This is a genomic window from Rhodococcus sp. T2V (assembly GCF_029269925.1).
Taxonomy (GTDB): Bacteria; Actinomycetota; Actinomycetes; order Mycobacteriales; family Mycobacteriaceae; genus Rhodococcus_F; species Rhodococcus_F koreensis.
This window is the reverse complement of record NZ_JARJBD010000009.1, coordinates 1-57,671: the sequence shown is the minus strand read 5'-3', so window position 1 is coordinate 57,671 and position 57,671 is coordinate 1. Positions and strand designations below refer to the sequence as shown.

At 68.6% G+C, this 57,671-nt stretch carries 45 protein-coding genes and 1 pseudogene (1 of these 46 running past the window's edge); 20 read left to right on the top strand and 26 right to left on the bottom strand.

The window, feature by feature from the left end; translation table 11 throughout:
• A protein-coding gene (locus tag P3H15_RS10585) for a penicillin-binding transpeptidase domain-containing protein (RefSeq protein ID WP_276137190.1) crosses the window boundary here: on the bottom strand, positions 1-1,777 show its 5' portion. Its footprint begins 32 nt before the window's first position; only the first 1,777 of its 1,809 coding nucleotides appear in the window; its start codon is at positions 1,775-1,777; its stop codon lies beyond the left edge, outside the window.
• Between the two features lie 94 nt (positions 1,778-1,871).
• On the opposite strand from P3H15_RS10585, the gene P3H15_RS10580 reads away from it, so the two are divergent.
• Positions 1,872-2,438 (top strand): hypothetical protein, encoded by a 567-nt coding sequence (locus tag P3H15_RS10580; protein WP_276137189.1) that lies wholly within the window; start codon positions 1,872-1,874, stop codon positions 2,436-2,438.
• Between the two features lie 141 nt (positions 2,439-2,579).
• Entirely contained in the window at positions 2,580-4,178 is a 1,599-nt protein-coding gene (locus P3H15_RS10575; protein WP_276137188.1) for an ABC-F family ATP-binding cassette domain-containing protein, read from the top strand.
• Positions 4,179-4,209: 31 nt separating this feature from the next.
• On the opposite strand, the gene P3H15_RS10570 is transcribed toward P3H15_RS10575, so the two are convergent.
• Positions 4,210-4,680: a nucleoside deaminase gene (locus tag P3H15_RS10570; protein WP_124395234.1), complete on the bottom strand. Its 471-nt coding sequence runs from the start codon at positions 4,678-4,680 to the stop codon at positions 4,210-4,212.
• A gap of 65 nt (positions 4,681-4,745) precedes the next feature.
• On the opposite strand from P3H15_RS10570, the gene P3H15_RS10565 reads away from it, so the two are divergent.
• On the top strand, positions 4,746-5,549 hold the full coding sequence (locus P3H15_RS10565; protein WP_276137290.1) for an alpha/beta fold hydrolase: 804 nt from the start codon (positions 4,746-4,748) through the stop codon (positions 5,547-5,549).
• A 3-nt stretch (positions 5,550-5,552) separates the two neighbouring features.
• On the opposite strand, the gene P3H15_RS10560 is transcribed toward P3H15_RS10565, so the two are convergent.
• The 4 genes from P3H15_RS10560 to P3H15_RS10545 all read right to left on the bottom strand — a co-directional run bounded on the left by P3H15_RS10560 (position 5,553) and on the right by P3H15_RS10545 (position 9,366).
• Entirely contained in the window at positions 5,553-5,930 is a 378-nt protein-coding gene (locus tag P3H15_RS10560; protein ID WP_276137187.1) for a VOC family protein, read from the bottom strand.
• Between the two features lie 65 nt (positions 5,931-5,995).
• The gene (locus P3H15_RS10555) at positions 5,996-7,234 is read right to left on the bottom strand and encodes an acyl-CoA dehydrogenase family protein (RefSeq protein ID WP_276137186.1); all 1,239 of its coding nucleotides are present in this window, start codon (positions 7,232-7,234) and stop codon (positions 5,996-5,998) included.
• A gap of 73 nt (positions 7,235-7,307) precedes the next feature.
• Positions 7,308-8,033, bottom strand: coding sequence for an ABC transporter substrate-binding protein (locus P3H15_RS10550; protein ID WP_276137185.1), 726 nt, complete (start codon positions 8,031-8,033; stop codon positions 7,308-7,310).
• A gap of 28 nt (positions 8,034-8,061) precedes the next feature.
• The gene (locus P3H15_RS10545) at positions 8,062-9,366 is read right to left on the bottom strand and encodes an esterase family protein (RefSeq protein WP_276137184.1); all 1,305 of its coding nucleotides are present in this window, start codon (positions 9,364-9,366) and stop codon (positions 8,062-8,064) included.
• 67 nt (positions 9,367-9,433) lie between these two features.
• Here P3H15_RS10545 and P3H15_RS10540 point away from each other — a divergent pair, with 67 nt between their 5' ends.
• Positions 9,434-10,021 (top strand): phosphoribosylanthranilate isomerase, encoded by a 588-nt coding sequence (locus tag P3H15_RS10540; RefSeq protein ID WP_276137183.1) that lies wholly within the window; start codon positions 9,434-9,436, stop codon positions 10,019-10,021.
• A gap of 10 nt (positions 10,022-10,031) precedes the next feature.
• Here the strand turns inward: P3H15_RS10540 and P3H15_RS10535 are convergent, their stop codons facing one another.
• Entirely contained in the window at positions 10,032-10,928 is an 897-nt protein-coding gene (locus P3H15_RS10535) for an alpha/beta fold hydrolase (protein ID WP_276137182.1), read from the bottom strand.
• A gap of 41 nt (positions 10,929-10,969) precedes the next feature.
• The gene (locus P3H15_RS10530) at positions 10,970-11,608 is read right to left on the bottom strand and encodes an alpha/beta fold hydrolase (RefSeq protein WP_276137181.1); all 639 of its coding nucleotides are present in this window, start codon (positions 11,606-11,608) and stop codon (positions 10,970-10,972) included.
• Positions 11,609-11,750: 142 nt separating this feature from the next.
• Between P3H15_RS10530 and P3H15_RS10525 the strand changes: the two genes are divergently transcribed.
• The 8 genes and pseudogenes from P3H15_RS10525 (at position 11,751) to P3H15_RS10490 (ending at position 19,695) form a co-directional block, all read left to right on the top strand.
• A complete protein-coding gene (locus P3H15_RS10525) occupies positions 11,751-12,227 on the top strand; it encodes a hypothetical protein (RefSeq protein ID WP_276137180.1) in 477 nt (158 codons plus the stop codon).
• 57 nt (positions 12,228-12,284) lie between these two features.
• Positions 12,285-12,491, top strand: a complete 207-nt coding sequence (locus P3H15_RS10520; protein WP_276137179.1) for a hypothetical protein — start codon at positions 12,285-12,287, stop codon at positions 12,489-12,491.
• A 31-nt stretch (positions 12,492-12,522) separates the two neighbouring features.
• Complete coding sequence (locus P3H15_RS10515; protein ID WP_095863450.1) at positions 12,523-12,678, top strand: DUF6131 family protein; 156 nt, start codon at positions 12,523-12,525, stop codon at positions 12,676-12,678.
• A gap of 105 nt (positions 12,679-12,783) precedes the next feature.
• Entirely contained in the window at positions 12,784-13,950 is a 1,167-nt protein-coding gene (gene couH / locus P3H15_RS10510; RefSeq protein ID WP_276137178.1) for a dihydro-p-hydroxycinnamoy-CoA dehydrogenase, read from the top strand.
• Between the two features lie 181 nt (positions 13,951-14,131).
• Positions 14,132-15,460 carry a p-hydroxycinnamate MFS transporter gene (couT, locus tag P3H15_RS10505; protein ID WP_276137177.1) on the top strand — a complete coding sequence of 443 codons (1,329 nt, stop codon included), beginning with the start codon at positions 14,132-14,134 and terminating at the stop codon, positions 15,458-15,460.
• Between the two features lie 41 nt (positions 15,461-15,501).
• Positions 15,502-17,031 (top strand): annotated as a pseudogene (couL, locus tag P3H15_RS10500) (p-hydroxycinnamoyl-CoA synthetase); the annotation flags it as partial.
• Between the two features lie 288 nt (positions 17,032-17,319).
• Positions 17,320-19,038, top strand: coding sequence for a hypothetical protein (locus tag P3H15_RS10495; protein WP_276137176.1), 1,719 nt, complete (start codon positions 17,320-17,322; stop codon positions 19,036-19,038).
• An 81-nt stretch (positions 19,039-19,119) separates the two neighbouring features.
• The gene (locus P3H15_RS10490; protein ID WP_276137175.1) at positions 19,120-19,695 is read left to right on the top strand and encodes a DJ-1/PfpI family protein; all 576 of its coding nucleotides are present in this window, start codon (positions 19,120-19,122) and stop codon (positions 19,693-19,695) included.
• Positions 19,696-19,738: 43 nt separating this feature from the next.
• On the opposite strand, the gene P3H15_RS10485 is transcribed toward P3H15_RS10490, so the two are convergent.
• The 4 genes from P3H15_RS10485 to couR form a co-directional block, all read right to left on the bottom strand.
• Positions 19,739-21,508 carry a CocE/NonD family hydrolase gene (locus P3H15_RS10485; RefSeq protein WP_346348770.1) on the bottom strand — a complete coding sequence of 590 codons (1,770 nt, stop codon included), beginning with the start codon at positions 21,506-21,508 and terminating at the stop codon, positions 19,739-19,741.
• Positions 21,505-22,830, bottom strand: a complete 1,326-nt coding sequence (locus P3H15_RS10480; protein WP_276137173.1) for an MFS transporter — start codon at positions 22,828-22,830, stop codon at positions 21,505-21,507. The genes P3H15_RS10485 and P3H15_RS10480 overlap by 4 nt, the downstream gene beginning before the upstream one ends.
• A 176-nt stretch (positions 22,831-23,006) precedes the next feature.
• Complete coding sequence (locus P3H15_RS10475; protein WP_276137172.1) at positions 23,007-23,912, bottom strand: LysR family transcriptional regulator; 906 nt, start codon at positions 23,910-23,912, stop codon at positions 23,007-23,009.
• A gap of 78 nt (positions 23,913-23,990) precedes the next feature.
• Positions 23,991-24,431, bottom strand: coding sequence for a MarR family transcriptional repressor CouR (gene couR / locus P3H15_RS10470; RefSeq protein WP_276137171.1), 441 nt, complete (start codon positions 24,429-24,431; stop codon positions 23,991-23,993).
• A 113-nt stretch (positions 24,432-24,544) separates the two neighbouring features.
• Between couR and couN the strand changes: the two genes are divergently transcribed.
• Genes couN through couM form a run of 3 tightly spaced genes read left to right on the top strand, consistent with a single transcriptional unit; the run spans position 24,545 to position 26,830 of the window.
• On the top strand, positions 24,545-25,456 hold the full coding sequence (couN, locus tag P3H15_RS10465) for a 4-hydroxyphenyl-beta-hydroxyacyl-CoA dehydrogenase (RefSeq protein WP_276137170.1): 912 nt from the start codon (positions 24,545-24,547) through the stop codon (positions 25,454-25,456).
• Complete coding sequence (gene couO / locus P3H15_RS10460; RefSeq protein WP_276137169.1) at positions 25,453-26,343, top strand: 4-hydroxyphenyl-beta-ketoacyl-CoA hydrolase; 891 nt, start codon at positions 25,453-25,455, stop codon at positions 26,341-26,343. Before couN ends, couO begins: the two co-directional genes overlap by 4 nt.
• A gap of 10 nt (positions 26,344-26,353) precedes the next feature.
• The gene (gene couM, locus P3H15_RS10455) at positions 26,354-26,830 is read left to right on the top strand and encodes a p-hydroxycinnamoyl-CoA hydratase (RefSeq protein ID WP_276137168.1); all 477 of its coding nucleotides are present in this window, start codon (positions 26,354-26,356) and stop codon (positions 26,828-26,830) included.
• A gap of 43 nt (positions 26,831-26,873) precedes the next feature.
• Here the strand turns inward: couM and P3H15_RS10450 are convergent, their stop codons facing one another.
• A complete protein-coding gene (locus P3H15_RS10450) occupies positions 26,874-27,026 on the bottom strand; it encodes a hypothetical protein (protein WP_276137167.1) in 153 nt (50 codons plus the stop codon).
• 342 nt (positions 27,027-27,368) lie between these two features.
• Between P3H15_RS10450 and P3H15_RS10445 the strand changes: the two genes are divergently transcribed.
• From P3H15_RS10445 to P3H15_RS10435, 3 genes are all read left to right on the top strand, one after another.
• Entirely contained in the window at positions 27,369-28,133 is a 765-nt protein-coding gene (locus tag P3H15_RS10445) for a pirin-like bicupin family protein (protein WP_276137166.1), read from the top strand.
• 91 nt (positions 28,134-28,224) lie between these two features.
• Positions 28,225-29,202: an intradiol ring-cleavage dioxygenase gene (locus tag P3H15_RS10440; protein ID WP_276137165.1), complete on the top strand. Its 978-nt coding sequence runs from the start codon at positions 28,225-28,227 to the stop codon at positions 29,200-29,202.
• Between the two features lie 76 nt (positions 29,203-29,278).
• Positions 29,279-31,228 carry a M13 family metallopeptidase gene (locus tag P3H15_RS10435; RefSeq protein ID WP_276137164.1) on the top strand — a complete coding sequence of 650 codons (1,950 nt, stop codon included), beginning with the start codon at positions 29,279-29,281 and terminating at the stop codon, positions 31,226-31,228.
• 5 nt (positions 31,229-31,233) lie between these two features.
• Here the strand turns inward: P3H15_RS10435 and P3H15_RS10430 are convergent, their stop codons facing one another.
• From P3H15_RS10430 to P3H15_RS10380, 11 genes are all read right to left on the bottom strand, one after another.
• Positions 31,234-32,298: an ABC transporter ATP-binding protein gene (locus P3H15_RS10430; RefSeq protein WP_276137163.1), complete on the bottom strand. Its 1,065-nt coding sequence runs from the start codon at positions 32,296-32,298 to the stop codon at positions 31,234-31,236.
• A gap of 17 nt (positions 32,299-32,315) precedes the next feature.
• The gene (locus P3H15_RS10425) at positions 32,316-33,635 is read right to left on the bottom strand and encodes an ABC transporter substrate-binding protein (RefSeq protein WP_276137162.1); all 1,320 of its coding nucleotides are present in this window, start codon (positions 33,633-33,635) and stop codon (positions 32,316-32,318) included.
• Between the two features lie 17 nt (positions 33,636-33,652).
• Positions 33,653-34,552, bottom strand: a complete 900-nt coding sequence (locus P3H15_RS10420) for a carbohydrate ABC transporter permease (RefSeq protein ID WP_276137161.1) — start codon at positions 34,550-34,552, stop codon at positions 33,653-33,655.
• The gene (locus tag P3H15_RS10415; RefSeq protein WP_276137289.1) at positions 34,549-35,457 is read right to left on the bottom strand and encodes a carbohydrate ABC transporter permease; all 909 of its coding nucleotides are present in this window, start codon (positions 35,455-35,457) and stop codon (positions 34,549-34,551) included. Before P3H15_RS10415 ends, P3H15_RS10420 begins: the two co-directional genes overlap by 4 nt.
• A 121-nt stretch (positions 35,458-35,578) precedes the next feature.
• Positions 35,579-36,478 (bottom strand): Ig-like domain-containing protein, encoded by a 900-nt coding sequence (locus tag P3H15_RS10410; RefSeq protein ID WP_276137160.1) that lies wholly within the window; start codon positions 36,476-36,478, stop codon positions 35,579-35,581.
• A 169-nt stretch (positions 36,479-36,647) separates the two neighbouring features.
• Positions 36,648-38,327, bottom strand: coding sequence for an FAD-dependent oxidoreductase (locus tag P3H15_RS10405; protein WP_276137159.1), 1,680 nt, complete (start codon positions 38,325-38,327; stop codon positions 36,648-36,650).
• Positions 38,328-38,420: 93 nt separating this feature from the next.
• Complete coding sequence (locus P3H15_RS10400; protein ID WP_276137158.1) at positions 38,421-38,642, bottom strand: dodecin; 222 nt, start codon at positions 38,640-38,642, stop codon at positions 38,421-38,423.
• 18 nt (positions 38,643-38,660) lie between these two features.
• Positions 38,661-39,866, bottom strand: coding sequence for a serine hydrolase (locus tag P3H15_RS10395; RefSeq protein ID WP_276137157.1), 1,206 nt, complete (start codon positions 39,864-39,866; stop codon positions 38,661-38,663).
• Between the two features lie 92 nt (positions 39,867-39,958).
• Positions 39,959-40,474 (bottom strand): DUF6764 family protein, encoded by a 516-nt coding sequence (locus P3H15_RS10390; RefSeq protein ID WP_095863434.1) that lies wholly within the window; start codon positions 40,472-40,474, stop codon positions 39,959-39,961.
• A gap of 53 nt (positions 40,475-40,527) precedes the next feature.
• On the bottom strand, positions 40,528-41,556 hold the full coding sequence (locus tag P3H15_RS10385) for a DNA polymerase domain-containing protein (protein WP_276137156.1): 1,029 nt from the start codon (positions 41,554-41,556) through the stop codon (positions 40,528-40,530).
• Complete coding sequence (locus tag P3H15_RS10380; RefSeq protein ID WP_276137155.1) at positions 41,557-42,600, bottom strand: ATP-dependent DNA ligase; 1,044 nt, start codon at positions 42,598-42,600, stop codon at positions 41,557-41,559. It abuts the gene before it with no gap.
• Positions 42,601-42,652: 52 nt separating this feature from the next.
• On the opposite strand from P3H15_RS10380, the gene P3H15_RS10375 reads away from it, so the two are divergent.
• Complete coding sequence (locus P3H15_RS10375) at positions 42,653-43,336, top strand: hypothetical protein (protein WP_276137154.1); 684 nt, start codon at positions 42,653-42,655, stop codon at positions 43,334-43,336.
• Between the two features lie 46 nt (positions 43,337-43,382).
• On the opposite strand, the gene P3H15_RS10370 is transcribed toward P3H15_RS10375, so the two are convergent.
• Positions 43,383-44,513 (bottom strand): magnesium and cobalt transport protein CorA, encoded by a 1,131-nt coding sequence (locus P3H15_RS10370; protein ID WP_276137153.1) that lies wholly within the window; start codon positions 44,511-44,513, stop codon positions 43,383-43,385.
• 334 nt (positions 44,514-44,847) lie between these two features.
• On the opposite strand from P3H15_RS10370, the gene P3H15_RS10365 reads away from it, so the two are divergent.
• The gene (locus P3H15_RS10365; RefSeq protein WP_276137152.1) at positions 44,848-45,543 is read left to right on the top strand and encodes a 3'-5' exonuclease; all 696 of its coding nucleotides are present in this window, start codon (positions 44,848-44,850) and stop codon (positions 45,541-45,543) included.
• A gap of 6 nt (positions 45,544-45,549) precedes the next feature.
• Here the strand turns inward: P3H15_RS10365 and P3H15_RS10360 are convergent.
• The coding region (locus P3H15_RS10360; protein WP_276137151.1) for an amino acid adenylation domain-containing protein at positions 45,550-57,671 on the bottom strand (12,122 nt) is incomplete at its 5' end.

Genomic DNA, 57,671 nt, shown 5'->3' with positions numbered 1-57,671 from the left:
CAGGGGCCGAACTGTCACCTGTTGCAACAAAGACCGCAAATGCTAGGTCGTCCTTGATTCCGACGAACCAGCCGTGAGCGGGACCACTTCCGGACTCGGCCGTGCCAGTTTTTCCGAGCAGCCCCGGAATGTCCTGCAGCGCAGTAGCGGTACCTCCCGTCACAGTTTCGCGCATCATCGTCCGGAGGTCGGCGGTGACGTTCGCGGGCACGGCGGGTGCCGTCGTGTCGGCGGTCCCGGGTTGTCCCCGCACGATCATCGGCGCCGGCGTGGAACCGTCCGCGATCGATGCGGCCACCATAGCCATGCCGAACGGCGACGCAGTGACCTGCCCCTGTCCGATCGCGGACTCGACCCGGGCGGCGGGACTGTCGGCGATCGGCACGTTGCCGGTGACGGTGGTCAGTCCGGGCGTGACGTAGTCGACGCCGAGCCCGAACTGCAGCGCAGCCTTCTGCAGGGCGTCGGGCGGCAACCCGACCGCCAGCCGTCCCATGGTGGTGTTGCAGGACCGGGCGAACGCGGTGTGCAACGGGACCGCGCCGAGGTCGAATTCGTCGTCGTTGGGGATCTGCCTGCCCTCGATGTTCTCGGTGCCGGGGCAGGGCAGGACGGTGTCCGGGGTGGCGGCACCGGCCTGCAGCGCGGCGGACGTCGTCACCGTCTTGAACGTCGATCCCGGCGGGTAGAGGCCGGTGAGCGCGATCGGGCCGAGCGCGTCGGCGGGGGCGTTCTGCGCGACCGCGAGCACCTCACCCGTGGAGGGCCGCAGGGCGACGATCGCGGCCTGCTGCGGCACGTCGGCGAGCGCCCGCTCGGCGGCCATCTGCATCGGGAGGTCGAGGGTCGTCGCGATGTCGGGGGCGTCGGGGCCCTGTTCGCCGGCGACGGTCTTCGCCGAACCGTCCTGACCGACCAGTTGCACGGCCCAGCCCGCGGACGCGTCCTGCCCCTGCTGCCACAGGTCGCCGAGCCCGGCCAGGGTGGGCGAGGCCAGCGCCTTGTCCGTGCTGAGCAACCTGGTCTGCGGGGCGAGCGTGACTCCGGCGAGTTGCCGCAACTGCGGTTCGATCGGCGCCAGGTCCTCGGCCCGCAGCGAGATGGCCGTGACCGGCTTGCCCTGGGCGCCTGCCAGATCCTGCTGGAGCGTGGCCGCGGTGATGGTCGGTGCGATGGGCGACAGCAACGACGCGACCGCCGCCGTGTCGGCGCCCTGGTCGAGGTCGACCAGCGTGACGACCTGTTGCTCGAGGATCGGCGCGCCATTCGCGGCGAGGACCTTCGGCGGTGTTCCCGTCGTGGTGGTGTACCGGACGGTGGTGTCGTCGGTGAGTCCGGGTGCGAGCACGGCCGGGTCCCAGACGATCTTCCAGTCGTCGCCTTCCTTGGTGGCGTTGCCGGTGGTGCTGTACTTCCATTCCTGCCCCGGGGCGAACGGCCAGGACACGTCCATCGTGAACGTTCCGCCGCCCTCGCCCGACTCCTGCACGTCGGTGCGGGTGTACGTGCCGTCCTGGTTCCCGAGCCCGTCGTACATGGCCGTGATCGCGGCGGTGGCGGCCGCCGGGTCGGTGGTGAGCGCGGCGGCAGCCTGCACGTCGTCGCTGTTCAGCGCGTCGGCGAACTGCTGCGACACGGTGTCGGGCTGGTCCGGTCCGAAGAGTCCGCAGGCGGAGAGCACCGTCGCGAGGACGGCGATTCCGGCGGTGGCCTTCCGGGTGGGGGTGGGACGGATGGGGCTGTGACGAACGGTTGAGGTGCGCACGGACTCGATCATGCCTGACGTGGTGGCGCGCTTCGAATAATCGGTGTAATCATGTAATCAGTGCTGCATCACAGTGATCGTGGCACCCGGCTCCCAGGAGGACGCCATGAGAAACGCACAAGGTCCGGGCTCCCGCCGCTTCGGCCGCCCCGGTGGATGGCAGCAGGCGGACGTCCCGGACGCGAGCGACGCGGCCGAGTGGTTCGCCGGCCGCCTTCCCGACGACTGGTTCACCGGCCCCGCGACCGTCGAGGTCGACCGCGAGGAGATCGTGGTGGTCGGCGAATTGCCGCCCGTCGAGTCCGCCGACTCCTATTCGGAGGCCGCGATCGACGGACGCATTTCCCGGTTCCGCGAAACCACCCGGGGCGATCGAATGCGCATCGCCGACGAGGCCGAACGGCGCTACGGGCGCAAGGTCGCGTGGGGCGTCAGCCTCGACGGCCACAAGACGCTGTTCACCCACCTCGCCGTTCCGGTGATGACCCGGCTCCGCCAGCCCGAACGCAAGGTTCTCGACACGCTGGTCGACGCCGGTGTGGCGCGGTCGCGGTCGGACGCCCTGATGTGGACGGTGCGCCTGGCGGGCCAGCACAGCGAACAGTGGCTCACCGAACTCCGTGAAGCCATGGCGAAGGTGGACGACCTCCGCGCCGAAGGTCCCCAGATTTAATTCGATTGCACGGGTATCGGTGGCGTCCTATCGTGAACGTCACCGATGCGCACCGGGCGCGTCAGACAGAGGGGAACGGTCCATTGCTCCTGACGAGGTAGTCACGCGAGTCTTCATCCGCACGCACCTCGGGAGTACCCCATGGCCCAGTCATATCTGTCTCTGTCCGACCTCACGTTCACCTGGCCCGACGGCGAGCCTGTCTTCGACGGCCTCGACGCCGTCTTCGGCCCCGGACGCACCGGCCTGGTCGGTCTCAACGGTTCCGGAAAGTCCACGCTGCTCCGGCTGATCGCCGGGCGCCTGCGTCCCGACCGCGGGTCGGTGACGGCGCAGGGCGAGGTGGCGTACCTGCCGCAGGACATCACGCTCGACCCCACGCTGAAGATCGACCGGATCCTCGGCATCGACGATCTTCGGGCGGCGTTGCACCGCATCGAGTCCGGCGACGGCACGCCCGAGGATTTCGATGCCGCGACCGGCCGCTGGGACATCGAGGAGCGGGCCGTGTCGACCCTGCACCGGCTCGGTCTCGAGCGGGTGCTCGGCAGCACGTCCGACCTCGACCGGACCGTCGGCACCCTGTCCGGTGGCGAGACCGTGCTGCTCGGTCTCACCGCGCAACTGCTGAGGGAACCGGAGGTGCTACTACTCGACGAGCCCACCAACAACCTCGACGGCGCGTCCCGCGGCAAACTCTACGAGGTGGTGCAACAGTTTCCGGGCACGCTGCTGGTGGTCAGCCACGACCGTGCCCTGCTCGACCTCATGACGTCCATCGCGGAACTGCGCGGCGGCGAGATCCGCATGTTCGGCGGGAACTTCAGCGCGTACCAGGAGATCGTGGAGGCGGAGCAGGAGGCCGCGCGGGCCGCGGTGCGCGACGCCCGCAGCGACGTGCAGAAGCAGAAGCGGGAACTCGTCGAGGCCCGCATCAAGATCGACCGTCGTAAGCGGTACGGGCAGAAGATGTTCGAGAACAAGCGCGAGCCGAAGATCGTGATGGGACTGCGGAAGCGGCAGGCGCAGGAGTCAGCGGGAAAGCTGCGGAACAATCACATCGCCAAGGTCGACGAGGCGCGGGAATCGCTGACGGAAGCGGAGAGTGCCCTGCGGGACGACCGCGAGGTGCGCATCGACCTGCCCGCCACGGAGGTGTACTCGGGTCAGGAGGTGGTCTCCGTCCGGGACCTGAGCCTGCGCAGCGGACAGCAGGTGTCGCTGGACGTGGTCGGTCCCGAGCGGATCGCGCTCGTCGGACGCAACGGCGTCGGGAAGACGACCCTGCTCGACGCCGTCGTGGCGGCGGGACCGCGGGTGCCGTTCAAGGCCCTGCCACAGCGACTCGACGTGTTCGACGAGTCGCTGACGGTCGCCGAGAACGTGGCCGCGGCGGCGCCGCACGCGTCTCAGGAACAGATCCGCGCCCAGCTGGCCCGGTTCCTGTTCCGGGGCAACGATTCCGATGTTCTCGCGTCGGCGTTGTCGGGTGGGGAACGGTTGCGGGCCGCCCTCGCGACCATCCTGCTGGCCGAACCCGCCCCGCGACTGCTGCTGATGGACGAGCCGACGAACAACCTCGACCTGCCGAGCCTCGCGCACCTCACGCAGGCGCTGCGCAGTTACCGCGGTGCACTGATCGTGGTCAGCCACGACCGGCAGTTCCTCCACGACATCGGTGTCACCCGGTGGCTGGAGATGACGGGAGAGGGCCTCCGGCCATGTGCGCCTTTCCGGTAGCCCCCGCTACCAGAAGGCGCACGGGCGAAGCCTATTCGGCGACGCCGATGTCTTCGTGCCAGAGTGCGGGCCTGCTCTCGATGAATTCGGCCATGAGGTCGATGCAGTGCTGATCGCGCAGGACGGTGACGTCGACGCCGTTCTCGCGGAGCCATTCGTGACCGCCGGTGAACGTGACGCTCTCCCCCACGACGATCGCGCCGATGTTGAACTGCCGGACCAGTCCGCTGCAGTACCAGCACGGCGACAGGGTGGTCACCATGATCGTCGAGCGGTAGTCACGCTGACGCCCGGCGGCGCGGAAGGCGTCCGTCTCGCCGTGGACGGACGGGTCGCCGTGCTGGACCCGCCGGTTGCGGCCGCGGCCGAGCAGGGTTCCGTCGCCGGCGAACAGCGCGGCCCCGATCGGGATTCCGCCCTCACGTTTGCCGAGTTCGGCCTCGGCGATCGCCACGGCCAGCAGTTCCTCGGGGTCGAGCGCGGGATTCGGGGGAATCGGCATGCCACCAGTATCGCCCCCGGCCTGTGCGCCCGAGTGCACTCCGGGAGTCGGCCGCGACGCGCGTGATGCAGACTGGGCGGGTGCAGCACGCTACCAATCCCGTCGACGGCGTCCGGATCGCGTACCAGACCGTCGGCGACGGGGAACCGCTCGTCCTCGTCCACGGCACGGCTCTCTCCCACGCGATCTGGCGCGGATTCGGTTACGTCGCCGCGCTGCGTGATCGGTACCGGCTGATCCTGGTCGATCTGCGGGGCCACGGGCGCAGCGACAAGCCGCACGACGAGGACGCGTACGCGATGGATCTGCTCAGCGGCGACGTCCTGGCAGTCCTCGACCACCTGGAGGTTCCCAGCGCGCACGTGCTGGGGTATTCGCTCGGCGGCCGGGTCGCGCTGGCGTTGGCGGTCGGCGCGCCCGAACGCCTGGAGAGCCTGATCGTCGGCGGTGGCAGCAGCCTCCCGCAGGCGGGCGCGTTCGACCGGCTGTTCTTCCCGGGCTGCATCGACGTCCTCGAGCGGGACGGTATGGACGCGTTCCTGGGGCAGTGGAATGCGCGGCGCGGGTGGCCGATCGACGCCGGGACGCGGGCGGCGTTCATGGCGAACGACGCGAAGGCGCTCGCCGCGTACATGCGGCGTTCCGGTGTGGAGCCGGGTGTCGACGACGACGTCCTGCGCAGGATCACCGTCCCCACCCTGCTGTTCGTCGGCTCGAACGACGCCGAGCGGATCGGCGACACCCGGCGGGTGGCGGCGCTGATTCCCGGTGCGTCGCTGACGATCCTGCCCGGTTTCGACCATTCGACGGCGGTGGCCGCGAGCACCGAGGTGCTCGCGGCCGTCGAGCCGTTCCTCGCGGCGGTGTGACCGCTACACCCATTCGACCAACTGGATGATCACCCCGTTCGGGTCGCTCATCTGGAAGTAGCGTTCGCCCCACGGCTCGGTTTCGATGGGCGTCACGATCGGGACGCCCTCCGCCTGCAGCCGCTCGTATTCGCCGTCGATGCCGTCGACGACGAATGCGATCAGCAAACCCTGGCCGGCGTCACCGGCGATCCGCGCGGGTTTGAACGTCTCCAGTCCGGTCTTCAGGAAGACCAGATTGAAGCCGACGTCCGCACGCTTCAGCGACACGAAGCCCTCGGCGGCCATCTCCTCGACGAAGCCCAGGTGGGACTTGGCGAACTCGGCCGACGCGACGGGGTCTGCGACGTTCAGCGACAGTGCGCTCGCGGTGACCTTCACGGTGTGTCCTTTCGTTGACGACACCCCACTAACGTACGCCGTACGACATTTGTTCCCGGGGGGCCTCACATCGCCAGCAGGCCCTTCGCGATGTGCGTCACCTGGATCTCGTTGCTGCCGGCGTAGATCATCAGTGACTTCGCATCGCGCGCGAGCTGCTCGACCCGGTACTCGGCCATGTAGCCGTTGCCGCCGAACAGCTGCACCGCCTCCATCGCCACCTCGGTGGCGGCCCGCGAGGAGTAGAGCTTCATCGCCGACGCCTCCGCAAGGCTCACCCGATCCCCCGCCGCCGTGCGCTCGATGGCGTTGAAGACCATGTTCTGCACGTTGATGCGCGCGATCTCCATCTCGGCGAGCTTGAGCTGGACGAGCTGGAACTGGGCGATCTCCTTGCCCCACAGCTTGCGGGACTTGGCGTAGTCGACGCAGAGCCGGTGGCACTCGTTGATGATGCCGAGTGACAGCGACGCGATACCGATCCGTTCGGCCGCGAAGTTCTCCTTCGCGCTGGACTTGCCGTCCGACTTGCCGCCGTCCTCCGTCTCGCCGAGCAGACGGTCGCGGGTGAGATGCACGTTGTCGAAGAACAGTTCCCCGGTGGGCGAGGAGTTCATGCCCATCTTCTTGAACGGCGCCCCCTGGGTGAGCCCCTCCATGCCCGCGTCGAGGACGAAGGCGAGGACCTTCCGGTCGCGGCGGTCGACGGACGAGTCCCCCTCGTCGAGTTTCGCGTAGACCACGATGACGTCGGCGTAGGGACCGTTGGTGATGAACGTCTTCTGCCCGTTGAGGATGTAGTCGTCGCCGTCGCGGCGCACGTAGGACTTCATGCCGCCGAACGCGTCCGAGCCGGAGTCGGGCTCGGTGATCGCCCACGCTCCGACCTTCTCGAACGTGACCAGACCGGGCAGCCAGCGCTCCTTCTGCGCCAGCGTCCCGCGACTGCGGATGGTGCCCGCCGCCAGCCCCAGGCTCACCCCGAGCGAGGCGACGAGCCCGAGGCTGACGCCCGCCAGTTCGGCATTCATGATGACGCCCATGCTGCCCGCGCCGCCGAGGCCGCCGGATTTCTCCTCCTTCGCGCCGGAGGCCGCGTCGCCGCTGCGTTCGCGGTCCAGGGACTTCGTGAGCGCCTCCCGGGCCATCTCGTCCAGGCCGAAGGTGGCGAAGAGCTTGCGGATGATGTCGAACGGAGGCAGCTCGCCGGTCTCCAGCTTGTCGACGTGCGGTCGAATCTCCTTGTCGATGAAGCCGCGGATCGCGTCGCGGAACATCAGGTCGGTATCTGACCACTCATACATGCCGGGCACTCCAGTCGCCGAGAGACAAAGGGTTGCCGCAAATATAGAACACGTTCCTATTATTCGACAGGTGTCATGACGAGCCACCGTCCGTTCCACCGATCCCGAGCCACTTCGACCGCAGCCGGTCGAGGGTGCCGTCCGCGGCCAGAGCACGCTGCGCCGACTCGATGCGGTCACGCAGCGCATGATCACCGGTGCGGACGGCGACGGCGATCTCCTCCCGGGAAATCCCCCGTTCGACCACCTCGACGTGCGGGCGGTCCCGGACCAGCCAGGTGAGAACCGGCGCGAGTTTCATGACGGCGTCGCACCCACCCGAGGACAGGCCGTCGAGGGCCTGTCCGATCCGGTCGTACGCGTACACCCGGATCGCGCCCACGCGGCCCTCCGCGACCAGGCGATCGACGATCGGCTGACTGGTGTTGCCGTGCTGGACACCAACGGTCAGGCCGCGCAGGTCGTCGACCCCGCGCACGCCCGGATGCCGGAACGTGTCGACGGCCAGGGACTGACCCGACACGAGGTACGGGGCGCAGAAATCGGCACGCGTTCGCCGCTCCGGCGTCACGGTGGTTCCCGAGGCGATGCAGTCGAATTCGCCGTCCGCCAGTGCGTCGAAGATGCCGTTGAAATCGGTGCCCAGGTACGGGACGAGCGACCAGTCGAGGCCGAGTTCCTGCGCGAGCGCCCGGGTGAACTCGACGTCGAAACCCGCAGGCTCCTCGCCGTCCCGGAACTCGAACGGCGGGTCGGGCAGGGCCGAACCCACCCGCAGTACGCGCGCTGCCGCCGTCATGTCGCCCCTCTCCGGCCGTGGCGGGTACCTACGAACCGATCAGCCCCAACCGCTGTGCCAGCCAGGGCATTTCCTTCTCCAGTCCCGCCGACCACACCGCGAAGCTGTGCCCGCCAGGCACTTCCACGTACTGCACGTCCATGCCGGCGTTCTTCGCGGCCTGATAGACCTTCTGCGCTCCCGGCTTGTAGGCATCGTCGTCGCTGCCGATCACGAAGACCCCGGCCGTGTCCGGGTATTTGTTCGCCGCCATCAGGTCGAGCGGGTTGACCTTCTTGAACGCCGCCTCGTCACCGCCGAAGCCGTCGTCGAGGGTGCGCTGGTGGTCGCCGAGCGTGGGCGCCTCCTGACCCGAGATGTCGAGGAACGTCGGATACACGTCGGGATAGTTGGTGGCCATCTGCAGCGAGCAGGTGCCGCCGTAGGACAGGCCGCCGATGGCCCACGCCTTGGGGTCCGGGTTCACCTGCAGGTTCGACTTCACCCACGACGGAACGTCCTTCGCCAGATACGTGGCCACGTTGCCCAGCTTCGAATCGGTGCACAGGGGGTTCGCGATCTGCGAACCGGTGCCGTCCGCCACCACCACGATCGGGGCCAGCCCGTCGTGTTTCGCGGCGAACTCGTTCATCGTGGTGGCGAGCTTGCCTCCGGCGAACCAGTCCTCCGGCGAGCCGGGCTGGCCGGCCAGCATCACGAGCACGGGCAGCAGCGGGCGCGGGTTGGCGAAGTAGGCGGGCGGCAGGTAGATCTCGGCGTCGCGGGCGGCGAACCCCGACTCCGTTCCGGGAACGGCCGCCGTCAGGACCCGTCCCTCGGACGGCATCCCGGGCGGGGCCGTCCACGACGCGTCGAGCGGCGTTCCCGTCACGACGTTCTCGGTGGAGCTGCCGAGGTCGTTCATCTGAACCCGGTCGAACGGCTCCGCCCCGAATGCCGTGCCCACCGTGGGATAGGCGTCGAACACCCAATTGATCTGCGTCGCGGACGCGAGAATCACGGCGAGGACCGCGAGGACCGACCCGACGGCGGCTTTCACTGTCCGGCCCGCACGGATCCGCGGCACGAGCAGGAAGATCGCGAAGAGCCCCAGACCGATCCACACGTAGATGGACATCTCGATGGGGTCGGGGAACGGCCGGAGAACCTTTTCGACCATCACGTACAGGACGACGGTGACGACCACCGACACGGCCAGGCAGATCGGAACAGCTTTCGTGCGGTACCAGGGGGCGCGGGCGGCGAGCAGCCACACGCCGCCGAGCGCGCCGATCCCCGTGAGGATCCAGGGCAGAGGCCCGGAGATCACGCTGAGGTCGCTGAGCCATTCCACGTTCCGAAGCCTAGAGCGCGAACCCGCACTGCGTCGGCGACTCGGAGCGACCGGTAAAATTGCGGGGGTGACATTCATCAAGGTGTGCGGTCTGCGTGACGAGGCCTCCGTCGATCTGGCCGTGCGCCTCGGCGTCGACGCCGTGGGTTTCGTGTTCGCCGACAGCGTCCGCCGGATCTCCGCCGAGGACGCCGCACCGCTGGTCCGCCGGGTCACCGGTCACACGGTCGCGGTGGGCGTGTTCAAGGGGAATCCCGTGCCCGAGGTGATCGAGATCGCCGCCGCGGCAGGTCTCGGCACCGTCCAGGTGCACGACCTGACCTCCGCCGACGACGTCATCCGGTTGCGGGAGGCGGGGCTCCGCGTGATCCGTGCCGTCGTCGCCGGTGACACCTCGGGCGATTTCGGAGCAGACCGCATCCTCGTCGACGGGGCCATCGCCGGGGCGGGCGTGCCCTGGGACTGGGCGAATCAGAGCAGGCCCAACGGCGAATGGATTCTCGCCGGCGGGCTTCATCCGGGCAACGTGCGCGCCGCCGTCGACGCGACCGGCGCGTGGGGTGTCGACGTGTCGAGCGGCGTCGAATCGTCCCGCGGGGTGAAGGATGCGGCGCTGATCGAGCAGTTCGTCGCCGCCGTGCGGTCCGGCGACTGAGTCAGTTCAGTCAGCGCGGCATCCCGGCCACGGAATCCTCCACGTCCCACGACGCGAGCACTGTCCGGATACCGACGACCAGCGCGAGCGGCTGATCGATCATCACGTGGTGTCCGGCGTCGGGGATCTCGACGACCACCGCGGTCGGCCCGAATCGGCTGCGCATGCTGTCCATCATGGCGTCGGTGACGATGCCGTTCTCGGCACGGAAGTAGGCGAGGCGGCAGCGCGGGTCGGACGCACCCAGATGGCCGCTGCCCTCGCGGGAGAAGAACGAGGAATCGAACTTCCACGACCACCCGCCGTCCACCTCCTCCATCGAGGTCTCCGCGACGTGGCGCAGGACGGCGGGCACCGCGGTGTCCTGCGGCGGGACGAACCGGAACCGCTGCAGCGCCACCTCCCGGGACGGATAGACCTTCTTCGGACCGAATGCCCGCTGCTTCCGCGCTTCTTCCTCTTCCGGCGTGCGCGCGAGGACGGGCGAATCGATCAGCTGGACACCGGCCAGGTCCTCGCCGAACAGTTGCGCGGCCACGTACGACACCATTCCGCCCATGCTGTGCCCGACCAGCACCGGCGCGCCCGAGATGCCCGCCGGTTTGGCGACGGCGAGGGCTTCCTCCGCCCACCGTTCCAGTCCGTACTCCTGGCGGCGGTCGCTGTCTCCGTGCCCGGTCAGGTCGAGTGCGACGACGCGGCGGCCGGTGGCCAGCATGGGTGCCACATGATCCCACCATCGGCTGTGGGCGGCGCCGCCGTGGACGAGCACGAGCCCGGGCGTGCCCGTCGGACCCCACGCGCGGTAGTGGACCTCGGCGCCGGCGACGTCCACCCGGCCGATGTCGACCGGGGCCGCCACTGCCGTGGTGAACCAATGGGGCGCGTCCGACTGCTCGTTGCTCATTCACCGAACATACCGACCACGGGCGGACGCTCTCGGCCGCCCTACAGAAGGTCCAGCATGGCCGCGACCGTGCGTTCGACCACCGGGAACCTGTCCGGGGCCAGATCGTGCCGGGCACCCTCGAGTTCGACGAGCGTCGTCGGAGCGGGGATCAGTGCGAGTGCCGACCGCATTTCGTCGGGGGTCGCAAACGGGTCCTTCGACCCGTGCACCACCACGGCCGGGGTACGGAGGCCGGGAAGGTGCTCGGTGCGAAGCTTCTCCGGCTTGGCCGGTGGATGCAGCGGGTACGACAGCAGGAGCAGGGCGTCGACGAGACCCGGACGCTCCGAGGCGAGCATGGACGCCTGACGCCCGCCGTACGAGTGCCCGCCCGCCCACACCGGCGCAGACACCAACTCCCGCATCACGGCCACCGCGGCCGCGATGCCCTCCCGGTCCTCCGCCGCCTTCGACGGGTGTGGCGGACCCGAGGCGCGGCGCAGCCGGAACGGGAGGTCGAACCGCAGGACCACCACCCCCCGCTGCACGAACCCCTCGGTCACGGCCCGCAACAGCTTTGTGTCGCAGTCACTTCCCGCCCCGTGCGTCAGGACCAGCCCGGCCGACGCGTCTCCCGCGGGGCGGTGGAGATGTCCGCGCACGCCGTCGCGTTCCAGCAACTCGCTCATGCGGTTCACGGTAGTGGAATGCCGGGCTGTTCCAGCACTCCAGCTGCCGGACCTGCCAGCCGGAACTGCCCGTTGATTGCGATTGGCTCACGGTCTGTTTGCCGCATTTGCGGGCTGGGTACTTTAACAACAACACTGCTGGGAGTAGCCAATGGACACCATGACCATCATCTGGATCATCGTCGCGATCGTCGTCGTACTCGCCGTGGCCGCGCTGCTCATTGCGGCGTCACGCAAGCGCAACGAGCGCCGCCACCAGGAGGCCGACAACATCCGCGCGAAGGCTCAGGAGCAGACGTCCGTCGTCGAGAAGCGCGAAGCGCTGGCGGAGGAGACCGCGGCCAATGCACGGAAGGCCCAGGCAGAAGCGGAAGCGAAGGCCGCCGAGGCCAAGCGACTACAGGTCGATGCGCAGACTCACCAGAACACGGCGACCGCGTCTCGTGACGACCTGAAGCAGGAGTGGAAGAGGGCGGACGAACTCGATCCCGAGGTCAAGACGACGAGTGCCGCCTCGAACGACGCCCGCACCACCGACGGCGGACCGGCCAACGCCCGGACCGACGGCACGAGCTCCACGAATACCCATGGAGCACACGCAAAGCCGACCGACACGTCGTCGACATAGCGTTCGGGTACGACAGGTACACCGGCTCGGTGCCGGTGCCCACACGGGAGGTCGGAAATGCGTATCGGACGGCTCCTGTCGCTGATCGTGATCATCTGGCTGATCATCGGCGCCATCGCCGTGTGGCAGCGCGGCTATTTCAAGGACGCGCAGGCCGATTGCGCCAGCGCGGGAACGATCGCCGTCACCGTGATCGCCGGGCCGCTCAACTATGCGGGTGTCAACCCGAAGATCAATTGCGAAGTGCCGCAACCGAGCCAGTAGTTCCAAGCAGTCAATCGAAAGAGGGAAGACCGTGATCGTTCTCGGACTCATCCTGCTCGTCATCGGCCTCGTCACGGGGATCTCGATTCTCACGACGATCGGAATCATCCTCCTCGTCGTCGGCCTCGTACTTCTGCTGCTGGGCACGACGGGCCGCGCGGTCGGCGGGCGGAAGTACTGGTATTGACGTCGGCGACCGTCCCTAATCATTGACATTATCAATGATTGATAGATAGGTTCCTTTCGGACATGCAGGCGTGCAATGCGCGCCTGCCGACGAAAGGAACCTTGCATGTCTCCGGTTACACTGGAACGGACCATCTTCGACGCCGATCACGATGCGTTCCGGGACACGGTGCGCCGATTCGCCGAACGTGACGTCGCCCCACGCCTTCGCGAATGGGCCGATGCGGGACAGGTCGACCGGGACGTCTACCGCCAGGCCGGCAAGCTCGGGCTCCTCGGGATCAACGTCGAGGAACGATTCGCCGGCGGCGGAATCGACGACTTCCGATTCAACGCCATCGTCATCGAAGAGCTCTGCCGCGTCGGGGCGCCCGCCGTGGTGATGGGCCTGGCCGGCATCAACGACCTCGTCACGCCCTACCTCGCCGCGCTCGCGAACGAGGAGCAGAAGCACCGATTCCTGACACCCCTGTGCACCGGCGAGAAGATCGGCGCGATCGCCATGACCGAGCCGGGCGCGGGTAGCGACCTGGCCGCGATCTCCACGACCGCCGTCGTCGACGGCGACGACCTGGTCCTGAACGGGACCAAGATCTTCATCAGCAACGGCATGCTCGCCGACTTCGTGATCGTCGCGGCCAAGACGGATCCGGCCGCGGGCAAGAAGGGCATGAGCCTGCTGGTGGTCGAAGCCGGAATGGACGGATTCACCCGCACCGGCCCGCTGCACAAGGTCGGGCTGAGCGCCCAGGACACCGCCGTGCTCGTGTTCGACGGCGTCCGCGTCCCCCGCGAGAACGTCCTCGGCGAACCGAACGCCGGCTTCGGCTACCTGCGCCACAACCTGCCCCAGGAGCGTCTCAGCGTGGCCGTCACGTCCATGGCGTCGATGCGGCGCACGTTCGACCAGGCTCTGACGTACAGCTGCGACCGCACGGCGTTCGGCCGGAGGGTGGCCGACTTCCAGGCCAACCGCTTCTACCTCGCGGAACTCGCCACCGAGATCGAGATCGCGCAGTGCTTCACGGACCGCTGCATCCTCGACGCCGCGCACGGCGCGCTCGACGAGGTGACCGCCGCGATGGCGAAATGGTGGATCACCGAGCTGCAGCAGCGGGTCGTCCAGCGGGCGGTCCAACTACACGGCGGCTACGGATACATGCGCGAGTACGACGTCGCGCAGGACTACCTCGACTGCCGCGGCGGGCCGATCTACGCCGGCACCACCGAGATCATGAAGGAGATCATCGGGCGCAGGCTCACGCGGCCCTGACGGGTCCGATTGCCCGCGTGAACGATTCACGCGAACTGCTGCCCCGGCGGCCGTCTGCGACCACAACCCCCGAAGCGTTGGCAATCTCTTCCATTGACAACTTCAACGATTAATGTTTAATTGTGATCCGCGCTACACACGCGCTCCGCTCTGTTGTCCCACGCTCGGCCAAGGAGTATCGATGACGGTCACCGCCACCGCAGGCACCATGTCGGCCACCCGACGCAAGAAGGAAGTTCGCAGGGTGATCCTGTCGAGCTACCTGGGCAGCACCATCGAGTTCTACGACTTCCTGCTCTACGCCACCGCGGCGTCCCTCGTCTTCGGCCCGGTGTTCTTCGCCGGCCTGGACCCGCTCGCCGCGACCATCGCGTCGATGGGAACATTCGCCGCCGGCTACGTCGCACGCCCGCTGGGCGGAATCCTCTTCGGCCACTTCGGCGACACCGTCGGCCGGAAGGCGATGCTGCTGATCTCCATGACCGTCATGGGGATCGCCTCGTTCGCGATCGGGCTCATTCCCCCGCCGGAGATGATCGGATCCTGGGCGGCGGTGCTTCTCGTCCTCCTCCGCGTCTGCCAGGGACTCGCCGTCGGCGGCGAATGGGGTGGCGCAGCGCTGATGTCGCTCGAGCACGCCGAATCCGGCAAACGCGGCTTCGCCGCGGCGTTCACCAACGCGGGTGCGCCGACCGGTGCCCTGCTCGGCACCCTCGCCCTGGCCGCCGTGTCCCTACTGCCCGACGAGCAGTTCCTGACGTGGGGCTGGCGCATCCCGTTCCTCATCTCGGCGCTCATGCTGGCCCTCGGCCTCTTCGTCCGATCCAAGGTCTCGGAGAGCCCGCTGTTCACGGCGGCACTGAAGGAATCGGCCCAGAAGGACACCACCCCGCCCATCGTCACCATCCTGAAGCGGCCACGCGCGGTCATCGTGGCGTCGATGAGCTGCATCGCGAGCTTCGGAATGCAGACCGCCTTCACCACTTTCGCCATCACGTACGCCGTGTCGAGCGGCGCCCCGCGGTCCGACGCGCTGCTGGCGTTCTCCTTCTGCCAGTTCTGTGCGATCTTCCTGGTTCTCGGATCGGCGCGGCTGTCCGACCGGCTCGGCCGCCGACCGGTCATGCTCGCAGGTCTCGCGGCGATGATCCTCAGCGTCTACCCGCTGTTCCTGCTGCTGGGCACGGGACAGTTCCCGTTCATCGCGCTCGCATTCGTCGGGTACACCCTCTGCCACTCGGCCACCTACGGGCCGATGGCCGCGTTCATCTCCGAGCAGTTCGGCACCCGCGCGCGCTACACGGGGGCGTCGCTCGGATACCAGCTGGCCACCCTCGTCGGCGCGGGATTCACCCCCGTCATCCTGGCGTCGCTGTTCGCGTCGTCCGGCAAGTCGATCGTCCCGGTCGGGCTGTTCGTCATCGCACTGTGCGTGGTCAGCGCCGTCTTCCTCGTCGCGACGAAGGAAAGCAAGGACAACGACCTGAGCGCCGACACCCCGTCTGCCTGACACGAGCCCGAGAGTAGTTTCGAAGAGAACGAGGAGTCACCATGGACAACGAGGGCATCGGCTCGTGGCTCGAGCGCCGCATCACCATGACGCCGGGAAACGAGGCGCTCGTCTTCGACGGACGAGCCGTCACCTACGAGGAGATGGCCCTGCGGACCCGCCGGCTCGCCCACGGCCTGCGTGCCCTCGGCGTCGAGAAGGGTGACTGCGTAGGCTTCTTCGGGTTCAACGACCCCGCGGCGCTCGAGGTGATGTTCGCCGCCGGGCTGCTCGGCGCCACGTATCTCCCGCTCAACGCCCGCCTCACCGCCGAGGAAGCACGCTACGTTCTCGGCGATTCACGCTGCACCACAGTGATCTTCGGCGATCAGCAGGCCGACGTCGCGCAGGAACTGGCGCGGTCGGGCGCCCCGGTCACCACCTGGATCGGGCTGACCGACTCGTGGTCCGCCCACACCTACGAGGGTGTGCGCGCCGGGCAGCCCGACACCCGCATCGACGAGCAGGTGAGCCTCGACGACCTGTCGGTGCTCATGTACTCGTCGGGCACCACCGGCGCACCGAAGGGCGTCATGCTCAGCCACGGAAACATGCTGTGGAACGCCATGAACCAGCTCCTCGCCCAGGACATGACGTCCAAGGAACGCACGCTGTCGGTGGCGCCGCTGTTCCACATCGGCGGCATCGGCGGAGCCGTCACACCGACCCTGCTGTCCGGGGGCACCGTCGTGCTGCTGCGCAAGTTCGACGCCGGCGCCGTCCTCGACACGATCGAGAAAGAGCGCATCACCACGTTCTTCGCGGTCCCCACGATGATCCAGGAACTGTGGCACCACCCCCGGTTCGCGGGCGCCGACCTGTCCAGCCTGCGGGCCATCTGCGTCGCCGGGGCACCCGTGCCCGAAGCGCTGATCTCGCCGTGGCAGGAACGCGGCGTCGCGATCGCGCAGGCCTACGGTCTGACGGAAACCGCGCCGTCGGTGACCATGCTGTCGGGGGACGACGTCCGCGCGAAGGTCGGATCGGCAGGCAAGCGAACGTTCTTCACCGACGTCGACGTCGTCCGCCCCGACGGGTCGAGCGCCGAACCGAACGAGATCGGTGAGATCGTCGCGAAGGGGCCGAACGTGATGCTCGGCTACCTGAATCAGCCCGAGGCGACCGACCGCACCATCGTGAACGGCTGGCTGCACACCGGCGATGCCGGCTACTTCGACGACGACGGCTTCCTCTTCATCTGCGACCGCTACAAGGACATGTACATCTCGGGCGGCGAGAACGTCTACCCCGCCGAGGTCGAGGCGGCGCTGCTGAAGCTGGACGGCGTCCGGGAGGCGGCGGTGATCGGCGTCCCGCACGAGAAGTGGGGCGAGACCGGCATGGCCTTCGTCGTCGCCGCCGACGGCACCACCCTCGACGAGGACACGGTGCGCGCCCGGCTGCGAGAGAAGCTCGCGGGGTTCAAGATTCCCACGTTCATCCGGATCGCGGAGGAACTCCCCCGCACCGCGACCGGCAAGATCCGCAAACCCGACCTGCGAACCTCCGCCCGTGAGTACTTGTTAACCTCGATTTTCGGTGAGTGGGTTCCGGGTCGAGTGGTCGCCGCGCCGGATGTCGGAGGCCGTGGATCGCATGGGTTTCCGGGTGGCCGCAGCGAAACCTCAGGTGATCTATCGGAATGAAGTCTCGGCTGCCAATTTCACGGTTTTCCCGTTACGGTCCAGTCGCCGCACCACGCGAGTGAACGACCTGCCCGCAATTCAACATCTTTCGGTGTGTCGACCCACTCACTTCGCGATCCGCTACCGAAACCGATCTACAGTAAAGGCATGCTATTCAGGAAGATCACCTGAGATATGCGATCCGGGGCCGAGTACTTCCTCGAACCGGACGAACCCGCGCAACGCCAGTACGAGGCGCTGCGGGCCTACTTCGTCGACTCCGCCCCGGCCGCACAGGTCGGCCGGGACTTCGGGTATTCCGCGGCCACGGTGCACCAGATGGCGCACGACCTGCGGGCCGGCAGGACTGAACTATTCCGCTCGTCGAAGCCGGGACCGAAAGGAGCGCGCAAGACCGACCGGATCCGCGATCGAGTACTCGACCTGCGCTCCCAGGATCGGTCGGTGACCGAGATCGCCGCCGCGCTGACGGCCGAAGGCACCCCGGTCTCGGCGCAGACCGTGTGGACCATCCTCGACGTCGAAGGCCTCGAACGCCTTCCGCGCCGAGTCCCGGCCGACCGCGGCACCCCACGGCTCGCACCGGTCAAGGCTCGGGAACTTCGGCACTGGCCGGCCGGCACCCGCGTCGACTGCGACCACGCCGGCCTGTTCCTGCTCCTACCCGCGATGGCCGAGCTGGGTCTGCACGACCTCGTCGAGCGGGCCGGCTATCCGGGCACCCGCACGCTGTCGGCCTGGCACTCGATCGGCACGCTGCTGCTGGCCAAGTGCGCCCGCAACCCGCGGCCCTCCCACGTCACCGCCCTCACCGACGATTCCGGCCTCGCCCTCGCCCTGGGGCTGACCGCCCTGCCGAAGACCACCCACCTGACCAGCTACTCCTACCGGGTCCGCCGCGGATCCAACCAACAGACGATGGCGGGGCTGACCACCCGACTCAGGGAACTCGGGATGGCCACCGGCGAAGCCGGATTCAACCTCGACTTCCACGCCATCCGGCACCACGGCGAGGACGCCCCCCTGGAAAAGCACTACGTCCCCAAACGCTCCCAACGCACCCGCAGCGTGCTGACCTTCTTCGCCCAGGACCACGCCTCCACCGAGATGGTCTACGCCAACGCCGACGTCACCAAGCCCGAGGCCGCCCGCGAGGTGCTCGCCTTCGCCGACTACTGGGCCGAGGTCGCCGGCACCGATCCCGGACTGCTGGTGTTCGACTCGCAGCTGACCACCTACACCGTCCTCGACGAACTGGGCACCCGCGGCATCCGCTGGCTGACCCTGCGCCAACGCGGCCGCGCCGTCCTCGACCGGCTCGACGCCCTGCCGACCTCCGCCTGGACCACCGTGCGCATCAACAGATCCGGCCGCTACCGGCACCCGCAACTGCACGACGAAATGGTCCGCATCAAGGGCATCGGACAACAGATCCGGCAGATCGCCGTGCGCAACATCGGCCGCGACGAACCCACCCTGCTGATCACCAACGACCTGACCACCCCGGCCAAGGCGCTCTTCGCCCGCTACGCCGAACGCATGCTCATCGAAAACGAACTCGACGCCTACATCGGCGGATTCCACCTTGACGCCCTCACCTCCGGCCTGCCACTGAACGTCGACCTCGACACCACCCTGACCGTGCTCGCCGGCAACTGCTACCGACTCCTCGCCCACCGGCTCCCGCGCTACGAACACGCCACTCCCGACCGGATCTGGCGGCACTTCCTCGACGCCACCGGCACCCTCCACATCACCGACACCACCGTCACCGTCGACCTCGCCCCACGCACCTACCACCCCGTCCTCATCGACGCCGGCTACGCCGACAAGGCCGTGCCCATCCCCTGGTGGAACAACCGCGAACTACGCTTCCGCTTCCCACCTCGATGAAACCTCAGGTCGATAACCTGACCGAGAATCGAGGTTAACCGCGGGCGGTTAACAAGTACTCACGGGCGGTAGCATTTCAGGGTGAAGCACATCGGGATCGTGTTGTTCGACGGCGTCGAGGAATTGGACGCCGTCGGACCGTGGGAGGTGCTGTCCGCGTGGACGCGGATGCACCCCGACGACGGCTACGCCGTGTTCTGCCTGTCCGCATCGGGTGGGAGCGTGCAGTGCGCCAAGGGGCTCGTCCTGGGCGCGCATCATTCCTACGCCGACGCCCCGCCGCTCGACGTCCTGATCCACCCGGGCGGCCAGGGCACGCGTCCGCAGTTGCTCGACGACGCCCATCTCGGCTGGGTGCGCCGGCAGCGCGCCGAGGTTCCGTTGATGGCCAGCGTGTGCACGGGTGCCCTGGTCTACGCGAAAGCCGGCCTGCTGAACGGCAGGCCGGCGACGACGCACTGGGCGTCATTGGGATTGCTGGCAGAGATCGACCCGAGCATCGTCGTGCGGCCGGACGACCGGTTCGTCGACGACGGCGACGTGATCACCTCGGCCGGTGTGTCCGCGGGCATCGACATGGCATTGCACCTCGTCGCCCGCTTCGCCGGAGCGGAGCGGACGCGCGAGGTGCAACGCTACATCCAGTACGAGCCGTGAGTACTTGTCAACGTCGGGCGGTTAACAAGTACTCACGGGTGCGTCAGCGCACGACCGGGAGGGACACCCGGCTGGGGTGCCGGACCCCCGTGTGCACGCGCTGGTGGGCGATCACGAATTCGTCCGACTCGTAGGCGGATTCGCCGGTGTTGAGGTTACGGTCCCAGCGGGGATGGCTGCTGGACGTCACCTGGACGCGGATCCGCTCACCGGGCTGGAACGTGACGGCCGTGGACCACAGGTCGATCGCGTACTCGTACACCTTCCCGGGCTCGAGCAGGCTCGGCTCGGCGGACGTGTACGCCCCGGGGGTCCGGTAGGAGTCGCGGTAGCGGGCCCGCACGATGCCGTCGGTGAGGGTGATCGACGTCCCGTCCGCCGTGACGCGACACAGCCTGACGACGAAGTCGGTGTCGACGGCACTCGACGAGGCGAACACTGTCGCGGACACCCGGCCGATCACCGTCAACGGCTCGGTGAGGACCTCGCCGGTGAATACGAGGACGTCGTCGCGGGATTCGACCCGGCTCTGTTCCAGTGCGCCGGGTGCGAACGTTCCCGGCATCATCGTCGCCCCACCGACCGTCGGTACCGGATCCGCCGGGTCGTAGTCGTAGTCGACGCGCCCTTCCGTCTGCTCTGCTTCCGCGGCGAGGGTTCCGCCGGGAGCGAGGAACAGGTCCGCGGTGCGAGTGGGTTCCGGGAAGCGGTCGTACGTCCGCCACCGGTTCTCCCCCATCACGAAGATCCGGACCCGCGGCAGGTCGGGTTCCTCGTCGCCGAGCACCGCCGCGTACCACTGCGCGTGCACCGACGACAGGTCCTGACCCGAGTCGAGCACCGCCTGGTTGGCCGGGCTGCCGAACACCACCGACCCACCCAGCCCGGAGAAGTTGGTGTGGCTCCACGGACCCAGAATCAGGTACGGCGCGGGAGCCGCACCGGAATCGCTGTGGGCGAGTTGGCCGAAGTACTGGTCGAGGGTGCTGTTGACGAAGATGTCGTACCACCCGCCGATGTGCAGCGTGGGAAGGTCGACGGCCCGGTCGCCGGCACTGTCCCACAGGTCGCGGCTGGGGTGGTCGATCGGGAATCCGAGCGATTCGACGATCGGCGACGCGAAGAACGCGGGGGCATCGGCGGCCAGGTCGCGCAGGGGCAGGGCGTCGAAGAACGCGTCCTCGGACATCGCCCGATCGATCCGCGCCCACGACGCCCATTCGCGTTCTGCGCGTGCCGGATCCGTGCGGGACAGTTTCGCGATCTCGGCCGGCCCTGCCGACAGGTGCCCCCACCCGAGCCGGGCGCCGAATTCGACCGCGCCCCCGCGCACGAGCCCGCCGGACCGCGCGTTGCCGCCTGCCGAGATTCCCGGGGCGATGCCACGCAGGGCGGGCGGCTTCTCCTGGGCTGCGCGCCACTGCGTTTCGGCGAAGTACGACCTCCCCCACATGCCGACGGCTCCGGTCGAGTACGGCAGTTCGGCGGCCCACTGCACCGTGTCGTAGCCGTCCGGGCCTTCGTTCTCGGACGGCACGAACTCACCGTCCGAGCCGAACCGGCCGCGGACGTCCTGCATGATCACCACGACTCCGCCGGCCGCGACCGTGGTGGGGTTGAGATAGCCGGAGTTGACGGACAGGTCGCGGCCGTACGGGGTGCGGGTGAGCAGCACCGGGAAGCGGCCGCCGGCATTCGGGCGGTAGACGGTCGAGCGCAGGACGACGCCGTCCCGCATCGTCGCCTCGACGTCGTTCTCGATCAGTACATCGTGTTTCACAGGTTCGGTCGCTTTCGACGGGAGGTGGGTCATTTGCCGAGGTCGGTGGTGCTGGTCCGGTAGGTTTCGCGGACCGTGAGGGTGGTGAGGGCGCTGACCAGGCAGCAGCCCGCGGTGAACGCGGCCACCGGTATCCAGCCGTTCGGTCCGGGCCGGACGAGGGTCGCGGCGATGGTGGGGGCGAATCCGGTGGCGACCAGGGCCAGCTGTCCGGAGATCGCCATGCCCGAGTACCGGATGCGCGTCTCGAACATCTCGGCGTACAGGGCGGGGCCGATGGCGTTGACGAGCGAGTAGCCGACCACCATCACGATGCACGCGGTGATCAGAATCAGGGCGGTCGAACGCTGGCTGATCGCCCAGAAGAACCCGGAGATGGAGACGGCGCAGACGAGGTTGCCGGTGATGAAGACCGGTTTGCGTCCGATCCGGTCGGCGAGAATGCCGGCGGCGGGTTGCGCGACGAGGGCGAGCGCGGCGGTGAGGACGGTGGCTCCCACCATGACGGTCCGGGACACACCGGCCTCGTGGGTGCCCCACGACAGGGCGAAGGCGCTGAAGATGGTGGACACCACCGCGAACAGCCCGCAGCCCACGACACGCAGCACGCTCGGCCAGTGGTCGCGGAAGATCACCTTCGCCGGCATCTCCGTCGGCCCGTCGGTGGACACGGCCTCCTCGAACACCTCGCTCTCGGGCAGCATCCGGCGGATCACGAGGCCGGCGAGTGCGACGAACATGCTGAGCAGGAACGGGATACGCCATCCCCAGTCGAGGAAGGCGTCCTCGGGCAGCCCGGAGAACACGAGGACCACCAGCGACGCCAGCAGCATGCCGGCAGCCGCACCGGTGTTCACCCAGCTCGCCGCGAGCGCGCGGCGGCCTGCGGGTGCGTGTTCGAGGGCCAGGGACGCCGCTCCTGCCGACTCGCCGGCTGCCGACGCGCCCTGGACGGCCCGGAGCAGGACCAGCAGGATCGGCGCCGCGACGCCGATCGCCCCGTAGGTGGGCAGGCAGCCGATGAGGGACGTGGCCACGCCCATCATCACGAGCGTCACCACCAGCATCCGCTTCCGTCCGAGTGTGTCCCCGAAGTGCCCGAAGACGAGGGCCGCGAGCGGCCGGACGACGTAGCCGATCCCGATGGTCGCCATCGACACGATGGTCCCCCAGAACGAACCGAGATCCGGGAAGAACAGGGTGTTGAACGCGAGCGCGGAGAAGGAGGCGTAGATGAAGAAGTCGTAGTACTCGAGTGTGCTGCCCACGAAGGAGGCCAGGGCGGCCCGGCGCGCGTGGGGCGACCGGGCGCTCGTGTCGGCGCGTGCGACGCGGCCGTCGAATGTGGAAGTCATGTGGTTCCTACCTGAAGGTGAAGGGCTTCCGGGAGTTCGGAGAGGCCTCGAGGTGGGTGCGACACCGGGGATCGGAAGTTGCCCAGGTCACATCCGTTGCCGCCGAGGGAGACTCTGCCAAAGAAACCGATCACCGTCCAAGAGCAGTATCGGCAGTGATTGATAACCGATCTTTATTACTCGTCGGAGACGGCGCCCGGCGTCGGCAGCACCTCGGCGGCGAGGTCGAGAACCGTCTGCACGACGGGCGACACGGGACGGTCCGACCAGGCCAGCGCCGCCCGCACTTCGAATCGCCCGGCGTCGAGGGGAATCAGCACCACCCGGTTGGGATACGTCTGCACGTCACCGGGCACGAGCGCGACGCCGACCCCCGCCGCGACGAGGGCGGTCAGGACGATGCCGTCGGTGGTCTCCTGCACGATGTTCGGGGTGAACCCGGCATCCCGGCACGCGGCGAGCAGATCCCGGCGGAGCGTGGATCCGGTGGCGGCGGGATTCGCGACGAACGCCTCCTCGCGCAGTTCCGCGAGATCGATCGACTTCCGTTCGGCGAGTGTATGATCGCTCGGGAGCAGCGCACTGAGGTACTCCACCGAGATCTGCCGCGTGAGCACGTGGGGGTGCGAGACCGCATCCGACACGATCCCGAGGTCCAGTTGCCCCTCCCAGATCTCGTCGAGGATCTGCCCGCTCACCGTCGCCCCCTCGAGAACGAGGTCGATCAGGGGGTACCGTCGGCGCACCGACCTTGCCAGAGAGGACAATTCGGTCTGTCCATAGGCCCCGCTGAAGCCGACCCGGACGCGGCCCTCGACCTTCGGATCCGCGATCACCGCGGCATCGACGGCGCGGTCGATGCCAGCGAGCGCGTCCTTGCACGGCTGCAGGAAGCGCTCGCCCGCCGCGGTGAGCCGCACCGAGCGCGTGGTGCGGTCGAACAGTTTCACACCGAGACGCTTCTCGAGTTGCTGCACCTGCTGACTCACCGCCGGTTGCGCGATGTGCAGCACCTCGGCGGCCCGGCCGTAGTTGAGTTCCTCGGCGACCGCCACGAACGACTTCATCCAGCGGATTTCCACGGCCGGTCAGTCCACCACGAACGCCGTGAGACGCACCTCGCCGGGCGGGGCCGGGGCGAGCAGGTCGGTCATCGTGGCCTACTCGGGAAGTGTGGGAAAGGCGATGCTCTGCAACGTGTCCCGCATCTGATTCACGACCGATTCGGGGATGCCCTCGAAATAGCGTCCGTGGGCGGCGTCGACCCGGGCCTTGGCGTCGTCGCGGAGCCGCCTGCCCTCGTCGGTCGCGGCGATCAGTTTGTTGCGGCGGTCGGAGGGATCGAGGGTGCGCACGACGAGTCCGCGTTCCTCGAGTTCGTCGACGAGCCCCACGATCTGGCTGGGGTCGAGGCCCATGGTGGCGGCCACCCCGCGCTGGTTGACGCCCTCGGCCTGTTCGCACGCGAGCACCAGGACCGAGTAGGACCGCACCCGCAGCCCGGTGGGAACGAGGGCCTTGTTCACCGAGCCCAGCACCATTCCGCCGACGCGGGAGAGCAGGAACCCGATGTCGTCCGATAACGCCTGCGCCTCTGCCATGCGACGACCCCCTTCCGATGAGTGTCGCTAGAGTAGCAGATCTTAATAATTGACTTTCTCAATCATCAATGATTACGTGTGATTCAGCGAACACGATCTCAGGAGAATCAGACATGGACCTCACCGACAAAGTCGCCGTCGTCACCGGCAGCGGACAGGGCCTCGGGCTCGCCTACGCCAAGGACCTGGCCCGCCACGGCGCCGCGGTCGTGATCAACGACGTCAACCAGGCCACCGCCGACGCCGCCGTCGCCGAGATCACCGCCGCGGGCGGCCGCGCCGTCGCCGTCGTCGCCCCGGTCGGCAGCACCGAGACCGCCCGGGCCCTCGTCACGGGCGCGGTCGACGCGTTCGGCCGGCTCGACGTCATGGTCACCAACGCCGGCATCCTCCGCGACAAGGTGCTGTGGAAGATGACCGACGACGACTTCGACGCCGTCGTCGGCGTGCATCTGCGCGGCACGTTCACCTGCGTCCGCGAGGCCGTCCTGCGCTTCCGCGAACAGGGCGACGGTGGTCGCATCGTCTGCATCGGCTCCCCCGCCGGCCAGCGCGGCAACTTCGGGCAGACCAACTACTCGGCCGCCAAGTCCGGCATCGTCGGCATGGTCCGCACCTGGGCGCTCGAACTCCGGCGCGCCGGCATCACCGCCAACGCCGTCTGCCCCGTCGCCGCGACCGCGATGACCGAGACCGTCCCGTTCCTCGCCCCCTACATCGAGGGCATGAAGAACGGCGAACCGCTGCCCGACATCATCCGCCGCGAGGTGGGGATGGGCACCCCCGACGACGCCGCGGGCATCATCTCGTTCCTCGCCTCCGACGCCGCAGCCGACATCACCGGACAGGCGTTCGCCGTCGGTGGCGACCGGCTCGCACTGTGGTCGCACCCCGAACTCACCGCCGTCGAGTACCACGACGGCGGCTGGTCGGCCGACGACATCGCGGCCCGGTGGGCTCGGACGTTCGGCGAGTCCGTCCAGTCCGTCGGCGAGGAGTTCCCCGAGGAGTTGATGGCGAAGTGAGCCGCTACGAGTACGGCATCGACTTCGACACGATCGATGCCATCGACATCCACACCCACGTCGAGATCGACGGCTGCGGACACCGGTCCCTCGACGACGAACTGATGGCCGCGTCCGAGAAGTACTTCAAGTCCGGCGAGGAACGCACCCCGTCCATCGACGCGATCGCCGACCACTACCGGGCCCGCAACATGGCGGCGGTCGTGTTCACCGTCGACGCCGCCTCCGCCAGCGGACACGCCGCGAACTCCGTCGAGGAGATCGCCGAGGGCGCCGCCCGCCACAACGACATCCTCATCCCGTTCGGCTCCGTCGACCCATGGCAGGGCAAGGCCGCCGTCCGCCGCGTCCACCGCCTCGTCGACGACTTCGGCGTCAAGGGCTTCAAATTCCACCCCAGCATGCAGGGATTCGAGCCGAACGACCGCCGGTTCTACCCGCTCTACGACGCCATCACCGAGGCCGGGGTCCCCGCCCTGTTCCACACCGGCCAGACCGGCATCGGCGCCGGCCTGCCCGGCGGACACGGCATCAAACTGCGCTACTCCGACCCGATGCTCCTCGACGACGTCGCCGCCGACTTCCCCGACCTCACCGTGATCATGGCCCACCCGTCGGTGCCGTGGGTCGACGCGCAGATCTCCATCGCCACCCACAAGGCGAACGTCTTCATCGACCTGTCCGGATGGTCGCCGAAGTACTTCCCGCCGCAGCTGGTCACGGCCGCCAACAGCATGCTCCGCGGCAAGGTGCTGTTCGGGTCCGACTTCCCCGTCATCCAGGTCGACCGCTGGATCACCGACTTCGAGAACCTCGACATCAAGCCGGAGGTCGCGCCGCTGATCTTCAAACAGAACGCCCTGCGTGTTCTCGGTATCAAAGACTAGGAGCCCTGACATGAGCACCACCGCCACCACCACCCGGGTCGCCACCCTCGCCGACCTCGCCGCACTCGAGGGCACGTCGCTGGGCACCAGCTCGTGGATCGACATCCCGCAGCAGCGGATCGACACGTTCGCCGACGCCACCGACGACCACCAGTGGATCCACGTCGACCCCGAACGCGCCCGGGCCGAGAGCCCGTTCGGCGGACCCATCGCCCACGGGTACCTCACGTTGTCGCTGATCATCCCCATGTGGGACGAGATCCTGACCGTCGACAGCGTGACCATGGCCGTCAACTACGGGCTGAACAAGGTCCGGTTCACCAGCCCCGTGCCCGCCGAAGGACGCGTCCGGCTCAGCGCGACGCTGCAGTCCGTCGAGGAACTGCCCAAGGGCGGCGTCCAGGTAACCGTCGCCGGTCAGATCGAACTCGAGGGCAGCGAGCGTCCCGCAGTAGTCGTCGAGGCCGTGTACCGCTTCTTCGAGTAGACCACCTGTGAGTACTTGTTAACCGCCCGACGTTAACAAGTACTCACGGGTTCTCTTCCTGCTCGCGCTCGGACGCGTTGCCTGCGATTCCCTTCGCCTCGCGTTCGGCCGCCAGCCGGTCTTCCATGTCGTCGACGAGGTCTGCGATCCGCTGGTGTTCGGGGAGCTGATCGTGTCGATCCGGATTCGCCTTCATCACGCTCCTTCCGCCGGGTGCGACGTGCCGCAACCTGCGACTCCTGGGCGCACAATTCGAACTGTACGCCGCGGGCCCGGCGGAAGCGGGCATTCGTGGCGGTACGAACTGGACGGCCGTCTTTCACAAATTTCGGACCACCGGCGAAACCCGTTGCCGAACAGCATCTTACAGGCTTCAAATCCCCCAATGCCGCACTGCGCAACGCCATTTCGGGTTCGACGCGAGCACCTCCACCGCGACGAGCAGGCGATGAATTCGATGCACAATCGACACCGTCTCGCGAGTACCCGCAGCCGGCACCTCGTACTCTGGACCGGTACCGCCCGAAGGAGGACCGATATGCCAGCAGTCACCACACCTCACATCTACGTTCATCGCGCCGGCGATCGGCTGAAAACCAAGATTTCCTGGTTGGATTCGAAGCACTCGTTCTCCTTCGGCCAGCACTACGACCCCGACAACACGCACCACGGACTGCTCCTCGTCAACAACGACGACACGGTGCTCCCCGGTCAGGGATTCGACACCCATCCACACAAGGACATGGAGATCGTCACCTGGGTGCTGCGCGGCTCGCTCGTCCACCAGGACTCGATCGGCCACTCCGGCATCATCTATCCCGGCCTTGCGCAACGCATGAGCGCAGGCAAGGGCATCATGCATTCCGAGAAGAACGACAGCTGGCGCCTCGCCGGCGAGCAGCACCACGAGCCGGTGCATTTCGTCCAGATGTGGGTGGTACCCGACGAACCCGGACTCGCGCCGAGCTACGAACAACTCGAGATCGAGGACGAGATCCTCAAAGGCGGGCTGGTGCCCGTTGCGTCCGGAATGCCGGAATACAAGGACAATTCGGCCATCCGGATCAACAACAAGCACGCGGCGCTGCATGTCGCGCGACTCTTCCCCGGCGCACCGGTGACCCTTCCCGAAGCGCAGTTCCTGCACGTGTTCGTCGCCCGGGGCACCGCGGAGATGGAGGGTGTCGGCACCCTGTACGAGGGCGACGCCGTCCGGTTGAGCGCCTCCGGTGGCCAGCAGATCTCCTCCCACTCCGGCGCCGAGGTGCTCGTCTGGGAGATGCACGCCCGCCTCGGCGGCTGAGTTCCCAGCAAGTTCACAGCCTGGCGGAACGCCGCGCGCAGGTTCGTGCGCCACGATCGAGGCACAGCCCGATCATGGAGAGGTACCCATAGTGAACAAGGACGTCGAGAAGAGCCGACTGCGCATCAGCCGCCGCCGCGCATTTGCGGTCGGGGGGACAGTGGGTCTGGGTGGGCTCATCGCCGCCTGCACCGGGAACGGGAGCAGCGGCACGTCGGCGTCGGCCACGTCGACCGCGGCCGCGTCGAGTGCGACGACGACGAGCGCCGACGCGGTGACGGCCCTGCTCGACCAGGCGCCGCAGTGCGTGATGGCTGTCGAGGAGACGCAGGGACCGTACTGGTTCGACGTCGACTCCATCCGCAGCGACATCCGCGAAGACCGGCCGGGAACGAACCTGCAGCTCGCACTGCGGGTGCAGGACCTGAAGAACTGTTCCGCGGACGGCTCCGCCGCGGTGGTGAACAACGCCGTCGTGGAGATCTGGCATTGCGACGCGGGCGGCGTGTACTCCGGCTTCGAGTCGGGTTCGAAGGCCGCCGACCTCGGCGGTAACGGCGCGCCCGCCGGAGCACCGCCGGCAGGCGGGCCCGGCGACGGTGGCCAGCCTCCGGCCGGAGGTCCGGGTGGCCCGGGTGGTGCGGGCCAAGGCGGTCCCGGCGGCGACATGTCCGGCGGTTCGGGTGAGACGTCCGACGGGTCCTACAGCGTCGGCGACAGCGAGGCCACCACCACGGACGACGGCACCTACCTGCGCGGCGCCCAGACGACGGACGCGAACGGCATCGCCCAGTTCACGACCGTCTTCCCCGGCTGGTACACCGGCCGGACCACCCACATCCACCTCAAGGTGCACATCGACAAGAAGACGGTGCTCACCACCCAGCTGTTCTTCGACGAGGCCCTGCTCGACGAGGTGTACGCGACGGCGCCGTACTCCGATCACACCGGCCGCGAAAACAACGTGACCAACGCCACGGACGGCATCTACGACGACGCCGGCCTGCTGACCGTCGCCACGCAGTCGGACGGCTACCTCGCGGCAATCAACCTCGGTATCGACGTCTGACCGCTCTCCGGTCCTGTGTTTCGCCCTGAGCGCAGTGGTGGACCTGTCGGCGCGGAACGGTGTAAGGATGGAACGCATGACCACGGCTCAGCGCTCCGGCATCGACCTCACCCACCTCGACAGCGACACCCGCGCCCAGGACGACCTGTTCGTCCACGTGAACGGCAAGTGGATCGACGACTACGAGATTCCCGCGGACCGGGCGATCGACGGCGCGTTCCGCACGTTGTACGACAAGGCCGAGGTCGACGTCCAGAACATCATCGAGGAGGCGGCGGGCTCCGGCGCGACACCGGGGACCGACGCGCAGCGCATCGGCGATCTGTACGGCAGCTTCATGGACGCGGAAGTCGTGGAGGCGGCGGGGCTCGCTCCGATCGCCGGCGAGCTCGCCGACGTGGCCTCGGCCGCCGACCGCTCCGCCCTCGCCGCCGTCATTGGCCGCCTGCAGCGCACGGGGGTCGGCGGCGCCGTCGGTCACTACGTCGACACGGACGCCAAGAACTCCGCGCGCTACCTCGTCCATTTCAGTCAGGCCGGCATCGGGCTGCCCGACGAGTCGTATTACCGCCAGGACGATCACGCGGAGATCCGCACCGCGTACGTGGAACACATCGCGAAGATGTTCGCCCTGGCCGGTGTCGACTACGACGCGCAGCGGGTGTTCGACCTGGAAACGAAGATCGCGGCAGGCCATTGGGACGTCGTGAAGCGTCGCGACGCCGAGCTGAGCTACAACCTGCTCACCCTCGATCAGCTGCCTGCCGGGTTGGACTGGTCTTCGTGGATCGGCGCGCTCGGGGGCACGTCGGAGCAGTTCGCCGAGATCGTGGTCCGCCAGCCCGACTACCTCACCACCCTGACCGGGCTGTGGACGTCCGAGGACCTCGACGACTGGAAGGCGTGGGCGACGTGGAACGTCATCCGCTCCCGCGCCCCGTATCTCACCGAGGCGCTGGTCGAGGAGAATTTCGCGTTCTACGGGAAGACGCTGACCGGCGCCGAGGAGATTCGTGAGCGCTGGAAGCGCGGCGTGTCCCTGGTCCAGGATCTGCTGGGCGAGGCGGTCGGGAAGCTGTACGTCGAGCGGCACTTCCCGGCGGACGCGAAGGCCCGCATGCAGGAACTCGTCGCGAATCTGCAGGAGGCGTACCGGCGCAACATCACCGACCTGGACTGGATGAGCCCGGAGACCCGGCAGGCGGCGCTGCGCAAGCTGGAGAAGTTCACGCCGAAGATCGGGTACCCCGACAAGTGGCGCGACTACTCGGCCGTCACCATCTCCCGCGACGACCTGGTCGGCAACTACCGCAGCGGCTACGCGGCGGAGTACGACCGCGATCTCGCGAAGCTCGGCGGCCCGGTCGACCGCGACGAGTGGTTCATGACACCGCAGACGGTCAACGCCTACTACAACCCGGGTATGAACGAAATCGTCTTCCCCGCAGCCATTCTGCAGCCGCCGTTCTTCGACGCCGCGGCCGACGACGCCGCCAACTACGGCGGGATCGGTGCCGTCATCGGTCACGAGATCGGCCACGGCTTCGACGATCAGGGCGCCAAGTACGACGGCGACGGCAACATGATCGACTGGTGGACCGACGACGACCGGACCGAATTCGGCAAGCGCACGAAGGCGCTGATCGAGCAGTACAACGCGTTCGAGCCGAAGGCGCTGCCCGGGCACACGGTGAACGGCGAGTTCACGATCGGGGAGAACATCGGCGACCTCGGTGGCCTGTCCATCGCCATCGCCGCGTACCGGATCGCGACGGACGGGTCCGAGCCGGAGGTCCTCGACGGCCTGACCGGGATCCAGCGGGTGTTCTTCGGCTGGGCGCAGGTGTGGCGCACGAAGGCCCGGGACGCGGAGGCGCTCCGCCGGCTCGCCGTCGACCCGCACTCGCCGCCGGAGTTCCGCTGCAACGGCGTGATCCGCAACCTGGACACGTTCCACGACGCGTTCGACGTCCAGCCCGGTGACGCCCTGTATCTGGATCCCAGCGAGCGCGTCAAGATCTGGTAGCGCGGCTACCGCAGACGGTCGCCCGTCGCCGCGGAGAAGAAGTACACCTCGCCGGGCTTCGGCTGCAGGTGCAACCTCTCCCCCGCGGCGACGGTGCGGGTGCGGTCCACCCGCACCACCACCTTCCCGGACGTGCCGGACGCGTACACGAACGACTCGGCACCGAGTTCCTCGAGCAGGTCGGTCTCGACGGTGTACGAGTCCTTGCGCCACGACCCGACCAGCGTCCACGACTCCGGGCGCACTCCGACGATCACGGAGCCGTCCCCGATCGCCGAGTGCGGCACGGGAATACGCAGGTCGCCCAGTTCGGCGACACCGTCCCGGATCGGGGTGTCCATGAGGTTCATGCCCGGGGAGCCGATGAACCCGGCGACGAACGTGTTGACCGGGTTGTCGTACAGATCGCGTGGCCGGGCGACCTGCTGGAGGCGGCCGGCCTGCATGACCGCCACCCGGTCGCCCATCGTCATGGCCTCCACCTGGTCGTGGGTGACGTACACGGTGGTCGTGCCGAGCCTGCGCTGCAGCCCCGCGATCTGCGAGCGGGTACTCACCCGCAGCGTGGCGTCGAGGTTGCTCAGCGGTTCGTCCATGCAGAACACCTTGGGGTGCCGCACGATGGCGCGGCCCATCGCGACCCGTTGGCGTTGCCCGCCGGACAGTTTCGCCGGTTTGCGACCGAGCAGCGGTTCGAGTTCGAGCATCCGCGCCGCTTCCAGCACCCGCGCGGTGCGTTCCGCCTTTCCGACGCCGGCGTTGCGGAGCGCGAACCCCATGTTGTCGGCGACGGTCATGTTCGGGTACAGCGCGTAACTCTGGAACACCATGGCCACGTCCCGCGCCCGGGGCGGCAGCGCGGTGACGTCGGCGCCGCCGATCTCGATGCGGCCGGCCTCGACGGCTTCGAGGCCGGCCAGCATCCGCAGGCTCGTCGACTTGCCGCACCCGGACGGACCCACGAGGACGAGGAACTCGCCGTCCTCGATGTCGAGGTCCAGCCGATCGACCGCGGGTCGGTCGGCTCCGGAATAGCGGTGGGTGACACCCGCGAACTGCACGTTGGCCATGGATGTTCCTTCTCCTCCTACTGGGGCAGTTTGGGGGTGATCTGGCGGTCGACGATCTGCTGGAGTTGCTCCCCGACACCGGCGAACGTCGTCGCCACGTCCGCGTTCTGCAGCGCGATCTGTTCGAGTCCGGTGCCGATGATCTGGTCGCCGCCGGGCACGAACACCCGGGCGTAGTCCTGCGATCGGGTCTTCGCGAGCTGGTCGACGGCGGTGCGCGCGTTGGGGTTCGCGTCCAGGTACGCCTTCATGGCCGGGTCCTCGACCGCGGATTTGCGGACCGGCATGTACCCGACGTTCTGCGAGAAGTACGCGGTGTTCTCGCCGTTGGTCACGAAGTCGATGAACGTGAGCGCGTTCGTCTTCCGCTCGTCGGAGATTCGCGCCGGAATCGCGAGGCCCGCGCCGCCGGTCGGGCAGCCCGGCGCGCCCGACGCGGGGAGGAAGGCGGTGCCGAAGTCGAATGCGGCCGACTTGGTGATCCCCGACAGGTCGCCGGTCGAGGCGATCGTCGACGCGAGGATGCCCGCCCCGAACTCGTTGGCGATGTCGCTCGACACCGCCGCATATTTCTTCGTGTGGATCATGTCCTTCAGGAAGGTCCCCGCGGCAAGGGTCCTCTCGTCGCCGAACTTCAGGTCCCACTGGTCCGAGTACGCCCCGCCGAACGTCCAGACCGGTCCCTCGAACGTCCAGCCGAGGTAGTTCTTGGCGTCGCCCCAGCCGTGGGCCAGCTTGCCGCCGCCGATCACCCGCTGCAGTTCGGGACCCCATTCGTCGAACTCCTGCCAGGTGGCGGGACCGCGGTCGGGCAGGCCCGCCTGCGCCCAGACCTGCTTGTTGTAGTAGAACAGCGGCGTCGACCGCGCGTACGGGAGGGCGTAGTGCTTCCCCTGGAACAGGTAGTCGGCGAGCAGGGAGTCGACGTAGTCGGAGGTGTCGACCCCGACCTCGCCGAACAGCCCGTCGAGTGGTTCGACGGCACCGGTCAGGGCGTAGTTGAACCACCACACGTCCGACAGCACCACGACGTCGGGCAGTGCGCCGCCCGACAGTGCCGCGTTGAACTTCTGCGACACCTCCTCGTAGTTCTTCCCGGCGTCCACGAGGTCGACGGTGAGGCCGGGGTGCGTCGCCTGGAAACGGTTGATCAGTTCACGTTCGACGTCCTGGGACTTGCCCGGGTGGTTGGACCAGAACGTGATGGTGTTCGGGTCTCCCGCCGCCCCGGATGCCGCCGACGAGCCCGAACCCGAGCCCGCGCAGGCCGTGAGCGCGGTGCCGGCTGCCACCGCGCCCGCGAGCCCGAGGAATCCCCGGCGATTCATCCGATTCATGTCTCTCCTCGTGTCCGCTATCCCTTGACCGCACCCGACGTGAGGCCGTTGATCATGTGCCGTTGCAGCACAAGGAAAACCGCGAGGATCGGCAGCATCGTGAGCACCGTCCCCGCCATGACCGGACCCCAGTCGGTGAGCCCGTCGTTGTTCTGCAGCTGGGTCAGCCCGATCGGCAGCGGCGCGACGGATGCGTCGTCGGCCATCAGGAACGGCCACAGGTATTCGTTCCATTCGGTGACGACGGTGATGATCGCGAACGCCACCATGGTGGGGCCGGACACCGGCAGGACCACGCGCCCCAGCAATCGGAAGTGGCCGGCGCCGTCCATCCGGGCGGCCTCGATGATCTCGGTGGGTATCGACAGGAAGTGGTTGCGCATCAGGAACGTTCCGAACGCGACGCCCGCGAGCGGAACGATGATGCCGTGGAAACTGTTCCGCCAACCCCATTCGGCGACGAGTGCGTAGTTGGAGATGACGGTGATCTGGTTGGGCACCATCAACGCGGCGATGATGCCCAGGAACACGACGTTCTTGCCCGGGAATCGCAGGAACACCAGTCCGTAGGCGCTGAGGACGCCGAGGGTGAATTTCACGGCGGACAGCACTCCGGTGATGATCAGCGAGTTGCGCAGGAACGTCCGGAAGGGCACCGACGTGGTGGCCTCCGAGTAGTTCTCGGGATGAAAGGTCCCGGGCCACCACGTGACCGGAAGGGTGTAGATGTCGGGGCGATCCTTGAACGACGTCATCATGATCCAGTACAGCGGCAGCGCCACCGTCACCAGCACGGCCACCATCGCGGCGTAGCCCAGCGCCGTCACGAGCGCTTCCCGCCTGCGATGATCGCGGGTCGCGTCCGCCGCCGGCGGCGCCTCCGCGCTGCGCCGCTCACGCACGGCTCCCGCGGTCACCGGCCGTCCCCGCGATCCATGATCCGCACCTGGTAGACGGTGATTCCGAGCAGCACCAGGAACATGATCGTGGCGACGGTGGCGCCGTACCCGGCCCGGAAGTTGCGGAACGACTCGTTGTAGACCTGGTAGACCATCGTGGTGGTGCCGGTGCCGAGCGGGCCGCCCCTGGTCATCACGTTGATGATGTCGAACACCTGAAGCGAGCCCAGCATCACCGTGATCGAGAGGAAGTAGGTGGTCGGACGCAACTGCGGGAGAACGACGCGGCGGAACGTCGTCCATCCGCTCGCCCCGTCGATCTCCGCGGCCTCCGCCAGTTCGCGTCGTGTACCCTGCAGTGCCGCAAGGTAGATCACGAACGTGTAGCCGAGGTTCTTCCACATGTAGGTGACCGTGACCATGACCAGCGCCCAGTGCGGATCCTGGTAGAAATCGGGCACGGAGTCGACCCCGACGCGGTGCAGGAGGTCCTGGATCAGCCCGAACCGGGGATCGAACACGAACTGGAACGCCACCCCGATCGCGGCGCCCGAGATGACGAACGGCGCGAAGATCGCCGAGCGAACAAGATTGCGCCCGTGCAGCTTACGGTCCAGCAGCACGGCGAGCGCGAGACCGGCGACCATCGATCCCACCACGGTCGCGGCCGTGAACACGACGGTATTGCCGACGATCTGCCAGGTATCGGGGCGGCCCCACCACTCGCGGTAGTTGCCCAGGCCGACGAACGTGGCGGCAGGATCGGCGATGTTCCAGTCGAAGAACGACAGCCGGATGTTGTCGACCAGCGGGCGGTAGGTGAACAGAACGAGCAGAACCAGATTGGGGCCCACCAGCGCCGCGAACAGCGCGTAGTCCCGCCACGGACGCCCGAGGAATCCCTGCTTTCCCGGCGACGGCAGGGTTCGTTCCGGACTCGATCTCACTTCGGCAGTCTGACGACCGATGACGAATAGCCGGTGAATTGCCGTAGCCCGCACATTGAACTGTGCGGGCTACGGGAGAATGCGGGTTCGGATCAGGTCAGCGGTTCCAGTCGCCGAGACCGTCGGAGCCGCTCAGCGTGCCGCCCGCGGTGTTCTGCACGACGACGGCGTCACCCTTCTTCGAGTTCTCGTAGAACCACTTGGCGTCCTCGGTGCTGACGTTGAGGCAGCCGTGGCTGACGTTCGTGTTGCCCTGGGCGTTCACCGACCACGGCGCGGCGTGGACGAAGATGCCGCTGTACGACATGCGGGTGGCGTACTCGACGTACGTGCGGTAGCCCTCGGCGGAGTCGACCGGGACACCGTACGTGGAGGAGTCCATGTACATGTCACGGAACTTGTCGCCGATGATGTACGTGCCGTTCGGCGTCTCGTGATCGACCTTGCCCATCGACGTCGGCATGGTCTTGACCACCTCGCCGTTGCGGGTGACGGTGATCTGCTTGGTGTTGTCGTCGGCGGTCGCGACGAACGCGTCACCGATGGTGAACGTGGAGTGCGCGTCGCCGGCGTCCACGGTGACCTCGGTGTTCGCGGGCCAGAACTCGGTGGGCTTCCAGCGCACCTGGCTGTCGTTGATCCAGTAGAAGCCGCCCTCGACCGGCTGGCTGGGGGTGACCTTGATGGCCTTCTCGGCGGCGGCGCGGTCGCCGATGGCCTCGTTGAAGCGGATGATCACCGGTTGCGCGACACCCACGACCTCGCCCGCACCCGGGTTGAGGGACGGCGCCGAGAAGTTCGCGGGCGCCGGCGCCGGTTCGGGCAGCGGGAGCTGCGGCGCGCCGGGCAGACCGGGCAGGGTGGGAAGACTCGGAATCTCCGGTCCACCGGGAAAGAGCGGCGCGGCCTGCGCGGCCCCGACCAGCGCAGTTCCGGAGACGACCGCCCCGGTCAGTGCGACAGCGACGCGTGACGACCAGATTCCTGACTTGCCCATATGACCACTCTCGTTCGACGACGTGTACAACGCGCGTCCCCGACGGACCTATCAATCGCGCACTGCCATTAACACACATCATCCGGCCGCGAGCAATTTGCCCGCAATCGTTGCCGCTCCGGGGCCTGCGGGCAGTCGGTGTCACCGAGTGGTCAAGAAGCGCTCACGATCAGGTCTCGGCGCGGGCGGCGGCGAGCATGCTCTCGATGGTGATCAGCTTCGTACGGGTGCGGCCCGCCGCTTTGCCCGCGGCGCGCTCGGTCTTGTCGATCCGCTGCCAGCCTTGGAAGTCGACGGCGTCCGGGACACGCTCGGCGATCAGCCGGTCGAGACCTTCACGGTCGGCGGGTGCGTCGAGCCGCCCGGCGGAGAAGTCGTCGATGAGCATCCTGACCGTCTCCGCGGAGCAGTACTTGTTGGTGCCGATCACGCCCGTCGGCCCGCGCTTGATCCACCCCGCGACGTATACGCCGGGTACCGGCGCACCGGTCTCCGGATCGATCACCCGCCCGTTCTCGTTGGGGATGACGCCGCGCCGGTCGTCGAACGGGATGCCGGCCACCGGCTGCCCGCGGTAGCCGATCGAGCGCAGCACCAGGCCGGTGTCCAGCGTCGAGGTGTGGTCGGACGGTTTGGCGCTGAGCCTGCCGGACGCGTCCGCGACCATCTCGTTCTTCGCGATGCGCACCGATTCGACGGCGTCGGTGCCCAGAATTTCCACGGGCGAGGTCAGGAAGCGCAGCACGATCCGCTTCTTGGCCGGATCGGCGGTGCGCCGGGCGAACTCCTCGACCTGGCGCACCTTGTGGCGCTGCCACGGCTCCGCGTCGTCGCCGTCGACGAATGCTCGGCTCGCCGGGTCCAGCACCGCTTCCTCCGGGTCGACGACGATGTCCACGTTCGGCATGCGCCCGAGCGCCAGGAGTTCGGGGTTGGTGTAGGCGGCCTGGGCGGGGCCCCGGCGGCCGAGGATGACGACCTCGCGGATGTTGCTCGCCCGCAGCGCCTCGAGGGCGTGGTCGGCGAGATCCGTCGTGGCCAGGATCTCCGGGTCGGTGACGAGGATGCGGGCCACGTCGAGTGCCACGTTGCCGTTACCGACGATGACGGCCCGCTCCCCAGACAGGTCGAACGTGCGGTCGGCGTAGTCGGGGTGCCCGTTGTACCAGGCCACGAACTCGGTGGCGGCGTGGCTGCCGGCGAGATTCTCGCCGGGAATGCCCAGTTCGCGGTCGCCTGCCGCGCCGACCGCGTAGATGACGGCGTGGTGGTGCGCGAGCAGTTCCTCGTGGGTCACGTCCGTGCCCACGTTCACGTTGAAGTGGCAGTGCACCGTCCGCTTGCCGACCACCGAACGGAACTGGTCCGTGACGCCCTTGGTGCCCGGATGATCCGGGGCCACGCCTGCGCGCACCAGCCCGTACGGGGTGGGCAGACGGTCGAAGATGTCGATCTCGACGCGGGGCTTCGCGGTCAGTTCCATCGCGGCGTAGCAGGCGGCCGGACCCGACCCGACGACCGCGACGTGGAGCGTGCCGAGGGCTGCGTCGATCTGCGGCAGCTTCAGCGGCTCGGGCCAGTCGGGGCCGATCGGGTGCTTGGTGTAGTACTGCGCGTTGATGTCGAGGTACGGCTCGTCGACCTCGTCGAGGTCGTTCTCCGCGTAGATGGCCTCCACCGGGCATTCCTCGACGCAGGCCCCGCAGTCGATGCAGGTGTCCGGGTCGATGTACAGCATTTCCGTGCTCGCGAACGGCTTCTCGTCCGGTGTGGGATGGATGCAGTTGACCGGACAGACGTCGACGCACGACGCGTCGTTGCAGCACGGCTGCGTGATCACATATGCCACGGTTCTCCCCTACCTGAGTACGCGCAGTCCGAAGTCGAGATGTGACCCCAGACTATAACGTGTTCCACTTTTGTGCGAGAACCGTGCGCGAGGTCAGACCGTGTCGCCCGGCTCTACCCGGAATCCGACCTTCACCGTGACCTGGTAGTGCGCGATGGCGCCGTTCTCGACGTGGCCCCTGGTCTCGACGACCTCGAACCACTCGACGTTCCGCACGGTGTCGTTGGTCCGCGCGATCGCGTTCTTGATGGCCTGATCGGTGCCGTCGCTCGACGAACCGACGACCTCGACAACTCGGTACACGTGATCACTCATCGGGTTTCCTTTCGTGGGTTACTTGCCGTTCCGGACGATCGCCTGTGCCTCGACACCGAGCCGGGCCAGACGAAGATCACCGAGAGCCGTGAGGGAACTGCCGAGGCGGTTGGTGACGAACCCCAGCGACAGTCCGCTGTCGAGGTCCGCGTAGGCGCCGGACCCGCCGACCCCGTAGTGCCCGATCGCGTTCCGTGGTTGTTCCCGGGACGCGAGGATCGGCCGGTGGTAGCCGAGCGACCACAGCGGCCGGATACCGAGGACGTAGTCGCGGTCGCGGGTCTGCACCTCCGACATCCGCGCGATGGTCGACTTGCGCAGGAACCGGCGTCCGTCCAGCCTGCCCCCGTTCGCGATGGCGCCGTACATCCGCGCGAGCGCCCGCGCACTGAACACGCCGTTCCAGCCGGGCATCACCGCGTCGTGCACCGCCGGGTTCCGTACCAGCACGTCGAATCCCTGCGGCATCGCCGCCTCGGCCAGCCCGCGGGTAGGGCCGACGAGCGAGAGCACGTTCGAGGTGAGCTCCCAGTTGAGGCCGGCCGGGTTGATGTGCGGGAACAGCTTCGCGATCCGTGGACGGTGCTGTCCGGGAACCTGATACCAGAAGTCGTCGACACCGAGCGGTCCCGCGATTTCGTCCTGCACGACCTGGACGAACGGTTTTCCGGCGACGCGGGCGATCAGTTCGGCCACCAGCCACCCGTAGGTGACGGCGTGATACCCGGGGCCGCGCAGCCTGCGCGGATCCGCCGGGGCCGCCGCGAGGGCCTCCACGACGGCGTCGTATTCGAGGAGATCGAGCGGGCTCCGCATCAGCCCCCGGACCTTGTGCAGTCCGGCCCGGTGGGTGAGGACGTCGCGGACGGTGATGTCGGCTTTGCCTGCCGCACCGAATTCGGGCCAGTAGCGCGCCACGGGCGCGTCGTAGTCGATCAGCCGGCGTTCGGCGAGCCGGTGGACGACCGTGCTGGCCACGCCTTTTCCGGTCGAGAACGACAGTGCGACGGTGTCACGGTCCCAGCGGCGGTCGCGGTCTGCCCAGCCCGCCCAGATGTCGAGGACCTTCTCGCCCCGGAAGTACGCGGTGAGTGCCCCGCCGCCGTGCTGAGGTTGCCGGTACATCGCGAAGAACCGGTCCGCGAGCGGCAGGAACCGCGGATCGACGTGCAGTTCCGTCCGTGGCACGGACGCGGGCCGGGAAACTCGAACGCTGGTCGTCATCGACCACCTCCGATCTCGCTGCCGTAAGTCCTACGGCAGTGCGTCAGCCCATTGTGACTACCGTCACCATACGACGCGGACCGGGGTGCCGTTCAGGGAAGCCGCCACACAGTTGTGCCGTCGCTCAGACATGCTTGACCTGCAAGGAAATTGATGGCCAGCGAGGGACCGGCCGCGCACACCACGCCTTTGGCCGGATCCGCGACGAGCGCCTGCCCACCGGGACCGCTCAGCACCAGCGCCGGGCCGACGCTGTCGACCGTTCCGATGGCGACGCTCTCGGGCCCGACCGCGACCGCCGCGACGGCGCCGCGGCGTGCCTCTGCCGCGCCGACACCGCCGCCCAGTCCGGCGCCGAGCGCCGCTCCCGCGTGGGCCGCGTCGGCGAAACCGACACCGTCGGTGCCGAAGGCCGCCGAATTGCTGCTGGTGTCGGCGTTGGCCCCGCACGCGGTGCGGTCGACGACCGTCGTGTGACCCCGGCCCGGTGGGGACACACAGGAGAGGGAGACGGCCGACGCGGTGGCCGGCGCGATCATCAGAGTCCCGAGTGCCGTCGCGACGACACCGAGGACGAGTCCGGCAGTACGAACCGTCTTACGTTCCATGGCGACCTCACATTGTTCCCGACCCGACCGTCCCGAGCCTACGTGAGCGCCGGCTATTTGCGGTCTCGGTCCCGACTCGGTTGTACCCGCTTGGGTTCCCCCGGCATTTTGGGGTAATTGGGTGGGTACGGGAGATCGCCGAGGCCGTTCGCGGTGTCCCGTTCCGCCATCTCCAGCAGCACGTCGAGGGATTGCGCCACGTCACCCATGGTCGCCATCGGGTCGCCGCGTTTCTCGAGCAGCGCGGGGACGGTCGCGATGGTGAAGTCGTCGGGGTGGACGTCGACGAGTTCCTCCCAGGTGACCGGCGTCGACACGGTCGCGATCGGCGTCTTGCGGGCCGAGTAGGCGGACGCGATGGTCTTGTCCCGGGCGTTCTGGTTGAAGTCGAGGAAGATGCGCTCGCCCCGCTCCTCCTTCCACCAGGACGTGGTGGCCCGGTCGCCGCTGCGCCGCTCGATCTCCCGGGCCAGGGCGATGCCCGCGCGCCGCACCTCGATGAAGTCCCAGCGCGGCTCGATGCGGAGATACACGTGCAGGCCGCGGCCGCCCGAGGTCTTGGGGTAGCCGATCAGACCGAGTTCGTCCAGCAGCGGCCGGAGCACGTCCAGCGCGACCGCCCGGGCGTCGTCGAATCCGGTGCCGGGCTGCGGGTCCAGGTCGATGCGCAGTTCGTCGGGGTGATCGACGTCGGGGCACCGCACCGCCCACGGGTGGAACGTGATGTTGCCGAGGTTCGCCGCCCACACGATGTTCGCGGCGCTGCGCACCCGGAGCACGTCCGCCTTGCGGCCGGACGGGAACGTGACCTCGCACGAGTCGACGTGGTCGGGGCGCTTCGCGGGCACCCGCTTCTGGTAGATCTCCTCGCCCTCGATCCCGTCCGGGAACCGTTGCAGGTGCGTCGGCCGATCGAACAGGGCGCCCAGCAGCGCACCGCTGCACGCCACCGTCCGGTAGTACTCCACCAGGTGCCGCTTCGTGCCGCCGTCGGCACCGAGTTTCGGGTAGTAGATCTTGTCGGGACTCGACAGCCGCACGGCGACGCCGTCGACGTCGAGTTCTTCGGCAGGACTCGCCATCTAGGAACCTCCGGCCAGGACGTCGGCAAGGTCGTATCGCACCGGGACCTCCAATTGTTGGAACGTGCACTCGTCGGGCGCCCGGTCCGGACGCCAGCGCAGGAACCGCGCGGCGTGCCGGAACCGCGCACCCTCCATCTGGTCGTACGCCACCTCGACGACGCGTTCGGGGCGCAGCGGCACCCAGGTCCGGTCGTTTCCGGACTGCCACCGCGTCGGCGCCCCGTCCGCGACGACGTCGTCGCCGACGCGCAGTTCGTCGAGTTCGGCGAGCAGTTCGATCCGCCGCGCGGCCGTGAACGCCGACGCCCCGCCGACCATCGCCATCTGGTCGCCGTCGTACAGTCCGAGCAGCATGGACCCGATCCCCGGCTGACTCTTGTGCGGGCGGTATCCGATGACGACGCAGTCGGCGGTGCGGGCGTGCTTCACCTTCACCATCTCTCGCTTGTTCGGCAGGTACGGGCCCACCAGCTTCTTCGCCACCACCCCGTCGAGACCGGCCCCCTCGAACGCCTCGAACCACTCCGTGGCCGTCGCGCTGGATTCGGTGGCCGCGGTGACGTGGCAGGAGGGCCCGCCGCCGACGGTGCCGACGAGTTGCGCGCGGCGCACGGAGAAGTCCTCCCGGCTGAGGTCGCGGTCGCCCAGGGCCAGCAGATCGAACGCGACGAACTGGGCCGGGGTCTTCTCCGCCAGCATCGTCACCCGGCTCTCCGCGGGATGAATGCGCTCCGACAACGACTCCCAGTCGAGGCGGGTGCGGCCGTCGATGTTGCGCGGGACGACGAGTTCGCCGTCCACCACGCACCGCTCGGGCAGTTCGTCCTTCACGGCGCGGACGAGTTCGGGAAAGTACCGGGCCAAGTCTTTTCCGCCGCGGGAACCGAGCACCACCTCGTCGCCGTCCCGGAAGACGAGGGTGCGGAACCCGTCCCATTTGGGTTCGTACAACCAGGCGGGCCCGGACTCCGGTTGCGCCGGAACGGACGACGCAGCCTTCGCGAGCATCGGCTGTAACGGGGGCATCACGGGGAGGTCCACCCGTCCATACTGTCATCACAATTGGCAAATCGGACAGCGATGTAATCAAATAATGCGCGACACGGCAATCGCGGTGGACACGGTCGAGGTGGCAACGGTCATCTCAGAGGCACGGGTGGCGGGACGTCACCCGACGGAGGGGTCAGACATGACAGGGTTAGTTCGGCGGGTGTGTACCGCGGTCGTCGCGTTGTCGGCGACGGCAGTTCTGGTGACAGGGTGTGGTTCGGACACGACGCCCACCGCGGTGCCGGAGTCGGGTGCCTCCGCGGCCACCTCGTCGACCACCGTGATCGACGGGCAGGAAGGCGAGGACGCGGGCGGCGACGTCGACTTCGAGGTCGCGATCGGTGAGTGCGTGAAGCTCGGCGGCACCGTCACCGACGCCGAGATCGACAAGGCGGTGTGCGGCAGCCCCGATTCGAACTACAAGGTGATCGCGAAAGCCGCGAAGAACAGCCAGTGCATCAGCGACGCCGACTCCTACTACTACGAAACCCTCGGCGGCATCGAGCAGGGCGCGATCTGCCTCGACGTGGACTGGGTGATCGGCGGCTGCATGGACGTCGGCGGCGAGGACCCCGCGCGCATCGAGTGCGGTGACACGACGGCCGTCGACGGGGTGAAGGTGACGGAGATCGTGCAGGGCGCCACGTCCGTGGACTCGTGCAGCACGTCGTCCAACGGCTACGAATACTCCGAACGCAAGTTCGTCGTCTGCGTCGACGAACTCTGACGGCGGGCGCAGGCCGGCCGCGGGTTCCGCCCGCGGCCGGCCTCGCTCACAACCAGCCCCGGCGTTTGAAGATCGTGTACAGCCCGGCGCAGGTGAGCATCATCAGCGACAGGGCGAACGGATACCCGCCGACCCAGTGCAGTTCGGGCATGTGGTCGAAGTTCATGCCGTACACGGTTCCGATCAGGGTGGGCGCGAAGAGGATTGCCGCCCACGCCGACACCTTCTTGATCTCTTCGTTCTGCGCGTAGCTGGCCTGGGTCAGGTTGCGCATCTCCTCGTTCTGCTCCTGCGACACCAGGGTGGCGTTGACGGTGAGGATGTTCCCGAGCAACTGACGGAACCCGTCCGCCCGCTCCACGACGACCGTCGCGTGGTCGGTGACGTCACGCAGATAACGCTGCAACTCCTCGTCGGTGTTGTACTTCTCGAAACCCTGCGACAACCCCCGCAGCATTCCGAGCAACGGCCTTGTGGCCCTCTGGAATTCGATGACCTCACGGGTGAGTTCGTAGATGCGCCGCGACACGCCGGGCGCCCCGCTGAACACCTCGGTCTCGATCTCGTCGATGTCGTTCTGCAATCCGGCCACCACCGGCGCGTACCCGTCGACCACGGCGTCGAGGATGGCGTAGAGCACGGCCTCGGGGCCGAGCCGGAGCAGGTCCGGGTTGCTTTCCATCCGCCTGCGGACCGCCGACAGGTCGGGGGATTCGCTGTGCCGGACCGTGAGCACGAACGTCGGACCGCAGAAGACGTGCAGCTCACCGAATTCGACGCGCTCGGTCTCGTCGCAGTACCGCGCGGCGCGGAGCACCACGAACAGCGTCTTGCCGTAACGCTCCAGCTTGGGCCGCTGGTGGGCGACGATGGCGTCCTCGACGGCCAGCTCGTGCAGGTCGAATTGCTTTGCCGCCGCATACAACTGGGCGTCGTTGGGCCGATACATCCCGATCCACGCCATCGACGCCGCATCGGGAAGGCTCGCGAGCGCCTCCGACAGCGTGGCCGGACTGGCCGTCTTCCGGCCGTCGCGGTAGACGGCGCTGTTGACCACCGTTTCCTCCGCCGGCGTCGGCTCGACGGGGCGCCGCGTGACGGCGTGACCGGCGTCCGCGTCGGACACACCGGCGGAGCGACTGGGCAGGAGGGAACGGATCGGGCGCAACTGAGGCATGGCACGGGGCTTTCGAGGGAAAAGGGCAGCGCGGGACGGCGCTGAGGAACACGGACCGTGAAACCGCGCACCTACCGGTGGGACGGTTTCAGTTGGTACTGGGAGGTTGGCTTCTCATCGGATGCCACACCTCCTTACCCTCTCGCACTCTTCCCTCGAAAGAACGCTCTCTCGAGATAACACAGTTCACGACCTCGGCGAACTGCAGACCGCAGGACACGATACCCCCGGCGACCGGCCACGACAACCTGGGATCCCCGCCGTGTCGGTCCCGGATCCGGCGCCTCCCGCGGCAGATACTGGGCGCGCACCGAATCACCACCGAGAGGCCCCCATGACCAGCTGGTCGGACAGACCGATCTGCGCGTTCGATCTGGAGACGACGGGGCCCGACCCCACCGACGCCCGCATCGTCTCCGCGTGCATCGCCGTCGTCGACGCTCACCACCTCGAGTCGCGCACCTGGTTGCTCGACCCCGAGGTTCCCATCCCGCAGGGCGCGACGGACGTGCACGGCATCTCCACGGAGTACGCCCGGACCCGCGGGCAGGACTACGCCACCGGGTACGGCGAGATCCGCGACGCCCTGTACGACGCGTGGACCCGGGACCACGCCGTCGTCGCGTTCAACGCGTCCTACGACCTGACCGTCATGCACACCGAGGGTCTGCGGCTCGGGCTGCCCGACCTCGTCACCGGCATCGTGGTCGACCCCTACGTCATCGACCGCGAGATGGATCGGTACCGGAAGGGCAGGCGCACCCTCGGCGCGGTGTGCGAGCACTACGGCATCGCGCTGGAGGACGCCCACGAGGCGGAGGCCGACGCGCTCGCCGCCGCACACCTCGCCCGGAGGCTGGCGCAGCAGTTCCCGAATCTGCGGGCCCTCGACATCATGACCCATCAGGCCGACTGGCACGCGGAACGGCAGCGTGACTTCGCCGACTACCTCGCCCGGCAGGGGCGCGATGCGTCGGACGTCAACGGCGAGTGGCCGATTCGCGGCCTCACCCCGTTCCGCATCGCCTGACCCGGGTCACGGGCGGTCGGACAGCGCGCGCGAGAGCACCGGCCCGATGACGGCGAGGGACTGCGGCTCGATCATGTCGTTGTGGCCGCAGTCCACGGGCTGCTCGTCGATCCGGCCGGTGACGAGCGGCCGCCATTCGTCCGCCGAGCGCGCAGGGCCGGTCCCGTCCCCGTCGCGGGTGGCGTGGAAGACGAGCAGGTCCCCGTCGTAGGCCCGGGGCACGAAGTGATGCGCGAGCCACCGGGAGTTCTCGTAGCCGGCGGAGATCCGTTCGAGGTCGCGTCCCCGCACACCGGTCTCGGTGCCGAACGACTCGTCGATCAACCGGGCCGCGTGCTCGTAGGTCATCTCGGCGTCCGGGTCCGCCTGCAGTCCCAGCCCACGCAGGAGGTCCCGGACGTCCAGCCTGCCGGACGGCGGCTCCTCGCCGCCCACGGGGTAGCTGTCCATGACGGCCAGGGTGCCGACCTCCTCACCCGCCGTCTGCAGTTCGACGGCCATGGCGTGCGCGATGACGCCGCCGAGCGACCAGCCGAGCAGGTCGTACGGGCCGGTGGGCTGGATGGCCCGCATCTCCTCGATGTAGCGGTGCGCCAATTGCTCGATCGTCCGGTAGTCGCCGCCGCCGCTGATCGTGGGCAGTTGCAGCCCGTACGCGGGCCGGTCCGGCGGGAGGTACTGCACCAGACCGGCGTACCCCCAGGACAGCCCGATTCCCGGATGCACGCAGAACAGCGGCCTCCCGCTGCCGTGCGCTCGCAGCGGAATCACGACGGCGAGCGCCTCTTCCAGGCCGGCGCTCCGGTGCGGAAGGTCGAGTCGGCCTGCGATCCCGGCCGGGGTCGGGTCGAGGAACATCCATTGCAGCGGAACCCGCCGATCCAGTTCGGCCTGCAGTGCGCTGACGATCCGGGTGGCGAGGAGGGAGTTTCCGCCGAGATCGAAGAAGCTGTCGGCGGTGCCCACCCGGTCCACCCCGAGAACCGACGCGAAGACGTCCACCACGAGGCGCTCGGTGTCCGTGGCCGGGGCCCGGAACGCGGCACCGGTCGAACCGAACTCGGGGGCAGGCAACGCCTTCCGATCGAGCTTGCCCACCGGGGTCATCGGTATCCGATCGAGTACGACCACCGCGGACGGCACCATGTGAGCGGGCAGGCGCTCGGACACGTAGGTGCGCAGTCCGGCGGGCTCGACCTCCTGTCCGTCCTGAACCCGCACATACGAGGCGAGCACGGTGTCGCCGGACGGGCCGGTGTGACCGACGGTGGCGGCGAACGCCACCGCCGGGTGCCTGCCGAGCACGGCGTCGATCTCCCCGAGTTCGATGCGGAAGCCACGGACCTTGACCTGGAAGTCGCTGCGGCCCAAGTACTCCAGGGTATGGTCACGCCTCCAGCGCACCACGTCGCCGGTGCGGTACATCCGGCACCCCGGCTCCCCGAAGTTGCAGGCCACGAATCGTTCCGAGGTGAGCGCAGGCCGGTTGTGGTACCCGCGCGCCATACCCGGCCCGCCGATGTACAACTCGCCGGGCACCCCGGCGGGCACGGGCTGCAGCCGCTCGTCGAGAACGAGGAACGCGAATCCCACTGCGGGCGAACCGATGTTCACACCCTCGCCGGGACGCATCGGGGCGCTGACACTCGCCTGGATGGTGGTCTCCGTGGGTCCGTACCCGCTGTGCAGGCTCCGGCCCGGCGCCCACCGCGCGACCACCTCCGGCGGGCACGCCTCGCCCACCAGGTCGAGGACGCGGAGCGAATCGAGACCGTCGTTGTCGAGCGCCGCCAGCGCGGTCGGGGTGATGGTCGCGTGGGTCACGCGCTCGCGACGGAACAGGTCCGCCAACTCGCTGCCCCCGAGGACGGCGGGCGGCACGATCACGACCTGCGCCGACGCGCTGAACGCCATCATCAGTTCGAACACGGAGGCGTCGAAACTCGGGGACGCCAGTTGCGACACGCGGGACTCGTGGGTGACCTGGAACCGTTCGTGCGTCTCCGCGGTGAAGTCGGCCATCCCCCGGTGGGTGACGGTGACGCCCTTCGGTCGTCCGGTCGACCCCGACGTGTAGATGAGATAGGCCGGGTGGGCGAGGTGCAACGGACTCGTCCGATCCTCGTCGGTGACCGGTGCGGGTGACACCGCTGCCACCTGCGCGGCGGCCCCCTCGTCGTCGAGGATCAGCCACGGGACGGTGTCCGGCAGGTCGCCGCGGCGACTGCTCACGGTGAGGCCGAGTGCCGCCCGGCAATCGGTGAGCATGTAGTCGATGCGCTCGCGCGGATAGGTGGGGTCGACGGGCACGAACGCCGCACCGGCCTTGGTGATCGACCAGATCGCGACCACCGACTCGATCGAGCGGGGCATTCCGACGGCCACGAACGTCTCCGGCCCCACCCCACGACCGCGCAGGATCCGCGCCCACCGATTGGACCACTCGTCGAGTTCGCGGTAGCTGACCCGCCGGTCCTCGTAGGACAGGGCCACCGCGTCCGGGTCGAATGCGGCGGCCGCCGTCAGCAGGTCGGGCCACAACTGCATTCGCACGTCCGGCTCGCCGCGGGCAGGTGCCATCGCCCGCAACTCCGCCTCGTCGAGCAGCGGGAGGTCGCCGACCGGCCGGTCGGGGTTCGCCGTGACGGCGTCGAGGATCCGCACGAACCGGTCGGCGAACCCGCGGACGGTGTCGGCGTCGAAGAGGTCGGTGGCGAAATCGACGGCGCCGCTCATCCCGGCCGGCGCACCGTCCGCATCGAACTCCTCCGAGAGCAGGAATTCGAGATCCACCTTGACGACGGCGAGCCCGGAGTCGATGCCGCGGACGTCCAGCCCCGGCAGCGTCAGGACCGGTCGCTCGTTGTTCTGAAATTCCAGCGAGACCTGGACGAGCGGCGCATACGCCGTCGAGCGGGTCGGCCCGACCGCGTCCACCACCCGCTCGAACGGAACGTCGGCACGTGCGAACGCTCCGAGGTCGACGTCGCGGCAGTGCGCGGCCAGTGCGGTGAACGGCGCGGCCGCGTCCACCCGGGTGCGCAGCGCGAGCGTGCCCACGAACATGCCGATCAGACCGTCGAGGGCGGGGTCTCCGCGGCCGGCGATCGGGGTGCCGACGGCGACGTCCGCGGTGCCGCCGAGCCGACTGAGCAACACCGCCAGGGCGGCGTGCACGGTCATGAACTCGGTGGCGCCGAGGCGTCGCGACAGCTCCCGGATGCGGCGATGCAGGCCGGTGTCGACGGAGAAGTGGATGCGCGCACCGCGGAAGGACTGCTGCGACGGCCGGTCCCGATCGGTGGGCAGTTCCAGGAGATCGGGGGTACCCGCCAGCGCGGTCGTCCAGTAGTCGAGCTGCCTCGACAGCAGCGACTCGGGGTCGTCTTCCGAACCGAGCAGTTCCCGCTGCCACAGGGCGTAATCCGCGTACTGCACCGGAAGCGGTGTCCAATCGGGCGCGCCGCCGGACACGCGGGCGCCGTACGCCGCCATCACGTCGCGCACCAGCGGCCCCATCGAGAACCCGTCCGCCGAGATGTGGTGCACCACCACGGCGAGGACGTGCTCGGTGGCGCTCAGCGAATACAGCCCGGCCCGCAGCGGAAGCTCCACGGTCACATCGAAACCCGCCGAGACGAGCCGGGACACCTCGTCCCGCAGGTGCTCGTCCGCGACGGGGACGGGGACCAGCTCGGGCACCGCACCCGCGGCGGGCAGGATCTGCTGAACCGGCCAGTCCCCGCGGACCGGGAACATCGTGCGCAGCGACTCGTGCCGGACGAGGACGTCGGTGAGCGCCGAGTTCAGCTCTCCCACATCGAGGTTCCCGCTCAGTGCCACCACGATCGGGATGTTGTAGGCGGCCGAGGTGGTGTCGAGCTGGTTGACGAACCACATCCGCTGCTGCGCGAACGACAGCGGAATGTCGTCGGGCCGCGTGCGGACCCCGAGTACCGGGCGGCCGGACGTCCCCGCCCCGAACTGTTCGATCCGCGCCGCCAGCGCCGCGACGGTAGGCGCCTCGAACAGGTCCCGCACACCACAGTCGGTGCCGAGCAGCGCGCGCAGCCGCGCCGTGACCCGGGTGGCGCTCAGGGAATTGCCGCCGAGGTCGAAGAAGTCGGCGTCGGCGCCGACCCGCCCCAGTCCGAGCACGTCCGCGAAGACACCGGCCACCGTTTCCTCGATCGGCCCGGCCGGGACCCGGTAGTGCCCCGCCCCGGACAGCAGGTCGGGCTCCGGCAGTGCCGAGCGGTCCAGCTTGCCGACGGCCGTCAGCGGGATGCGTTCCAGCACCGTGATCGAGGTGGGCACCATGTGCGGCGGCAGGCGGTCCGCCACGTGCCGGGTGAGTCCGGCGGTGTCGAGGGAGACGCCCGACGACGGTACGACGTAGGACACCAGCAGGGTGTCGCCCGCGGGCCCGCGGTGCGCGAGCGTGGCCGCGAATCCGACATTCGGCTCCGACATGAGCGTGGCGTCGATCTCGCCGAGTTCGATGCGGAAACCGCGGACCTTGACCTGGAAGTCGGTGCGGCCCACGTACTCGATGCTGTGGTCCGGCGTCCACCGCACGATGTCGCCGGTGCGGTACATCCGCTCACCGGGCCGGAACGGGTCGGCGACGAACCGCTCGGCGGTCAGTGCCTGCCTGCGGTGGTAGCCGCGGGCCAGACCCGCCCCGGCGAGATACAACTCGCCGGCAACACCGACGGGGACCGGTTGCAGCCGGGTGTCGAGCACCAGTTCCGTCACGCCGCGGATCGGCCCGCCGATGGTGATCGGTTCCCCCGGGACCATCGGTGTGCTGATGTTGGACATGATCGTGGTCTCGGTCGGTCCGTACGCGTTGTACAGGCGGCGGCCGGGCGCCCAGCGGGCGACGAGTTCGGGTGGGCACGCCTCCCCGCCGAACACCAGGTCCGTCAGGTGCGTCAGCCCGGCAGGGTCGAGCGACGCCAGCGCGGCCGTGGTGATGAACGCGTGGGTGACGTTCCGGTCGGCCAGCAGCCGCGCGAGTTCGTCGCCGCCGAACACGGCGGGCGGCGCGATCACCATCGTCGCGCCGGCGCCGAACGCCTGGAGGTACTCGAACACCGACCCGTCGAAGCTCGGCGTGGAGAAGTGCAGTGTCCGGGATTGCGGTGTCGCACGGAAACGTTCGAGTTGATCGAGGGCGAAATTGTCCAGACCGCGGTGGGTGACCACCACACCCTTCGGCAGGCCCGTGGACCCCGACGTGTAGACGGCGTACGCGGCGGTGTCCAGCGTGACCGGACCGCTCCGGTCGGCGTCGGTCACGGGTGTCCCCGGACGCTCGGCGCATTCGACCGCGAAGCCGGGTTCGTCGAGGAGCAGCCACTGCGCGTCGCCCGGGAGCCGGTCTCGATGCCCGGTCGTGGTCAGGCCGAGCGTGACTCCGGAATCGACGAGCATGTGGGTGATGCGCTCGTCGGGGTAGTTCGGGTCGATCGGCACGAACGCCGCACCGGTCTTCGCCACCGCCCACACCGACAGCACCGAATCGACGGAGCGCGGTATCCCGATGGCCACGAACGTTTCCGGGCCCGCCCCGCGTGCGATGAGGGCGCGGGCCAGACGGTTCGATTGCTCGTCCAGCTCACCGTAGGTCACGTCGACGTCCTCGTAGGACAGGGCGACCGCGTGCCCGTCGAGCGCGGCGCCGTCCTCGAGGATGTGCGGCAGTGTGCGGGTCGATCCGCCCGGACGGCCGCGGACCGGCACCAGTTCGGCGCGCTCCCGGTCGGTCAGCAGCGACAGTGCGGCCAGCGGCCGGTCCGGCCGGGTGCAGGCGTCGAGCACCCGGAGCACCCGCCCGGCGAGACCGGCGACGGTGTCCGCGTCGAACACGTCCGGGAGGTACTCGAATTTCAGGTGCAGCCGGGCGTCGACCGACGCCACCAGGCTGAGGGGGTAGTGGGCGGCGTCCCGCGCGTCCACCCCGGTGACGCGCAGGCCTGCGATGTCGGTGTCGGTGGTGAGCCCGGCACGGTCGACGGGGTACGACTCGAACACGGTCAACGTGTCGAACCCGATCTCCGGCCCCGCCGCGCCCTGAATCTCGGACAGGCCCAGGTAGTGATGATCCAGCAGCGCCGCCTGCTCGGCCTGCACCCGTTCCAGCAGTGCGCCGACGGTGTCGCCGGGACGCAACCTGATCCGGACGGGGAGTGTGTTGATGAACAGCCCGACCATCGTCTCGATGCCCGCCAACTCGGGAGGCCGCCCCGACACGGTGGCACCGAACAGCACGTCGTCGCGGGCGGTCAACGCACCCAGCACGATCCCCCACGACACCTGGACGAGCGTGTTGACGGTCAGCCCCCGCGAACGCGCGACGTCCCGCAACAGGGCGGTGCGCTCCTCGTCGAGGTCGAAGGCGAACTCGTCGGACATCGTGGACAACCGGTGCCCCCGGTCGGCCACATTCCCCGTCGCCCCGCTCGCGCCGTGGGCCAGCAACGTCGGTCCCTCCACCCCGGCGAGAGCCCGGGCCCAGACTTCCCGGGAGGCGTCCTGATCGCGGCGCGTCATCCACGCCAGGTAGTCGCGGTATGCGCGCACACGCGGTAGCGGCGACGCGTCCCCGTCGGTGGCGTACAGCGTCAGCAACTCCCGGATCAGCAACGGCATCGACCAGCCGTCGAGCAGGATGTGATGGTTCGTCGACACCAGCCGGTATCGGTTCGGCCCGGTCGCGATCAGCATGAACCGGATCAGCGGGGCGTCCGTCATGTCGAACGGGCGCATCCGGTCCTCGGCCAGCAGCCGCGTGACCTCGGACGCGGCGGCGTCCACGCCCAGAGCCGTCAGATCGACCTCGTGCCAGGGCGCCTGCACCCGTCGCCGGATCACGTGTACGGCGTTGCCCTCGGCGTCCCGGAGGAAGCCGGCGCGCAGGTTGTCGTGCCGGGCCAGCAGCGCATCGGCAGCGCGGCGCAGTCGATGCGGATCCACGGCGCCGTCGAGTTCGAGGCTCACCTGCACCAGGTAGGCGTCGAGGGAGTCGTCGGCGAGTTCGGCGTGGAAGAGCATGCCTGCCTGCAGCGGCGACAACGGCCATACGTCCGTCAGGTCCGGGCACCCGCTTTCGAGCGACTCGATCGCGTCCTGCCGCAGAGCGACGAGCTCGAGGTCCGACGGCGTGAACCCGGCGCCGCCCGACTCCGCGTGGGTTCCGAGAGCGGCGAGGGCCTGCAGCCACAGCTGCGCGAGTTCCTCGACCTCCTCACGGGTGAGGACCTCCGGCGGGTAGGTCCACGTGGAACTCAGCTGGGGGCCGTCGCCCGAGTCGACGGTCAGTGCAGTGATGTCGACGACGGCCGCGACCGGGACGGCCGGGTTCTCGCGCAGTCCGGGTTCGTCGACCGGCACCCATCCCTCCGCGGTCTCCGTGGCGGTCCCGCCCATTCTGCCGTGGTAGTTGAAGCTGACCTGGGGAGTCGGCAGCGGCGAAAGAGACTGCGCCGTCTCGTCGTTCAGGTACCGGAGAAGCCCGAATCCGATGCCGTGGTCGGGAACGGCGCGGAGTTGCTCCTTCACGGACTTGAGCGCGGCTCCCGCGGACGGACCCGCGGCGAACGCGTCGTCGAGGTCGACCCCGCCGAGATCGAGTCGCACGGGGAAGATCGTGGTGAACCAGCCGATGGTGCGCGCGAGATCGGCGCCGGGCACCACCTGCTCTTCACGACCGTGGCCTTCGAGCCCGACCAGCGCGCCGGGAAGGTCGATGCCACGGTGCCGCCGCCATCGCGTCAGCGCCATCGTCAGCGCGGTCAGCAGGGCATCGGCGACGCTGCTGCGGAACGCCCGCGGCACGGTCGTCGACAACGTCTCGGTCAGCGAGGCAGGAACACGCACCGCGAGGTGCGCGGCGGTGGCGACGGTGTCCGAGGCGGTCAACGGACGGGACCCCAGCAACGGTTCGGGTGCGGCCGGCATCGCGCGCCACACGTCGAGTTCGGCGGCGCGCCGGGGCTCACGCGCGGCGTCGGCGAGCCCGTGCGCCCACCGGCGCATCGACGTCCCCGACCGCTTCAGCACCGGTGGGCTGCCGGACTGCAGTTGCGCGCACGCCGCAGCGAGGTCGGGGATCAGGATCCGCCAGGACACCCCGTCCATCGCCAGGTGATGGACGACGATCAGCACGCGCCCCGGCCGTTCGGCCTCGTCGAACCAGACCGCCTGGATCATCACGCCCGACTCCGGGTCGAGCCGATCGAGGGCGCTGTCGAATTCGGCGCCGATCTCGTCCGCCCGGCCCCGGCGCAGCACGGTCGCCGCCCGCACCGCCCCTTCCCCCTGTACCTCCATCGACCATCCCGCTTGGGTGCTGGACGTGCGGTACAACCGCGCCCGCAAGACATCGTGCCGGTCCAGCACGGCCTGCAGGGCGCGCGTCAGGGTGTCTTCGGTCATCGTCGCCGGGAGCGTGAACAGCGCGGACTGCGCGTAGCGGCGGAAATCCCCGCCCCTGGCGAGCATCCACCGCACGATCGGCGTCAGCACGATCTCGCCGATCCCGCCCCCGGGCAGTTCGTCGAGAACCACCGCCTCGTCGTCCGTGCCGGCTGTCGCGGCGAGCCCGGCAACGGTTTTGCGCTCGAACACGTCCCGCGGCGAGATCAGTACCCCGGCGGCCTTGGCGCGGGTGACCAGCTGGATCGACATGATCGAGTCGCCACCGAGGGCGAAGAACGAGTCGTCGACACCGAGGGTGAAGAAGGAGTCGTCGACACCCACCGAGTCGAGACCGAGGACCTCCGCGAACAGGCCGGCGAGGATCCGTTCGGTCTCGGTGACCGGCCCGCGGCCCGTGGTCACCCGCTGCCCGAAGTCCGGTTCGGGCAGCGCTTTCCGATCGAGTTTGCCGTTCACCGTCAGCGGCATTGCGTCGAGCACCATCACTGCGGCCGGCACCATGTGCGACGCCAATCGCTCCGCGGCCGCGTCGACGATCACGGCCGGGTCGAGCGCGACGCCGGCCTCCGGCACCACGTACCCCACCAGCCGGCCGCCGCGCGCCGTCACCGCCGCCTGCGCCACCCCCTCGCTCGCGAGCAGGGCCGACTCCACCTCCCCGAGTTCGATCCGGTAACCCTTCACCTGCACCTGGAGGTCGTTGCGGCCGAGGTACTCGAGTTGTCCGTGCGCGTTCCACCTGCCCAGATCGCCGGACCGGTACATCCGGGCCCCGGGCACGAACGGGTCGGGAACGAAACGGCCGGACGTGAGGGCGGGCCTGCCGAGGTAGCCGCGCGAGACCTGCGCCCCGGAGACGTACATCTCCCCGACCACTCCCGGCGGCACCGGGTGGAGCCGTCCGTCGAGCACGTACACGTGCAGTCCGGGCACACCCCGGCCGATCACCGACCCGGACGCGTCCCCGACGAGGTCCCGGTCGATCGGCAGATGGGTGACGTGCACGGTCGTTTCCGTGATGCCGTACATGTTCGACAGGACCGGCGCGGTGTCACCCCGGCGGGCGTACCAGCGCCGGAGGTGGCCGAAGTCGAGGGCCTCCCCGCCGAAGATCACGTACCGCAGCGACAGCGCGGGACCGCCCGCGAGGCGATCCGCCTCCGCCAATTGGTAGAAGGCGGTGGGGGTTTGATTGACGACCGTGACTGCCTCGTCACGCAGGAGGTCGAGGAACTTCCCGGGTGAGCGCGCCGTGTAGTAGTCCACCAGCACCAGCCGGCCGCCGTGGGCGAGCGCCCCCCACATCTCCCACACCGAGAAGTCGAATGCGGCGGAATGGAACATGGTCCACACGTCGGCCGGTCCGAATCCGAACAGCGTCTGCGTGTTTGCCACCAGCGTGACGACGTTGCGGTGCGAGACCTGCACGCCCTTCGGCTGCCCGGTGGAACCGGAGGTGTAGATCACGTAGGCCACGGAGTCCAGACGCAGCGGAGTGCGGCGGTCGTCGTCGGTCACCGGCAGCGGCGACAGCGGCTGCAGTGCAGTCACGGTCGCGGGGTCGTCCACCACGACCACCGGCACCCCGGAGCCTCGGAAGGTCGCGGCGTCCGCGGCGGTGGTGAGCACACACTGCGGCCGGGCGTCGCCGAGCAGGAAGGCCAACCGCTCGGCAGGAGAGGCCACATCCACCGGGAGGTAGCCCGCGCCCGTCTTCACCACCGCCACCAGCGCCACGACGAGGTCGATCGACCGCGTCATCCCCACCGCCACCAGTGTTTCCGCGCCGGCTCCCCGTGCCACCAGAAGTCGGGCGAGCCGGTTGGCCCGCTCGTCGAGTTCCCGGTACGTCACCGACGTGCCTTCGCAGCGCACCGCGACTGCCTCACCGTCGGACGCCACCGCCCGATCGAACAGATCGACCAGCGACAGCGGTGCGACGTCGGTCCCCGGCCGATACGCGGCGGCGAGCACGAGTTCGCGTTCGGGCGCATCCAGGATGTCGACGTCCCCGACGGGCGCGGCCGGATCGGTGGTCACGGCCTCGATCACCCGCACGAAGCGCTCGACGAAACCCTCCACCGACGCACGATCGAAGACGTCCGTCGCGTAGCGGACACCGGCGCTGATCCCGACGGGCACGCCCTGCTCGTCGACGCGCTCCACCAGGCTCACCTGCAGATCGAATTTCGCGACGTCCAGATCGACGTCGAGCGACCGGGCGGTCAGCCCGGGCAGTTCCAGGTGTGTGCGGGTGGCGTTCTGGAATTCGAGCAACACCTGGAACAGTGGTGAGTGCGCGGTGGACCGCTCGGGTGCGAGTTCGTCGACCAACCGCTCGAAGGGCAGGTCTGCGTGCTCGAACGCACCGAGGTCGACCGACCGCACGTCGGTGAGCAACTCGGCGAACGACGTTCCCGCGGGTACCGGGGTGCGGAGTACCAGCGTGTTGACGAACATCCCCACGACGTCGTCGAGTGCGGCGTGGCCGCGGCCCGCGATCGGGGTACCCACCACCACGTCTTCCGATCCCGACACCCTCGTCAGCAGCACGGCCAAGGCCGCGTGCACCACCATGAACAGCGTCGAATTGCCTCGGTGCGCAAGGTCGGCCAGGGTCTGGTGGACGCCCGGTGGGATGTCGAACGGGACGACGGCCCCGACCTGGGACCGCTGCGCGGGTCGTGGCCGGTCCAGTGGTAGCGGCAGCACGTCCGGGATGCCCGACAACGTCCGGGTCCAATAGTCGAGCAGGCCGGACAGCATCGAATCGGGCTGCTTCTCGGTGCCCAGAGTCTCGCGCTGCCACAGGCTGTAGTCGGCGTACTGCACGGGCAGCGGCACCCAGCCGGGTGCCTGCTGCTGCGCGCGTGCCGTGTAGGCGAGCATCACGTCCCGCGCCAGGGGGGCCATCGAGAAGCCGTCGGCCGCGATGTGGTGCACGACGAGGGCGAGGACGTGCCGCTCGGGCGCGAGTCGCCACAGCCGGACGCGAAGCGGAAGGTCCTCGGTGACATCGAATCCGACGCCGAAGAACGCGGCGAGGGAGTCCCGGAGCGCTCCTTCGGCAACCCGGACCGGCTCGAGGTCGGGGGTGACGAGTGCGGAATCGGCGATCATCTGCCGGGGTCCGTCCGCGGAACCGGGGAACACGGTGCGCAGCGATTCGTGTCGCTCCAGGACGTCGCCGAGTGCCGCTTGCAGTGCACCCAGATCGAGCGCGCCGTCCAGTTGCAGCGCGACCGGGATGTTGTAGGCCGTTGAGGCGGTGTCGAACTGGTTGACGAACCACATCCGCTGCTGCGCGAGGGACAGCGGAATCCGCTCGGGCCGCGGCCTCGCGGTGAGCGCCGGGGAGACGGAACTCGTCATCATCTCCGAGTCGATCCGGACGGCGAGATCGGACACCACGGGTGCGTCGAACAGCGCCGCGACACCGATGTCGGTGTCCAGCGCGCTGCTGATGCGTCCCACCGCCCGAGTGGCACTGAGCGAATCTCCGCCGAGGTCGAGGAAGCTGTCGTCGGCGCCGACGCGGTCGATTCCGAGGACGGCGGCGAAGGCCGACGCGACCGCCTCCTCCGCGGGTGTCGTCGGCGCGCGGTATCCGCGGGTGGTCGTGCCGAAGTCGGGTGTCGGCAACGCCTTCCGATCGAGTTTGCCGTTCACCGTCACCGGCAACT

Bases quoted from the DNA above. Each gene is read 5' to 3' on its own strand.
- P3H15_RS10520 (WP_276137179.1), top strand. From the start codon at position 12,285: ATGCGTATCGGACGGCTCCTGTCGCTGATCGTGATCATCTGGCTGATC.
- P3H15_RS10485 (WP_346348770.1), bottom strand. From the start codon at position 21,508: ATGACCCACCTCCCGTCGAAAGCGACCGAACCTGTGAAACACGATGTA.
- P3H15_RS10550 (WP_276137185.1), bottom strand. From the start codon at position 8,033: ATGACGGCGGCAGCGCGCGTACTGCGGGTGGGTTCGGCCCTGCCCGAC.
- P3H15_RS10565 (WP_276137290.1), top strand. From the start codon at position 4,746: ATGCAGACTGGGCGGGTGCAGCACGCTACCAATCCCGTCGACGGCGTC.
- P3H15_RS10425 (WP_276137162.1), bottom strand. From the start codon at position 33,635: ATGAATCGGATGAATCGCCGGGGATTCCTCGGGCTCGCGGGCGCGGTG.
- couM (WP_276137168.1), top strand. From the start codon at position 26,354: ATGAGCACCACCGCCACCACCACCCGGGTCGCCACCCTCGCCGACCTC.
- P3H15_RS10495 (WP_276137176.1), top strand. From the start codon at position 17,320: ATGCGATCCGGGGCCGAGTACTTCCTCGAACCGGACGAACCCGCGCAA.
- P3H15_RS10435 (WP_276137164.1), top strand. From the start codon at position 29,279: ATGACCACGGCTCAGCGCTCCGGCATCGACCTCACCCACCTCGACAGC.
- P3H15_RS10370 (WP_276137153.1), bottom strand. From the start codon at position 44,513: ATGCCTCAGTTGCGCCCGATCCGTTCCCTCCTGCCCAGTCGCTCCGCC.
- couR (WP_276137171.1), bottom strand. From the start codon at position 24,431: ATGGCAGAGGCGCAGGCGTTATCGGACGACATCGGGTTCCTGCTCTCC.
- P3H15_RS10480 (WP_276137173.1), bottom strand. From the start codon at position 22,830: ATGACTTCCACATTCGACGGCCGCGTCGCACGCGCCGACACGAGCGCC.
- P3H15_RS10570 (WP_124395234.1), bottom strand. From the start codon at position 4,680: ATGCCGATTCCCCCGAATCCCGCGCTCGACCCCGAGGAACTGCTGGCC.
- P3H15_RS10445 (WP_276137166.1), top strand. From the start codon at position 27,369: ATGCCAGCAGTCACCACACCTCACATCTACGTTCATCGCGCCGGCGAT.
- couN (WP_276137170.1), top strand. From the start codon at position 24,545: ATGGACCTCACCGACAAAGTCGCCGTCGTCACCGGCAGCGGACAGGGC.
- P3H15_RS10410 (WP_276137160.1), bottom strand. From the start codon at position 36,478: ATGGGCAAGTCAGGAATCTGGTCGTCACGCGTCGCTGTCGCACTGACC.
- P3H15_RS10555 (WP_276137186.1), bottom strand. From the start codon at position 7,234: ATGTATGAGTGGTCAGATACCGACCTGATGTTCCGCGACGCGATCCGC.
- P3H15_RS10450 (WP_276137167.1), bottom strand. From the start codon at position 27,026: ATGAAGGCGAATCCGGATCGACACGATCAGCTCCCCGAACACCAGCGG.
- P3H15_RS10525 (WP_276137180.1), top strand. From the start codon at position 11,751: ATGGACACCATGACCATCATCTGGATCATCGTCGCGATCGTCGTCGTA.
- P3H15_RS10395 (WP_276137157.1), bottom strand. From the start codon at position 39,866: ATGACGACCAGCGTTCGAGTTTCCCGGCCCGCGTCCGTGCCACGGACG.
- P3H15_RS10375 (WP_276137154.1), top strand. From the start codon at position 42,653: ATGCGCGACACGGCAATCGCGGTGGACACGGTCGAGGTGGCAACGGTC.
- couT (WP_276137177.1), top strand. From the start codon at position 14,132: ATGACGGTCACCGCCACCGCAGGCACCATGTCGGCCACCCGACGCAAG.
- P3H15_RS10430 (WP_276137163.1), bottom strand. From the start codon at position 32,298: ATGGCCAACGTGCAGTTCGCGGGTGTCACCCACCGCTATTCCGGAGCC.
- P3H15_RS10580 (WP_276137189.1), top strand. From the start codon at position 1,872: ATGAGAAACGCACAAGGTCCGGGCTCCCGCCGCTTCGGCCGCCCCGGT.
- P3H15_RS10385 (WP_276137156.1), bottom strand. From the start codon at position 41,556: ATGGCGAGTCCTGCCGAAGAACTCGACGTCGACGGCGTCGCCGTGCGG.
- P3H15_RS10535 (WP_276137182.1), bottom strand. From the start codon at position 10,928: ATGAGCAACGAGCAGTCGGACGCGCCCCATTGGTTCACCACGGCAGTG.
- P3H15_RS10390 (WP_095863434.1), bottom strand. From the start codon at position 40,474: ATGGAACGTAAGACGGTTCGTACTGCCGGACTCGTCCTCGGTGTCGTC.
- P3H15_RS10575 (WP_276137188.1), top strand. From the start codon at position 2,580: ATGGCCCAGTCATATCTGTCTCTGTCCGACCTCACGTTCACCTGGCCC.
- P3H15_RS10400 (WP_276137158.1), bottom strand. From the start codon at position 38,642: ATGAGTGATCACGTGTACCGAGTTGTCGAGGTCGTCGGTTCGTCGAGC.
- couH (WP_276137178.1), top strand. From the start codon at position 12,784: ATGTCTCCGGTTACACTGGAACGGACCATCTTCGACGCCGATCACGAT.
- P3H15_RS10365 (WP_276137152.1), top strand. From the start codon at position 44,848: ATGACCAGCTGGTCGGACAGACCGATCTGCGCGTTCGATCTGGAGACG.